The 54,166-nt window shown below is 69.6% G+C and carries 64 protein-coding genes and 3 tRNA genes (2 of these 67 running past the window's edge); 22 read left to right on the forward strand and 45 right to left on the reverse strand.

Annotated features, from left to right (window positions below; genetic code table 11):
- The 7 genes from GC203_RS02685 to GC203_RS02715 all read left to right on the forward strand — a co-directional run.
- Positions 1–189, forward strand: the end of a protein-coding gene (locus GC203_RS02685; RefSeq protein ID WP_293451067.1) for a hypothetical protein. 288 nt of this gene lie to the left of the window's left edge; the window shows 189 of its 477 coding nt (coding positions 289–477); its start codon lies off the left edge, out of view; its stop codon occupies positions 187–189.
- A complete protein-coding gene (gene trbB / locus GC203_RS02690; protein WP_293451069.1) occupies positions 186–1,136 on the forward strand; it encodes a P-type conjugative transfer ATPase TrbB in 951 nt (316 codons plus the stop codon). Before GC203_RS02685 ends, trbB begins: the two co-directional genes overlap by 4 nt.
- A gap of 89 nt (positions 1,137–1,225) precedes the next feature.
- On the forward strand, positions 1,226–1,513 hold the full coding sequence (locus GC203_RS02695) for a DUF1778 domain-containing protein (protein WP_293451071.1): 288 nt from the start codon (positions 1,226–1,228) through the stop codon (positions 1,511–1,513).
- Complete coding sequence (locus GC203_RS02700) at positions 1,510–2,022, forward strand: GNAT family N-acetyltransferase (protein WP_293451073.1); 513 nt, start codon at positions 1,510–1,512, stop codon at positions 2,020–2,022. Before GC203_RS02695 ends, GC203_RS02700 begins: the two co-directional genes overlap by 4 nt.
- A gap of 456 nt (positions 2,023–2,478) precedes the next feature.
- Entirely contained in the window at positions 2,479–2,892 is a 414-nt protein-coding gene (locus GC203_RS02705) for a TrbC/VirB2 family protein (protein ID WP_293451075.1), read from the forward strand.
- A complete protein-coding gene (locus tag GC203_RS02710) occupies positions 2,885–3,271 on the forward strand; it encodes an AlpA family phage regulatory protein (protein ID WP_293451077.1) in 387 nt (128 codons plus the stop codon). The genes GC203_RS02705 and GC203_RS02710 overlap by 8 nt, the downstream gene beginning before the upstream one ends.
- 618 nt (positions 3,272–3,889) lie before the next feature.
- Positions 3,890–5,134: a DUF3363 domain-containing protein gene (locus GC203_RS02715; protein ID WP_293451079.1), complete on the forward strand. Its 1,245-nt coding sequence runs from the start codon at positions 3,890–3,892 to the stop codon at positions 5,132–5,134.
- Positions 5,135–5,455: 321 nt separating this feature from the next.
- Here the strand turns inward: GC203_RS02715 and GC203_RS02720 are convergent, their stop codons facing one another.
- The 11 genes from GC203_RS02720 to GC203_RS02770 all read right to left on the reverse strand — a co-directional run bounded on the left by GC203_RS02720 (position 5,456) and on the right by GC203_RS02770 (position 12,448).
- A complete protein-coding gene (locus GC203_RS02720; RefSeq protein WP_293451234.1) occupies positions 5,456–6,028 on the reverse strand; it encodes a class I SAM-dependent methyltransferase in 573 nt (190 codons plus the stop codon).
- Between the two features lie 323 nt (positions 6,029–6,351).
- Positions 6,352–6,428: transfer RNA gene (locus GC203_RS02725), tRNA-His, on the reverse strand.
- Positions 6,429–6,482: 54 nt separating this feature from the next.
- On the reverse strand, positions 6,483–7,292 hold the full coding sequence (locus tag GC203_RS02730) for a LytTR family DNA-binding domain-containing protein (RefSeq protein WP_293451081.1): 810 nt from the start codon (positions 7,290–7,292) through the stop codon (positions 6,483–6,485).
- 231 nt (positions 7,293–7,523) lie between these two features.
- Complete coding sequence (locus tag GC203_RS02735; RefSeq protein ID WP_293451083.1) at positions 7,524–8,231, reverse strand: energy transducer TonB; 708 nt, start codon at positions 8,229–8,231, stop codon at positions 7,524–7,526.
- A 10-nt stretch (positions 8,232–8,241) separates the two neighbouring features.
- On the reverse strand, positions 8,242–8,679 hold the full coding sequence (locus GC203_RS02740) for a biopolymer transporter ExbD (RefSeq protein ID WP_293451085.1): 438 nt from the start codon (positions 8,677–8,679) through the stop codon (positions 8,242–8,244).
- A 5-nt stretch (positions 8,680–8,684) separates the two neighbouring features.
- Entirely contained in the window at positions 8,685–9,584 is a 900-nt protein-coding gene (locus GC203_RS02745; RefSeq protein ID WP_293451087.1) for a MotA/TolQ/ExbB proton channel family protein, read from the reverse strand.
- A 764-nt stretch (positions 9,585–10,348) separates the two neighbouring features.
- Complete coding sequence (locus tag GC203_RS02750; RefSeq protein ID WP_293451089.1) at positions 10,349–10,744, reverse strand: DUF1353 domain-containing protein; 396 nt, start codon at positions 10,742–10,744, stop codon at positions 10,349–10,351.
- Between the two features lie 72 nt (positions 10,745–10,816).
- Positions 10,817–11,152, reverse strand: coding sequence for a hypothetical protein (locus tag GC203_RS02755; protein WP_293451091.1), 336 nt, complete (start codon positions 11,150–11,152; stop codon positions 10,817–10,819).
- 72 nt (positions 11,153–11,224) lie between these two features.
- A complete protein-coding gene (locus GC203_RS02760; protein WP_293451093.1) occupies positions 11,225–11,383 on the reverse strand; it encodes a hypothetical protein in 159 nt (52 codons plus the stop codon).
- 232 nt (positions 11,384–11,615) lie between these two features.
- Positions 11,616–12,074 carry a glycosyl hydrolase 108 family protein gene (locus GC203_RS02765; RefSeq protein WP_293451095.1) on the reverse strand — a complete coding sequence of 153 codons (459 nt, stop codon included), beginning with the start codon at positions 12,072–12,074 and terminating at the stop codon, positions 11,616–11,618.
- The gene (locus tag GC203_RS02770) at positions 12,071–12,448 is read right to left on the reverse strand and encodes a hypothetical protein (protein ID WP_293451097.1); all 378 of its coding nucleotides are present in this window, start codon (positions 12,446–12,448) and stop codon (positions 12,071–12,073) included. Before GC203_RS02770 ends, GC203_RS02765 begins: the two co-directional genes overlap by 4 nt.
- Positions 12,449–12,567: 119 nt before the next feature.
- On the opposite strand from GC203_RS02770, the gene GC203_RS02775 reads away from it, so the two are divergent.
- On the forward strand, positions 12,568–13,587 hold the full coding sequence (locus GC203_RS02775; protein WP_293451099.1) for a class I SAM-dependent methyltransferase: 1,020 nt from the start codon (positions 12,568–12,570) through the stop codon (positions 13,585–13,587).
- Positions 13,588–13,647: 60 nt separating this feature from the next.
- On the opposite strand, the gene GC203_RS02780 is transcribed toward GC203_RS02775, so the two are convergent.
- The 6 genes from GC203_RS02780 to GC203_RS02805 all read right to left on the reverse strand — a co-directional run bounded on the left by GC203_RS02780 (position 13,648) and on the right by GC203_RS02805 (position 17,397).
- Positions 13,648–14,031 carry a hypothetical protein gene (locus GC203_RS02780; protein WP_293451101.1) on the reverse strand — a complete coding sequence of 128 codons (384 nt, stop codon included), beginning with the start codon at positions 14,029–14,031 and terminating at the stop codon, positions 13,648–13,650.
- Positions 14,000–14,296, reverse strand: coding sequence for a hypothetical protein (locus GC203_RS02785; protein WP_293451103.1), 297 nt, complete (start codon positions 14,294–14,296; stop codon positions 14,000–14,002). The genes GC203_RS02780 and GC203_RS02785 overlap by 32 nt, the downstream gene beginning before the upstream one ends.
- 393 nt (positions 14,297–14,689) lie before the next feature.
- Positions 14,690–15,169, reverse strand: a complete 480-nt coding sequence (locus tag GC203_RS02790) for a hypothetical protein (RefSeq protein ID WP_293451105.1) — start codon at positions 15,167–15,169, stop codon at positions 14,690–14,692.
- Positions 15,170–15,282: 113 nt separating this feature from the next.
- Positions 15,283–16,043 (reverse strand): IS5 family transposase gene (locus GC203_RS02795; RefSeq protein ID WP_293451236.1). Its coding sequence is split into 2 segments (ribosomal slippage): positions 15,283–15,707 and positions 15,707–16,043, totalling 762 coding nucleotides; the frame shifts between segments, so codons are not numbered across the junction.
- A gap of 56 nt (positions 16,044–16,099) precedes the next feature.
- The gene (locus GC203_RS02800; RefSeq protein ID WP_293451107.1) at positions 16,100–16,918 is read right to left on the reverse strand and encodes a hypothetical protein; all 819 of its coding nucleotides are present in this window, start codon (positions 16,916–16,918) and stop codon (positions 16,100–16,102) included.
- Between the two features lie 20 nt (positions 16,919–16,938).
- Complete coding sequence (locus GC203_RS02805; protein ID WP_366501369.1) at positions 16,939–17,397, reverse strand: SPRY domain-containing protein; 459 nt, start codon at positions 17,395–17,397, stop codon at positions 16,939–16,941.
- Here GC203_RS02805 and GC203_RS02810 point away from each other — a divergent pair.
- On the forward strand, positions 17,364–17,738 hold the full coding sequence (locus GC203_RS02810; RefSeq protein ID WP_293451111.1) for a hypothetical protein: 375 nt from the start codon (positions 17,364–17,366) through the stop codon (positions 17,736–17,738). The genes GC203_RS02805 and GC203_RS02810 overlap by 34 nt on opposite strands.
- A 10-nt stretch (positions 17,739–17,748) precedes the next feature.
- Here the strand turns inward: GC203_RS02810 and GC203_RS02815 are convergent.
- The 12 genes from GC203_RS02815 to GC203_RS02870 form a co-directional block, all read right to left on the reverse strand.
- Positions 17,749–17,824 (reverse strand) — tRNA-Phe (locus GC203_RS02815).
- An 84-nt stretch (positions 17,825–17,908) separates the two neighbouring features.
- Positions 17,909–18,079 carry a DNA gyrase inhibitor YacG gene (yacG, locus tag GC203_RS02820; protein WP_293451113.1) on the reverse strand — a complete coding sequence of 57 codons (171 nt, stop codon included), beginning with the start codon at positions 18,077–18,079 and terminating at the stop codon, positions 17,909–17,911.
- Positions 18,076–19,116: a ribonuclease E/G gene (locus GC203_RS02825; protein ID WP_293451115.1), complete on the reverse strand. Its 1,041-nt coding sequence runs from the start codon at positions 19,114–19,116 to the stop codon at positions 18,076–18,078. Before GC203_RS02825 ends, yacG begins: the two co-directional genes overlap by 4 nt.
- The gene (locus GC203_RS02830) at positions 19,113–19,697 is read right to left on the reverse strand and encodes a nucleoside triphosphate pyrophosphatase (RefSeq protein WP_293451117.1); all 585 of its coding nucleotides are present in this window, start codon (positions 19,695–19,697) and stop codon (positions 19,113–19,115) included. Before GC203_RS02830 ends, GC203_RS02825 begins: the two co-directional genes overlap by 4 nt.
- 18 nt (positions 19,698–19,715) lie before the next feature.
- Positions 19,716–19,934, reverse strand: coding sequence for a translation initiation factor IF-1 (gene infA / locus GC203_RS02835; protein ID WP_111458197.1), 219 nt, complete (start codon positions 19,932–19,934; stop codon positions 19,716–19,718).
- A 108-nt stretch (positions 19,935–20,042) separates the two neighbouring features.
- On the reverse strand, positions 20,043–20,507 hold the full coding sequence (locus GC203_RS02840; RefSeq protein WP_293451119.1) for a low molecular weight phosphatase family protein: 465 nt from the start codon (positions 20,505–20,507) through the stop codon (positions 20,043–20,045).
- Between the two features lie 6 nt (positions 20,508–20,513).
- Positions 20,514–20,993: a UPF0262 family protein gene (locus GC203_RS02845; RefSeq protein ID WP_293451121.1), complete on the reverse strand. Its 480-nt coding sequence runs from the start codon at positions 20,991–20,993 to the stop codon at positions 20,514–20,516.
- A 132-nt stretch (positions 20,994–21,125) separates the two neighbouring features.
- Complete coding sequence (locus GC203_RS02850) at positions 21,126–21,698, reverse strand: SH3 domain-containing protein (protein ID WP_293451123.1); 573 nt, start codon at positions 21,696–21,698, stop codon at positions 21,126–21,128.
- An 89-nt stretch (positions 21,699–21,787) separates the two neighbouring features.
- Positions 21,788–23,089, reverse strand: a complete 1,302-nt coding sequence (hisD, locus tag GC203_RS02855) for a histidinol dehydrogenase (protein WP_293451125.1) — start codon at positions 23,087–23,089, stop codon at positions 21,788–21,790.
- 41 nt (positions 23,090–23,130) lie between these two features.
- Positions 23,131–23,556, reverse strand: coding sequence for a DUF2948 family protein (locus tag GC203_RS02860; RefSeq protein ID WP_293451127.1), 426 nt, complete (start codon positions 23,554–23,556; stop codon positions 23,131–23,133).
- A 2-nt stretch (positions 23,557–23,558) separates the two neighbouring features.
- Positions 23,559–24,854: a UDP-N-acetylglucosamine 1-carboxyvinyltransferase gene (murA, locus tag GC203_RS02865; RefSeq protein ID WP_293451129.1), complete on the reverse strand. Its 1,296-nt coding sequence runs from the start codon at positions 24,852–24,854 to the stop codon at positions 23,559–23,561.
- A gap of 89 nt (positions 24,855–24,943) precedes the next feature.
- Positions 24,944–25,090 (reverse strand): hypothetical protein, encoded by a 147-nt coding sequence (locus GC203_RS02870; protein ID WP_293451131.1) that lies wholly within the window; start codon positions 25,088–25,090, stop codon positions 24,944–24,946.
- Between the two features lie 97 nt (positions 25,091–25,187).
- Between GC203_RS02870 and GC203_RS02875 the strand changes: the two genes are divergently transcribed.
- From GC203_RS02875 to GC203_RS02905, 7 genes are all read left to right on the forward strand, one after another.
- Positions 25,188–25,262, forward strand: a tRNA-Thr gene (locus tag GC203_RS02875).
- A gap of 255 nt (positions 25,263–25,517) precedes the next feature.
- Positions 25,518–26,126 (forward strand): TetR/AcrR family transcriptional regulator, encoded by a 609-nt coding sequence (locus tag GC203_RS02880; RefSeq protein WP_293451133.1) that lies wholly within the window; start codon positions 25,518–25,520, stop codon positions 26,124–26,126.
- Between the two features lie 136 nt (positions 26,127–26,262).
- Positions 26,263–27,408: an efflux RND transporter periplasmic adaptor subunit gene (locus GC203_RS02885; protein ID WP_293451135.1), complete on the forward strand. Its 1,146-nt coding sequence runs from the start codon at positions 26,263–26,265 to the stop codon at positions 27,406–27,408.
- Between the two features lie 99 nt (positions 27,409–27,507).
- Positions 27,508–30,705: a multidrug efflux RND transporter permease subunit gene (locus GC203_RS02890; protein WP_293451137.1), complete on the forward strand. Its 3,198-nt coding sequence runs from the start codon at positions 27,508–27,510 to the stop codon at positions 30,703–30,705.
- 21 nt (positions 30,706–30,726) lie between these two features.
- Positions 30,727–32,127: an efflux transporter outer membrane subunit gene (locus GC203_RS02895; RefSeq protein WP_293451139.1), complete on the forward strand. Its 1,401-nt coding sequence runs from the start codon at positions 30,727–30,729 to the stop codon at positions 32,125–32,127.
- A 192-nt stretch (positions 32,128–32,319) separates the two neighbouring features.
- A complete protein-coding gene (locus GC203_RS02900) occupies positions 32,320–32,682 on the forward strand; it encodes a hypothetical protein (protein ID WP_293451141.1) in 363 nt (120 codons plus the stop codon).
- A gap of 5 nt (positions 32,683–32,687) precedes the next feature.
- Positions 32,688–34,013 (forward strand): hypothetical protein, encoded by a 1,326-nt coding sequence (locus GC203_RS02905; RefSeq protein ID WP_293451143.1) that lies wholly within the window; start codon positions 32,688–32,690, stop codon positions 34,011–34,013.
- Here GC203_RS02905 and GC203_RS02910 read toward each other — a convergent pair.
- The 4 genes from GC203_RS02910 to GC203_RS02925 are packed head-to-tail and all read right to left on the reverse strand — an operon-like array spanning position 34,000 to position 36,663.
- Entirely contained in the window at positions 34,000–34,302 is a 303-nt protein-coding gene (locus GC203_RS02910) for a lipoyl domain-containing protein (RefSeq protein ID WP_293451145.1), read from the reverse strand. The genes GC203_RS02905 and GC203_RS02910 overlap by 14 nt on opposite strands.
- Positions 34,299–34,949: a hypothetical protein gene (locus GC203_RS02915; protein ID WP_293451147.1), complete on the reverse strand. Its 651-nt coding sequence runs from the start codon at positions 34,947–34,949 to the stop codon at positions 34,299–34,301. Before GC203_RS02915 ends, GC203_RS02910 begins: the two co-directional genes overlap by 4 nt.
- Positions 34,946–35,866 (reverse strand): glycosyltransferase family 2 protein, encoded by a 921-nt coding sequence (locus tag GC203_RS02920; RefSeq protein ID WP_293451149.1) that lies wholly within the window; start codon positions 35,864–35,866, stop codon positions 34,946–34,948. Before GC203_RS02920 ends, GC203_RS02915 begins: the two co-directional genes overlap by 4 nt.
- Entirely contained in the window at positions 35,863–36,663 is an 801-nt protein-coding gene (locus GC203_RS02925) for an SGNH/GDSL hydrolase family protein (RefSeq protein WP_293451151.1), read from the reverse strand. Before GC203_RS02925 ends, GC203_RS02920 begins: the two co-directional genes overlap by 4 nt.
- Positions 36,664–36,727: 64 nt before the next feature.
- Here GC203_RS02925 and GC203_RS02930 point away from each other — a divergent pair, with 64 nt between their 5' ends.
- On the forward strand, positions 36,728–37,492 hold the full coding sequence (locus GC203_RS02930; RefSeq protein WP_293451153.1) for a glycosyltransferase family A protein: 765 nt from the start codon (positions 36,728–36,730) through the stop codon (positions 37,490–37,492).
- Here GC203_RS02930 and GC203_RS02935 read toward each other — a convergent pair.
- From GC203_RS02935 to GC203_RS02965, 7 genes are all read right to left on the reverse strand, one after another.
- Positions 37,482–38,651: a transglutaminase-like domain-containing protein gene (locus GC203_RS02935; RefSeq protein WP_293451155.1), complete on the reverse strand. Its 1,170-nt coding sequence runs from the start codon at positions 38,649–38,651 to the stop codon at positions 37,482–37,484. The genes GC203_RS02930 and GC203_RS02935 overlap by 11 nt on opposite strands.
- 140 nt (positions 38,652–38,791) lie before the next feature.
- Positions 38,792–39,382 carry an NADPH-dependent FMN reductase gene (locus tag GC203_RS02940; RefSeq protein WP_293451157.1) on the reverse strand — a complete coding sequence of 197 codons (591 nt, stop codon included), beginning with the start codon at positions 39,380–39,382 and terminating at the stop codon, positions 38,792–38,794.
- The gene (locus GC203_RS02945) at positions 39,369–40,142 is read right to left on the reverse strand and encodes an SDR family oxidoreductase (protein WP_293451159.1); all 774 of its coding nucleotides are present in this window, start codon (positions 40,140–40,142) and stop codon (positions 39,369–39,371) included. The genes GC203_RS02940 and GC203_RS02945 overlap by 14 nt, the downstream gene beginning before the upstream one ends.
- Before the next feature lies 1 nt (position 40,143).
- A complete protein-coding gene (locus GC203_RS02950; protein WP_293451161.1) occupies positions 40,144–41,295 on the reverse strand; it encodes a serine hydrolase domain-containing protein in 1,152 nt (383 codons plus the stop codon).
- A gap of 4 nt (positions 41,296–41,299) precedes the next feature.
- Positions 41,300–43,438 carry a TonB-dependent receptor gene (locus GC203_RS02955; RefSeq protein ID WP_293451163.1) on the reverse strand — a complete coding sequence of 713 codons (2,139 nt, stop codon included), beginning with the start codon at positions 43,436–43,438 and terminating at the stop codon, positions 41,300–41,302.
- Positions 43,439–43,485: 47 nt separating this feature from the next.
- A complete protein-coding gene (locus tag GC203_RS02960; protein ID WP_293451165.1) occupies positions 43,486–44,292 on the reverse strand; it encodes an alpha/beta fold hydrolase in 807 nt (268 codons plus the stop codon).
- The gene (locus GC203_RS02965) at positions 44,289–45,560 is read right to left on the reverse strand and encodes an LLM class flavin-dependent oxidoreductase (RefSeq protein ID WP_293451167.1); all 1,272 of its coding nucleotides are present in this window, start codon (positions 45,558–45,560) and stop codon (positions 44,289–44,291) included. Before GC203_RS02965 ends, GC203_RS02960 begins: the two co-directional genes overlap by 4 nt.
- A 316-nt stretch (positions 45,561–45,876) precedes the next feature.
- Between GC203_RS02965 and GC203_RS02970 the strand changes: the two genes are divergently transcribed.
- From GC203_RS02970 to GC203_RS02990, 5 genes are all read left to right on the forward strand, one after another.
- Positions 45,877–46,488, forward strand: coding sequence for a TetR/AcrR family transcriptional regulator (locus tag GC203_RS02970; RefSeq protein ID WP_293451169.1), 612 nt, complete (start codon positions 45,877–45,879; stop codon positions 46,486–46,488).
- A gap of 46 nt (positions 46,489–46,534) precedes the next feature.
- Positions 46,535–47,395: an alpha/beta hydrolase fold domain-containing protein gene (locus GC203_RS02975; RefSeq protein WP_293451171.1), complete on the forward strand. Its 861-nt coding sequence runs from the start codon at positions 46,535–46,537 to the stop codon at positions 47,393–47,395.
- Positions 47,392–47,955, forward strand: a complete 564-nt coding sequence (locus GC203_RS02980) for a carboxymuconolactone decarboxylase family protein (protein ID WP_293451173.1) — start codon at positions 47,392–47,394, stop codon at positions 47,953–47,955. The genes GC203_RS02975 and GC203_RS02980 overlap by 4 nt, the downstream gene beginning before the upstream one ends.
- A gap of 97 nt (positions 47,956–48,052) precedes the next feature.
- Positions 48,053–49,582, forward strand: coding sequence for a long-chain-fatty-acid--CoA ligase (locus GC203_RS02985; protein ID WP_293451175.1), 1,530 nt, complete (start codon positions 48,053–48,055; stop codon positions 49,580–49,582).
- A gap of 14 nt (positions 49,583–49,596) precedes the next feature.
- Positions 49,597–50,628: a glutathione S-transferase family protein gene (locus tag GC203_RS02990; protein WP_293451177.1), complete on the forward strand. Its 1,032-nt coding sequence runs from the start codon at positions 49,597–49,599 to the stop codon at positions 50,626–50,628.
- Here GC203_RS02990 and GC203_RS02995 read toward each other — a convergent pair.
- The 5 genes from GC203_RS02995 to GC203_RS03015 all read right to left on the reverse strand — a co-directional run.
- Positions 50,625–51,050 (reverse strand): MerR family transcriptional regulator, encoded by a 426-nt coding sequence (locus GC203_RS02995; RefSeq protein WP_293451179.1) that lies wholly within the window; start codon positions 51,048–51,050, stop codon positions 50,625–50,627. The two genes, GC203_RS02990 and GC203_RS02995, sit on opposite strands and share 4 nt — an antisense overlap.
- Positions 51,047–51,478 (reverse strand): DUF1330 domain-containing protein, encoded by a 432-nt coding sequence (locus GC203_RS03000; RefSeq protein WP_293451181.1) that lies wholly within the window; start codon positions 51,476–51,478, stop codon positions 51,047–51,049. Before GC203_RS03000 ends, GC203_RS02995 begins: the two co-directional genes overlap by 4 nt.
- A gap of 197 nt (positions 51,479–51,675) precedes the next feature.
- Positions 51,676–52,344: a TetR/AcrR family transcriptional regulator gene (locus tag GC203_RS03005; RefSeq protein WP_293451183.1), complete on the reverse strand. Its 669-nt coding sequence runs from the start codon at positions 52,342–52,344 to the stop codon at positions 51,676–51,678.
- A 93-nt stretch (positions 52,345–52,437) separates the two neighbouring features.
- Complete coding sequence (locus GC203_RS03010) at positions 52,438–53,748, reverse strand: MFS transporter (RefSeq protein WP_293451185.1); 1,311 nt, start codon at positions 53,746–53,748, stop codon at positions 52,438–52,440.
- Positions 53,745–54,166, reverse strand: partial view of a DUF3604 domain-containing protein gene (locus GC203_RS03015; RefSeq protein WP_293451187.1) — the 3' end only. The gene runs 1,516 nt beyond the window's last position; only the last 422 of its 1,938 coding nucleotides appear in the window; the start codon falls outside the window, past its right edge; the stop codon is at positions 53,745–53,747. Before GC203_RS03015 ends, GC203_RS03010 begins: the two co-directional genes overlap by 4 nt.

The following is a 54,166-nucleotide window of genomic DNA, read 5'->3' on the forward strand; positions in this document are numbered from 1 at the left end:
GACGCCATCGAGGACGAAAATCCCGTGCTGGTCGCCGCCGTCGAGCATCGCCTCGAGCGGCTGCTGGACGCCGCGGCCGCCCGCATCGTGGCCGGCGGCACGACGCCGCGCGACCGCGACCCCGATCCTGATCGTCCCGAGGAGCGCGCGCCGGAGCCCCGCAGCTTCCAGGCGTCCGGCCGGCGATGAGCGAGGCCCTGCTGGCGGCGCGCAAGCTGGAGGCGCTGCGCCACGCCCTGGGCGAGGCCGTGCTCGCCGCGCTCGCCGACCCGGCCGTGGTCGAGGTGATGGCCAACCCCGACGGCCGCCTGGTGATCGACCGTCTGGCCGCCGGACGCGCGGCGTGTGGCGCAAGCCTGAGCCCTATGGCCCGCGAGCGGGTGATCCGCCTGGTGGCCGACCACCTCGGCGAGCCGGCCACGCGCGAGGCGCCGCGGATCAGCGCGGCCCTGCCGAGCGGCGAGCGTTTCCAGGGCCTGCTGCCGCCCCTGGTGGCCGCACCGGCCTTCTCCATCCGCAAGCGCCCGGCCATGGTCTGGACCCTGGACGACTATGTGGACCAGGGGGTGCTGTCCCCCCATCAGGCCGCGATCCTGCGCGCGGCGGTGGCGTCCCGGACCAACCTCCTGATCTGCGGCGGCACGAGTTCGGGCAAGACGACGCTCGCCAACGCCCTCCTGGCCGAGCCGGCCTTCGCGGAGGAACGGGTGTTCCTGATCGAGGACACGCCGGAGCTGCAGTGTGTCGCCTGGGACCTGGTGGCGACCACGACGCGGCGCCATCCCGCGCCGGTCGGGGTGGTCGACCTGGTGCGCGACGCGCTGCGCATGCGCCCCGACCGGATCGTGATCGGCGAGATGCGCGACGGCGCCGCCGCGCTGGAGACGCTCAAGGCGTGGAACACCGGCCACCCCGGCGGCCTGTCCACCCTGCACGCCAATTCCGCGGCGGAGGCGCCGTTGCGCCTGGAGGATCTCCTCGCCGAGGTCACGACCCGCGCGCCGCGGCGCCTCATCGCGCAGGCGGTGGACCTCGTCGTCCACATCCGTCGCGACCGCGACGGGCGGCGTGTGGAGCGGATCGCGGCCCTTGGCGCCGCCGGGGCCCGATCATACGCGCTCACGGACCTCGCATGATCGGCGCCGACCCGTCCATCGGCTCGTCACGGCCTTGCATTGTCCGGTAAATTACCGTACGTGCAGAGATGCAGATTGAAGGCGCGCCCATGTCGTCCGAACCCAACCGCACCGCGCGCCTGGAGGCGCGCATCGCGCCCGACGCCCTGATGATCGTCAAGCGCGCCGCCGAGATCCAGGGCCGCAGCGTCAGCGATTTCGTGGTCGCCGCCGCCCAGGAAGCGGCCAGCCGCACCATCGAGGCGGCGCAGATGATCCGCCTGTCGGTCGAAGACCAGCGCGCCTTCGCCGAGGCGATCCTCAATCCCCCGGCGCCGGAGGCGGCCCTGAGCCGCGCCGCCAAGGCCCACCGAACGCTCATCAAGATCGCGGAGTGACCCAGAGGTTCCGGATCGAGGCCCTGGTGCCGACACCGGCGCGCGCGGACTTCTCCTGCGGCGTGGCGCCCCTGGACCGCTACCTTCGGGAACAGGCGACCCAGGACATCAAGCGACGGGTCGCCAACTGCTTCGTGGCGCTGGCCGACGACGGCGCGATCGCCGGCTACTACACGCTCGCCGCCACGAGCCTGCCGCTAACCGATCTGCCAGCCGAAGACGCCCGGCGGTTGCCCCGCTACCCTCTCCTGCCCGCCGCCCTGATCGGACGCCTCGCCATCGACCGGCGCTTCCAGGGGCGCCGCTTGGGCGGCGCCCTGGTCATGGACGCCGCCGCACGCGCCGGGCGCAGCGACCCGGCGGTCTATGCGCTGCTCGTGGAGGCGAAGGACGAGGCCGCGGCCGGCTTCTACGAACACCTCCAGTTCCGACGCTTCGCAAGCCGGCCGATGACCCTCTTCCTGCCGCTGGCGACCGCGCTGCAAGCGCTGGACCGGGCGAAGGACTGAACACAAGGCGCGGTCGCCCAACCGGCGCGACGGGGTCCCGCCGCTCCCCTTCCGCCCCCGATCCTGACGCGCCATGCCTGCCGCGCCGAGACCGCCTCAACCGACCTCGCCCAGGGATCGATGGGCGGATCGGGCGGGTCCGACGCCATCGGCCTCCGCCTGCAGGCCGCCTCGAAGCCCACCTGGAACGCGAGCCGCCCCGGGCGCCGACGCCACAACCGGCATGGGCCGCCCCCTATAACCGTGGCGGCGACGGGGCGACGGCGCATCCTTCGTGTCTTCCCTGAGACGATCGGCGAGTTGCAACAACTCGCAAGCAACTCGCCATGACGTGTCCAGCAACTCGCAAACAACTCTACTCACAATAATCAACAACCACCGTTGACAACCTGTGGTTAAATTGTCTTGAAATGGATTCGACCGCGATGCGTCGCGATGAAATCCAGAGAAACGTCCATGCGACCGACACTTTCGCGCGGCCTCGTCGCCGCCACGACGACCTGCGCCCTGACGGCGGCCGCCCCCGCCTTCGCCGGCGGCTCCGGCATGCCGTGGGAAGGCCCCTTGCAGCAGGTCGTGGAATCGATCACCGGCCCCGTCGTCCAGGCCGCCGCCGTGGTGGCCGTGGTGATCTTCGGCGCCGCCATCGCCATGAGCGAGAGCGGCGGCGCCATGCGCCGCGGCCTCGGCATCCTCTTCGGACTTTCCATCGCCTTCGCCGCCTCGAGCTTCTTCCTCGACTTCTTCGGCTACCCTCGCGCCGCCCTCCGCGCCTGGGCCGAGAGCCAGACGACCGGCCTGCGCCGATCCGCCCGCGAGCCCGCCACGGCCAGGACGTGTCCGCCGTCGATGGAGCCGCGCCATGACTGACCCCAAGGCCGCGGACCACGAACCGCCCCGGGATCGCCTGCTGGCCTGGAAGCAGGTGAAGGCGCTGACCGGCCTCAGCCGCACGACGGTGTGGCGCCGCCAACGGGCCGGGGACTTCCCCCTGCCACTGGTGATCTCGCCGGGACGCATCGGCTGGCGCGAGAGCGAGGTCGAGGCCTGGGTCCGCTCGCGCCGCCAGCGCGGCGCGGCGAGCCCGGACCCGCCCGCCCCCGCTCCGCCCGCGGCCCTGCCGCGCCCGGTGGATTCACCCCCGTTCGCCCGCCCGCCGTCGTCGCCCAAGCCGCGGCGGCCGAACCATCCAGCCGGGCGGACGTCCCGGCGACGGGGGGCCGCCAATCAGATCCACTTCGAGTTCTAGGTGGGGCGGACAGTCCGAGCGCGGGGCCGACGGGGGCGTCGCAGGTGGAGACGGCGGTGAAAAGGGGTGTTCCGATGTCCGCGCCCCTCTCAGCGCCGCAAGTCCTTGCGCCGAGGCCCCGAGCGAGAGGTCGCGCAGCGCGCGGCTTCGTACTTCTGGGCGGACATGACCGCCTTCGATCCCGAAATCGCCGACTTCGCCGCACGTCTCCAGGCCGGATAGGCGCGCCCAGAATATGGCTGCGAATGGACGGCGAGACGCCGATCCGCTCGCTGGTCATGTGGGTGGGTGGGTCAGTCTCTTCCGGTGGACTCCATCGAACTTCTCGCGTCAAGCGTGTATCCTCAGAACTAAGCGCCGCTACCTCGGAGAATCAAGTGAGTGGGCGACGTCATAATTTCGTGAACACTGAACACCGATCATTCAGCAACTTGTTTCACGCTGTTTCAGATCAGGGTCGCACCTTCGAATAGGCGAAGATGGCAAGATGAGGGAAGATGATGTGGTGGCTGGATTGCGGTAATCTATCAGCATCTTGGCGAAGCCGTGGCCGCAGTATGTGAGTTGAGCTAAGTCGGGCGTCGGCCGCCCCGGCTTGTCCCCTTCGAGGTTGGATCAATGTCGGTTCGCACATCGATCGACGCCCGGCTCTCCGAGGTGAGGATCGGCGACGGGCGTGCCGGCGCCGTAAGGCTTCCCTGGTGGTTGAAGGCAGATAGAGCCGGCGCGCGGATCGGGATCCTGCGGCGGCTGTCGGCCTCGCGCACCTTTGCGCTGGGCGCCCGCTCAGGCGCCCTGAAGTCGGCCCAGTCGAGGTCGGGGCGGACCTTCCGCTTGGACCTCCGCCAAAGGGTGGTGGTGAAGGCTTTGGTATCGCGGCACATCGGACGCGGCGGCGCCCGCGCCGCGGCCCTCGCGCAGCACGTTGTCTATCTTGGCCGAAGCGGGGCCGGCGCCGAGGGCGCACGGCCGATGTTCTTCGATCGGACGCAGGACGGGATCGATGCGAAAGCGGCGACGAGCGTATGGGCCGATGACCGTCATCACTTCCGTTTCATCATCTCGCCGGAGCACGGCGAGCGGATTGCGGATCTGAGGGGGTATGTGCGCGAGGTGATGGGGCGGATCTCGGTCGATCTTGGCGAACCCGGGCTCGCGTGGATCGCGACATGCCATTTCGACACCGACCAGCCGCATGCCCATGTTCTCGTACGCGGGCGCCGATCCTCCGGTCGCGACCTCGTCATTCCGCGGCTCTACGTTTCCTATGGGTTCAGGGGCCGCGCCCAGGAGGTCGCCCGGGAACGGCTCGGCGACCTCTCCCGCCCGGATGCGGAACGCCGCATCTGGCGGGAGACGGAGGCCGATCGTCTGACGGCGCTCGATCGGCGGCTGATCGCTGCCGCGGACAGCGAACGCATGGTGGACGACGGAGTCGGGGCGAGCGACGCCTGGTCCGCCTTGACGCGTGGCCGGCTACGGCACCTGGAGCGCCTCGGCCTCGCGCAACGGATCGGGTCCCGGTTTCGGTTGGCGGGCGATCTTGAGGACCAACTCCGAGCCTTGCAGTTGCGCAAGGACGTCATCCGCACCCTCAATCAGCGGCGCTTTGCGGGTGTGAGGACTATCAAGGAGTTCGAATCAAGCCGACTCGCCGGTCGCGTGATTCGCGCGGGCTCGCACGACGAGCTGGGGGCGACGCCCTACGTCATTATCGCGGATGCGAGGGGGACGGAGTACTACGCACGGCTGAAGCCCGGCGCCGAACTGCCGTCAAAGGCCGAGACGGTGCAGTTGGTCCAAGGCGAGCGCGGCGCACAGCTGATTCATAAGGTCGCTCGTCAAACGGGGCTCGAGCGATAGACACGCCAAGCTGGGCGCTCGTCCCCTTGGGGGGATGGGTACCTAAGGGACCTATTCGGGGCAGGTCGCCCGATATTGGCGCGGTTGATGGAACGGGCGCCGGTACGGGATTGCCAAATCTGGCCGCGTGTCGGCCGTCTACGTCCTTGCCAGGATGATGGCCTCGGAACTGGACGGACGCAGTCCGTCCGCTCGACTCTAGAAATAGCGGTCGGCGAGCTGCCGAGCCGTGACCTGGTCGACGAATCTGAAGGCCGACCTCAGAGCCATCTCGCCAAGTTCCTCTGGCGCAAAGAAGCTGATGAACGGCGTGCCGGCGGCTCAGGCGCACTGCTCGGTCGCCGCGCGCATGGCCTTTTCTTCGGGTTCGACGAGGGTTAGCGGCAACAGAAAGGTGACGACGAAGGACGACCCGGCCGCCAGCGCCGCCACCCGATCGAGCGTAGTCTCCACGGCCGCACGGGTGAGGTACATGACCACGCCGGTCGACACGACGACCGCCGGCCGGGCCGGATCGAAGCCGGCGTCGATCAGGCGGCCCCACCAGTCGCCCTCGAAGTCCACCGGAACGAAGAGAAGACCGTCGGGCGCGCTCAGCCCCAATTCGGCGAAGCGCTGGCGCCTCCAGGCCTGTGGCTCCGGCTGGTCGAGCTCGAAGACGCGAAGCCGCCCGGCCATCTCCGGGCGCCGCTGGGCGAAACTGTCCAGCCCCGCGCCCAGGATCACGTACTGGCCGACCCCCAACTCGGCCTGTTCGCACACGAGGTCCTCGATGAAGCGGGCGCGTGCGACGATCGAGGCGCGCACGCGCGCGGTCTGCGCCGGCTCCATGTCGGGCCGCCCCTGCCAGCCGTCCTGCGGCGCGGCGAGCCGAAGTCCGACATCGTCGGCCAGGACGTGCGGCGGCGGATCGGTCTACAGATGCAGCGCCCGCCGCAGGGCCACACGGACGGCGGTGCTGTCGGGTTGAGGGTCGTGCAGGGTCCTCTCGCCTCCGGCGGTGGGGCCAGCTGGCGCCAGCCCGTCGAGCGTCGTCCAGTACCGTCGTCAGGCCGATCGGATCCGGCTTTCGGACGCCGCGGCGGCCCGCGTCGCGCGGCTTCGGGAACAGGGCTGAAAACGTCGAGCGCAAAACGGACTGCAAAAAAGATGCAAAAAAACGCCGTTCGGAACGAAAAAGGACCGGGCTGAACCCCGGTCCTTTCAAGGTTCTGCGATGGTACCGCCCTCCCGGATCGAACGGGAGACCTCCAGAGCCACAATCTGGCGCTCTAACCAACTGAGCTAGGGCGGCGCATCGCGAGCGCACGGTTCTAGTCGCGGGACACGGCCCGATCAAGCCGCCGCTTCAGGGTTCGAGCAAAGGTTGGCGATAGCGGCGCGATCCGGCCAGTTCACGGCCGTCGGCGAAGCGCACGACATAGTCACCGGAGGGCTTGGATTCGACCTGGGCTATGGCGTCCCGTCGGACCAGCCGGGACCGGTGGATCCGCACGAAGCCGGCGGCCTTGAGCTGGCGCTCCATCTCGGTGAGGGAGGCGCGGTGGAGCAGCGGCGACGGGCCGCGATGCAGCTCGACATAGTTTCCCGCCGCCTCGACCCACAGAACCTCGGTGGGCGGCACGAAGTAGCGCCGCGCACCGTCGCGCACCTCTATAGCCGTTTCGGTCGGCGGCGGCTGCGCCGGCGGCGCAGCGAGGCGAAGCCAGCCCACATAGACGGCCGTGACGATGACGTAGGTCAGTAGGTCTTTCCGCAGCTCGTAGGGGAAGTCGAGCAGTGGCCACAGCGGGGAGTAGTCGGCCCCAACCAACGAATAGGCCGCCCATCGCAAGGTCCCCATCGCCGCCACATGGATGGCCGAAAACGCCAGGGCGCCCATCGCGTGTGCGGGAACGACCCGCCACCAGGGGGCCTGGAAGGGACGCGCCCAACGCGCCAGCGCCATGACCGGAGGCGCAAGCGCCACGAGCGCCAGGCAACTGGACGCCTCCCAGACCAGCGGCTCCCAGAATGCGATCGGCCGGCCGCCGGCGGCCCGATCGTGGATCACGCTGAACGTATCCACCAGGGCCACCGCGACGCCGATCATGGCGATCAACAGGATGAAAAGACTGTCGCGTCGCTCGACAAGGCGCAGTCCGGGCAAGGCCTTCATTCGGTTGTTCCGACCGTCGGGTTCAAAGCCGCTCGCCTCGGCGGGCGGCGGACGTTTGGCCTGCGCCCGACTCGCACTGGGGTAGCCTCCGCCATCGGCTTCCGCAGTAGTTGTAGGGGGCCTTCCCCGCCAACGGGAAGGGCGTTTGGGCCGCCCCGCGCGCCTGCGAACAAAGAAAAACCCCGGCCGCGGAAGCGGCCGGGGTCTCAAGCCATCGACTGGCGGGTCAGCTTACTTCGGCAGGCTGAAGCGGATCGGGATCCGCACCTGGCCGCCGCTGACGGGCTGACCGTCCTTGGTTTGCGGCCGCATCTTGAAGAGGCGGGTCATCCGCATGGCGGCGTCGCCGAAGCCCATGTTTTCCGGGTCTTCGTTGCCGACCGAGCAGTTCTCCAGCGTGCCCTTCGCGGTCACCGTGCAGCTCAGCGTCACCCGGCCCTCGACTTCCATCCGCTGCGCCCGGTCGGGGTAGTAGCGGTTGATGTCGTCGCCGGAGGGCAGACGCATCCAGTCGGGGTTGGTGATGACCGACGGGCGCGGCGGCTCAGGCGGCGGCGCGGCCGGCGGCTTCGGCTCCTCGATCCGGCGCTCGACCGGCGGAACCGGCAGCGGCGGGATGCTGGGAACGTCGGGCACGGCGACCGGCGGACGCGGCTGCAGCTTCGGCGGCGGCGGCGGCGGAGTGTTCGGCGGCGGCGGCGGCGGCGGAGGCGGCGGAGGCGGCGGCGGAACGGGCTTGATAAGCGCCACGTCCGTCACTTCGTCCGAGTACTCCTTGTACTTGGGTTCGAACTTCGACTTCCAGAGGTACAGCCCCAGCAGACCGTGCAGCACGAGCACGAGGATCAAGCCGATGATGAACCCCGGGCGCGCGTGCGGCTTGGGATCATCGAACGGATTGTGCCGGATGATGGCGTGATCAGGCGATGTCTCAGACATGGGTCACCACCTATTCACTCTTGTCTTCACCGACGAGAGCCACGCTGTAGAACCCGTTGTCCTGCAGCATGTTCATCACGCCCATGAAGTCACCGTACATGACCTCCTTGTCGGCCCGGATGAAGATGCGCTCCTTCTCAGGGTTGCGCTTGTCGCCCAACGCCTTGCGGAGATCGTCGCCCAGGTCCGGCAAGTCGGTGCGGAAGTCCCCGATGAACAGGTTTCCGCCCGGCTGGATCGAAATGTAGACCGGTTTCGGAGGGTTTACGCCAGGAGGAGCGACCGCGGGCGGCAGCTCGACCTTGACGTTCACGCTCGCCAGCGGCGCGGCCACCATGAAGATGATCAGCAGAACCAGCATCACGTCCACGAACGGTGTGACGTTGATCTCGGAGTTCTGCGATTCCTCGTAGCGTCCGCCCCCTCCGCTAGAGAGTTTGGCGGCCATCTAGATTACGCCCCCTTGTCGAGCTGACGGGAGATCGCGTTCATGAGCTCGGCGACGAACCCTTCCGACCGCGCGCCGTAAGCGGAGATGCGCGTCTGGAAGTAGTTGTAGAAGATAACCGAGGGGATGGCGGCGAAGAGGCCGAGACCGGTGGCCAGAAGCGCTTCGGCGATGCCGGGCGCCACGACGGCCAGGTTGGTCGTGTTGGTGTTCGCGATCCCGATGAACGAGTTCATGATCCCGTAGACGGTGCCGAACAGACCGATGAACGGACCGTTGGAGCCCACCGACGCGAGATACTGCATCCCGCCCGAGAGGCGACGGGCGAGGGCCGCCTGAACGGCGCTCACGGCGTGCTGGGCGCGGTCGATCGTGGTGTCGCGGTGCTCGCCGGTGATCTGCAGACCCGCTTGACGCGAGAGCTCGATCTCCTGGGCGGCGGCCGCGGCCATGTCGGCCAGCGGGTTGCCGTCGTATTCCTCGGACAGCGCGATCCGGCTCATGTCGCTGATCGACTTGGCGCCGCGGAAGCTTTCCACGAAGCCATCCGACACGCGGTTCAGCGCGCGGAACTCGAGCAGCTTGGTGATCAGGATGGTCCAGCTGAGGATCGAGGCCACCACCAGGCCGATCATGATCACCTTCACGACGATGTTGGCGTCGGCGAACATGGTGCCGACGTTCAGCTTGCCGGCGTTCTTGATGGTGGGCGGAGCCTCGTCGGCCGGCGCGGCCTCAGGAGCAGCGGCGGCTTCAGGCGCCGGGGCAGCCGCGTCGGCGGCGGGGGCGGCCGCGTCGGCCGCCGGCGGAGCAGCGGCGTCCTGAGCGAACGCCGGCGCGCTCATGCTCAGCGCCACGGCGCCGAGAAGAGCGGAGAAAGTGAGCTTCAGTTTGTTGTCGAGCATCTGTCGCCAGTTCCTGGTTGGTCTAGCACGATTGGCCGGAGGGTCGTCGCGCGAGAGCGTCTCCACCCTAGTTGAAACATCCTCGGCGACCCAGCCCGCCGAGACGGTCCGGAACTCCAGAGGCGCTGTCGCTGCGCCCGACCCGGAACGCGGAACCCCAACTCTTCGCAGGGATAGGCGCTTCAAAGGGCGGACGGCCTTGAACTCCCGAGATGGGAACCCAAAGTCTTACCGCTTTTTTAGACGAGCGGCCCGGACCCTTTGGCAACCCCTTGTCGAGGCGTCAAGGGGCAGAAGCTTCCCCTCAGCCGTCAAATTATTGACGCATGGGGCCGGTTTGTGCGCTGCACACGCATCAAGCGCCATGCGCCCGTCGTTTCACCACCTGATGACACTCCCGCGATGCTGCAGCGCAGCAATCGACAGATCGTGGATCGGTGAGATCGGCATGGGGAGGGATGGTGCCTGGGGGCGGATTCGAACCACCGCCACGCGGATTTTCAAGCGGCGCGTTCCCCCATGCGATACAAGGCCTTGCAGTTTTCGACTTGGAAAGCGCCGCGAGATCACCCCTCGGGGCAATCATCGGCGGGAAAACGACAAAGCCCCCGGCGGGGGTCCGCCGAAGGCCAAGTCTTCCGATGGGATCGGGGGATGGACGACCCCGCCGGGAATGCGTCAGCCGGGGGCCAGGACCGCCGCCAAGGCGGCGCAGAGCGCCAAGGTGATGGCGTAGAAGCCGACCACCACGAGATCGAACTTGATCACGTCCCGAACGCCCGGCCTCCGCCGGCGCGCACGCCCTGCCAGATGATCCTGGCCTGGTGCTCCGGAATCCCGGTCGCGATCATCGCCTCATAGAAGATCGCGTCGCACTCTTCGCGCGTGTACCAGCCATAGATGCCCCAGGTGATGTAGAGGTAGTCGTGAAGGGCGGCCGCCTTCACAAACGGCCCCGAGGGCGCGAGCAGCCAGCGGAACGCCGGCGGAATCGACGCCAGGTCTGTGACGCCCGGCGCGACCGCTCTCCGCTCGGCGATGAGCCTGAGGTCATCGTCGGACAGGCCGGCCGGATTGAAGGCCGGAACGGTGATGAGTTTCCCGCTACCGATCCATCCGAACTCCCACACGAGCGGCAAGGTCCCATAGAACAACGCCAACCCGTCGCGGGAGACGGCCTGAACCCGTGGAATACTCCAACAAGCCAAGACTCAGCTGGTTGGTGAACTGGCTCACTTGGGCGGCGCAGTGTACTCCTCGAGCGCCGCCTTCACCGCGGCGTCGACCGCCGGCGCCATGGCTTCCCGGATCATCTTCTGGAGATCCGGCGTGGAGACCGGGGCCGCCACAGGGCTGGGACAGCTGCGCTCGAGGTAGACGTTCAGGTTGTTGCCGCCCAGGCCGCCCAGGTTTCCGGAAACGCGGTCGGTGTGGCCGCAGTTGGGATCGCTGGCGATCTCCTTGACGGCTCCGACCAGGTCGGTTCCGCCCTGGCCAGAACCGAGCGTGTTGCACGCGCCGAGGCTGGCCATCGCGACGCAAGCCGCGAGGCTGAGAATAGTCTTCATGGGGGGTGTCCTTGAAGGGGCCGCGCGGGATCGGCCGCGCGGCCTATTGAGATTGCGCCGAACGACCTTCGGTCAGGCGCCAGTCGAGACGCCGTGGCGGATGAAAGCGCCGAGGACGGCGGTTTCGACCAACTGGCCGGCTTGAGCCGCGTCGATCGAGTGGTTGAGGTAGGCGAACACCGCGTAGCCGATGGCCACGACCGCGGCGAAATAGGTCTTCTTGCCGTTCATGACGGTTCGCTTCTTATGCTGGCGTGCGCATGGCCGCCCGGGCGAGCGCCAGCGCTCCACGGGGACGGAAACCGGGCCTGGAAGGCGTGTCGGAAGATCAGGTCAGCGCGCCGATCCGGCCGAGGATCCAGCCGGCCAAGTTCCGCTCCTGATCGTTGTTCGGACCGCCGCGGCGCGCGATGGCCTTGTAGGCGGCATACTGGTCCCCGTTCAGGCACCGCAGGAGGTAATCTTAGGCCATCAGGACGCCGCGGCGCTGGAAGAGCGCTTGGAGCGCGCGGATGGTAGCCGGGCCGATGTCTCCGTCTTCGGTGATGTCGGCCCACCAGGTCCCTTGTTGATTTTCGAGGTTCAGCGCTTCCTGGAGCCACCTCGATGGACGCTCAGGCCCCATGTTGACGCCGGTGTCGATGTACTCCTCGGCCACGCGGGGAGAGATGGCGGCGACCCGGTCGAATCCAGGCTTGCTGTAGTATTCGGCCCGATAGATCCGGTCGGCCTCAGCCTCCGTGAAATCCCGGACTTCGTCGGCGGTCGCGTCGCGGCCCAGCCTGCGCCATTTGCCCAGGGTTTCGGCCGTGATCCCGAACTTCGTCGGGCCGCCGCGATCAGCCGGCCGATTGGTGAACGCTGCGCCCCCTTCCCGGCCCTTGAGCTTCGGCAGGAAGCGCGCGTCGAAAACGTCGATCATAGGACGCCTCCAAGGTGCTTGAGGAGGTCAGACAGATCTCCGAACGAAAGGTTGGAAACCCTCTGGACGATGACGAATCCAGCGATCAGCAGCCACGGACGGGCGCCTCGCCACCACTTGCAGAGTCCATCCAGGCGCGGCCCCGCGCTCCCGAATGTCTTGACCGCCTGAGCGAACTCCTTGGGATTCACCTGCGCCACCATGTCCGACAGCGACTTGGCCGCCATGAGCGCCGGAAGCGATTCCTCCCACGCCTTTTCGGCGAATTGCCTCAAGGCCTGCACCTCCGCCTCGAGTTCTCGCGTCGCCTGCGCGTGCTCGCTGGCCGGTTCGCTTGGGCGATGATGAGTGCGCGCAGACGCGGGTGGAGACATGAACAGGGCTCCTTCGGACCGAAGTTGTGGATGCTTCACTCGCGCGCCGCGTGTGGTCGCTTGACACTCGCAAACGGCGGCGCCGAAGTTCGCGCCTCGGTTTGGTGGGGAGGCTTTAGTTGCCCAACGATCAGCAAGCCGCAGCGACGGCGGAACCGATCCCCCACGTCGTTCCTGACGGCCTGACTTCTATTCGCTGCGCCGGTTGCGGCCTGGGCGGTCCACACGCCCGCCTGCTGATCCCTGGCGATCCGAAGCCGCAGCGCGAGGTCTTCCCCTACGCCTACTGCGAAGCCTGCGAGACACTGACCTTCGCCAACGCCGGGTTCGATCCGTCGCACTACTACAAGGCCGACTACTATTCCCACGCCGCCGCACGTCCGCGAGGACCGAAAGCCTTCGCCAAAACCGTGCGCAACTGGCTGACGCTGTTCGGAACCGAGGGCCTGTCCAACGCTGTTCGCGCCAGGTCCGAACACCCCGTCCTACCGACACTGCGCCCGATCATCTCCGGAGATATCGGCCGCAAGATCGACGAGCGGGCCAGATGGCTCGACATCGGCTGCGGGACCGGCGCTGTCCTGCTGCACGACCTCCGCGACCTCGGGTTTCGAGACCTGACCGGCGCCGACCCCTTCATGCACGCCGAAACCCGCGCCCATGGCTTCTGGCTTCTCAAGTCCGATGGCATCGACCTCGGCGAGAGGTTTGACGTGGTGATGATGCATCACTCGCTTGAGCACGTCCCCGATCCGGCCGCGACCCTCCAGCAGCTGCACGACATCCTGGCCCCTGATGGCGTCCTGCTGGTCCGCATCCCGCTCTGCGGCTCGGAGCCCTGGCGGCGTCATGGCGGCGAATGGGGCAACCTCGACGCGCCGCGGCATCTCACCCTGTGGAGCGCTCGGGGCTTCCAACTGGCCGCCGAACGCGCCGGCTGGAACCTTCGCAGGACCATCTTCGACGCCAAGGGCCGCAGCCTGTGGGCCGGTGAGGCCCGGCTACTGGGCGCCAGCGAGCACACCGAAGACGTACGCGGTCGCTTCACGCCGGACCAACTCGCCGCCTTCGCCGCCGAGATCGACACTCAGAACACCAACGGCACGTCCGACAGCGCGGCGTTCTTCCTCACGCACTAGGCGGCCAGCTTCCGGGTGCCGTTCAGGTTGACGCCACCGATCGACTGCCCGCCACCGAGATCAAGACGACCGATCAAGGTGGATTTCGTGCGAGTTGGTGATGTTGAAGCGGTTGACCGGCGCGCTCACGTTATCGACGCCGCCGCTGGTATCGAGGTTGATCAGACGCAGGAACGAGCTGTTGTTGCCGATCCGATAACTCAGCAGTGCGGACGGGTGCGCGGCGTCGGCATCCTTGACCTCGACCCAGTTTGTGAACGGGAAGTTGGATAGGCCAAGACCGTTCGTACCCCGGCGGATACCTCTGGTGAGCAGGATCGCGTTGCCGCCGCGAGCTTCGAAGCTCGCGACGCTCCCGCCGGTCAGCCAGAATGACGGGGCGTTGTCGTTGGAGCCGCGCCAACTCCCCAAACTACATGCCCCGGAAGTTATCACCAGCGTCAAGGTCGCCGTGTCCGACCCATAGGCGGGCTGTGATCGTGAAGGAGATCATCGTTCCGTTGGCCAGCGTCTCAAGCCCGGACGTACCCGCGCCGAGCGTCGTCGGAACGGGAACCCAGGCGTTCGTTGTGAAGGCGCCACGCCCGGGATCGCCGACGGCCGGAATGTTCGTCTGAGGCAGGCCGGCCCCGTTGATCCCTTGGAAGAACGTGCCGTTGGAGGACGCAGCTGAGATGTCGTACTCGTCTGGCGTGCCGGCGACGAGCATGAGATCACTCAGCCATGTCCCCCTTGGAGCGCTTTGGTGAGCGCCCCGAATGGCATTGTCACGTCTTGCAATACAGGCGCGCGTGCTCCGCTGTCGCGGCGCATCCGCATCCGCGACCCTTCGGCCCAAGCAGGCAGGGGGAACGCGGCGACGCCGGCCAGGAACGCCAGGACGCCGCGACGCGACGGCATCTGCTCTACATCAGGATATGGATACTGCTCCTTTACCTGCCGCATCAGCGCCTCAGCGCGGGCTCGAACTGCTTTATCTGACCCGCGACGCTTGCTTGGCAGATTAGCTAAGGGTCGCCACCGCCTAGCGGCGTCGGCAATAGTTCTAAGGTGAGGACGGGTGCAGCCGCCCTTAAATAGTTCGCTCTTCATGGCGGACAACTCAGCGTGTGCCGAACGTGTGGTCTCCAGCCGTGGTGCCGGCAGAGACGATGGTTAAGCCGATCGCGAAGGAGAGGTTGTACTCTCGGCACCCCTCAGCGCCCGCGTCGTTGATCACAGCGAGAACCGTGCCAGAGGCCGCCGTGTTGTCATAGACAGTCGGCGCTTCCGCCGAGCCCGTCTTGTTGATGCAGACATTGGCCCAGACCCCCGCCCCACTCTTCGCCGTCGTGGTGGTGTTGGTGGTGATATGGGTCGGAGCCGCGCCTGCTTGAGCGACCGCAGCGACGCCGAGTTGCGAGCCAAACGAATAGGTGATCGTCCGAGGAAGGTCCCAGGTCCCGCTCCCAGCCTTGAGCCACGCCGTCACGCCATAGGGCCCCATGACGGTGTAGTTGTCAGCGGCCGAGGACATGATTATCGAAGACAGGACGACGCCATTGTCGCTATTCTGGCGCGTCCCCATCAGCAGCGTACGCATGTTGCCATGCGCGTCGCCCACCGCATCGGTTGCATCCCCATCCGTCGAGACGGTCGGGACCGATGCATAGTATCTCAGGCCAATCCGGTTCGGATTACCGCTAGGGTTGGGACTCAATTGAGCCAGTAGGCGCATGTGGCGGCGATGGAGACGCCTGAGAGGTAGTTCCTGGCGAGCTTGTCGTATCGGGTGGCGACGCGTCTGAAGTCCTTGAGCCTGCACCACATGCGCTCGACGAGGTTGCGGTCTCTGTAGGCGGTGACGTCGTAGGGGATTGGAGCGCGTCGCGAAGCGGTGGAGGGGATGACGGCCTCGGCTCCACGACGGGCGAGAAGCTGGCGCAGGCGGTCGGCGTCGTAGCCCTTGTCGGCGAGCAGTCTTCGGAAGGGCCCGGCGGCTTCGATGAGCGCCTCGGCCATGCTGATATCGTTGACGTTTCCGGCGCTGAGCAGGAGCACGCGAGGGCGGCCACGCTCATCGACCAGGCCGTGGACCTTGGTGGTCCGGCCGCCGCGCGAGCGGCCTATGGCCTGGGCGAAGGCCCCCCTTTTGCGCCGCCTGCCGAGCGGTGCGCCTTGACGTGGGTGGCGTCGATCGCCGCCCCGTCAAAGACCCCGCTGTGGCCGGTCAGCGCCTCGAACATCCGCAGCCACAGCCCTTGCCGGCTCCAGCGGTTGAAGCGGTTGTAGACCGTCGTGTACGGCCCGAACTCCGCCGGACAATCGCGCCAGCGCGCCCCGCTCCTCAGCATGTGCACGATGCCCGAGATCACACGCCGGTCGTCTACCCGGCGCGCGCCCTTGCGACCCCGCGGCAGCAACGGCTCGATCCGAGCCCACTCTTCGTCGCTAAGCCACTGAACCTGCTTCGCCATCTCCAAGGCTCCCTTCTCGAAGCCTTGAATCAGCAACCCTGCTGCGCCGCTAGACCCTATTGAGTACGGACCCTAGCGGCAGCGTCGTGGGCCGCCGTGCCCTGCACGATGATCGGTACCATTCCCGTGCCGCCTTGGACCGTTAGCACATCCGTTGATGGTGTTCCGAGCGTCCCGAGGGCCGGTTGCTTGGCTGCCATCGCCGCACCACCGATTGTCCCAAGGTTGGCGGTGACGGTGCCGTCACCCGTTCCGGACCAAGCATCGTCGGCTTTCGCGCCCAAGGTGACGTCGGCCCCGTCGGCGATCGTCACGGCTCCGCCGCCACCCCCGCCTCCGCCTCCGCCTCCGGAAATCACCGGGCTCCCAGTGCCGGACGTCACGGAAAGAGTTGTCGTTCCGGTGCTCGTGATCGCGGCGATATAGGTGTCCGATCCCGCGGCGACAACGAGGGCGCGACCGGAGCCCAGCAGATAGTCGATCGTCGCGGCTGTGACGGAATTGCCGCCCAGCTTGAAGTAGAGATCGGCGAATCCGTTGTTGAACAGCAACAGGTTGGCGCCGGTCGGCAGGGCCACTCGCGACGATGTGCCGGAAACCGACAGTGAGGCCGCGCCAGACGGCGTGAAGGCCACCGGAGAGGAGCACCCACTCAGGCAATCGACCGGAAGGCCGTGGTCAAGAGCCACGACACGATCAGGCCCATAGCCACCACCCGACGGGGCCACGAAGATCGAAGTGGGAGTCGTATCTCGCGGGATCGTGCTCGACGCCTGCTTCGCCGTCGGCGCGGGCTGAGTTTGAGCGGTCGCCTGGATGGGCGCGCAGCCGATCATCAGCGCAAGCGCGAACGCTCGCACGCGGGTCAGGTTCATGGATGTCTCCAGGGGTTATGTCAGTTCGGCCAGAGCTCGGCCATGCGAGCGCGAGCCCACGCCAGGATGTTCGGAAAGAGGTAGGTGTCGACCGCGCCGGACCAGAGCGGATGGAGCCCATCTCCGCCATAGACCGTGGCGAATTGGCCGGTCCCCACGCCGGTGTTGTCGGCGCTGAAAGCCGGATAGTAGGTTCCCGCGGCGAAGGCGGTCCCTCCGACGCCGGAGACCGGGTCGCCGTTGAACCAGATTCCGTTTTTGGACCACCAGATGCGGTTGAGCGCGAAGTCCACACAGCAGCCGATGATGTCGCCTGTGACGAAGGCCCCCAGCTTCACAACGACCGTCCCCGCGCTATAGACGGAACCATCGGAAGCGTAGGCGTAGCCTCCGGCCCCGGCTCCGACGTGAGCCGCAAGACTGGCCGCAGCCGGGCGCATCGGCAGTGCAGCCGGCCCTGACTTCGGTCGGTACGCCATGGACGCAGAACGGCTTTCGCGCGTCGTTCTTCAAGCGCGTGCGCCCCCTGCAGACGAATGGGCTCATCCAGACAGGCGCGATCTTCCATGGGCTTCGCCACACCATCGGCACGCTGGCCAGCAACGACGGAGAAAGCGACCGTCGGGTGGCCGCGGCCATTGGCGACAAGAGCCCGGCCATGGCGCAGATCTACGCCAGAGAGGCCGACAGACAAGGCGCTCAGGCCGCGATCCTCGAGGCGATTCAGAAACGCTTCGCGAACCTTGATTGGAAAACGCCGGCCGCCTCATTGGAAGACGGCTCCCGCCGGCGGCGGGCCGAAAGCTACAAAAAGCCCTGAAAAAAGAAAGTGGTGCCTGGGGGCGGATTCGAACCACCGACACGCGGATTTTCAATCCGCTGCTCTACCAACTGAGCTACCCAGGCCAAGGGCCCGCCGCGCGGGAGCCGCGTCTATAGAAGAGCCTTCGGCGTAAGTCCAGCGAGCCGAAACAGCCTTCGAAACGGTCGTCAGTCGGCGTCGGACTCGTCGCTCGGGCCGCCCTCGTCTTCCTCCGCCGGAACGGCATAGGCGCCCGTGAGCCAGCGCTGCAGGTCGACGTCGGCGCATCGCCGCGAACAGAAGGGCCTGTAGGCCGGATCGGGCGTTTTGCCGCATATCGGACAGCCTGGCCGGCTCATGTGGCGCGGACGTCCAGGCGGTCGCGCAACGCGCCGGGTTCCCCGGAGATCGAGAACCGCGCCCCGATGCGCGCGGCGAGCGCCGCCGCAAGCGGCTCGGCGGCCCGCGCGACCGACGGCGCGCACACGGCGGCGAGCCGCGCCCCCGGCTGGGCGGCGGCTTCCTCGGAGATACGCCGGATGAGGCGTTGGGCCAGCGTCCGATCGCTCAGCCGCCCATCCGCGTCGCACAGTTGCTCCAGGAGGGGCCGTCCGCGACGCGGGATCGAAAGCTCCATCGTTCCGAAGCGCCCCACGGGACCGATCGACACGCCGGGATTGTCGGGGGCGAACGCCTGGCGCGCCGCCGCCAGCAGCGCCGCGCCGTCATGACCGCGGCCCACCAGGTCGATGACGACAATTCCGCCGAGCCCCTTCAGCCTCAGCAGCCGCGCCGTCTCGGCGATCGCCGTCAGGTTGGCCCGCCGGGTCACCCGCTTGGCGTCGGCGCCCTTGCGGTCTCCAAGATCGACGTCGACAGCCGTCAACGCCCGGGTCGGCTCAATGGCCAGCGTGCCGCCCTCGGGCAAGGCGTGCACCACCTCGAGGGCCTCGGCCTCGGCCTCGTCCGCCGCCAGGCGCGCGTCGCGCCCTTCGATCGTCTCGACGCCCCGCGCCAGTATCGCCAGGACCTCGGAGACGGGCGGCGGCGGCGCGAGAAGGCGCCGCGCGCCCTCCCCTTCCCCCAGAAACCGGGCGGTGGCGAGTTTGCCGGCGCGCGGCTCCGACCGGATCTCGATCTCGACGGCCGCTCCTCGGACCGGCCGGGAGTCGGGCTTGAAGGGCAATGCGGCTTCCGCCCCGCCGTCCAGATCGAGGAAGGCGATGCCGATCTGCGGGTCGACGCTGGCCACCCGTGCGACATGGCGGGCCCCGAGCAGAAGGCGACGGTCGTCGTCGTCCCGCTGCAGGATCAGGCGCTCCGGCCGTCCGTCGAGGGTGATGACGCCCCGGGTCTCGCCGACGCAGTGGTCCAGATAGGCGCGGCGCTCGTTCATGGCCGGCGGAAGCCCAGGCCCGCGAGCAGGCCGGAGGTTTCGTAGAGCGGCAGGCCGACGACGCTGGAATAGGAGCCATTCAGGCTGATCACGAAGGCGCCCGCCCGGCCCTGGACGGCGTAGCCGCCGGCCTTCCCGACCCCTTCGCCGCACGCCACGTAGGCGTCGACCTCGGCGTCCGACAGGCGTTTGAACCGCAGCCGCGTCTCCGCGAGCCGCGAGGCCATGCGACCGCCGGGGGCCACGACGGCGACGCCGGTCAGCACCCGATGCGCGCGGCCCGACAACAGCGCCACGCAGGCGCGCACCTCCGCGCCGTCCGCGGCCTTGGGCAGGACCCTGCGGCCGACCGCCACGACCGTGTCGGCGGCGACCACGTAGGCGTCGGGCGTGCGCGACGACACAGCCCGCGCCTTTTCCTGCGCCAGGCGCAGCGCCAGCCGGCGCGGGGTTTCTTCGGGAAGGGGGGCCTCGTCCAGTTCGGCGGCCTCTACGGCGTCCGGCGCGAGGCCGATCTGACGCAGGAGGTCCAGTCGCCGCGGACTGGCGGACGCGAGAACGAGGCGCGGCTCAGCAGACAAGTCGGCGCCTCGGTCGGCTCAGCGGACGCGGAACGTGATACGGCCCTTGGTAAGGTCGTAGGGCGTCATTTCCACCAGCACCTTGTCGCCCGCCGACACGCGGATGCGGTTCTTCCGCATCTTGCCGGCCGTGTGCGCGATGATCTCGTGGTCGTTCTCGAGCTTCACGCGGAACGTGGCGTTCGGCAGCACCTCGCTGACCGTCCCGGGAAACTCCAGAAGTTCTTCTTTCGCCATGCAGGCTCCCTGAATCACATACGACGACGGCTCGCGCCAATTGGACGCGAGCCGCGTTCTGCGTCGGGATTATAGCGCACGTGCGTCAGAAACGTCGATGGGGCGATCTTATCGACGGAAACGTTCGGCGATCCGGGCGGCCAGACTGTCGCGCACCTGCCGGTAGGCTTCCAGGCGGTGCTCCCGCGAGCCCTCGGTGAGGGTCGGGTCCAGGGTCGGCCAGTACTCGATCTCGGCGGCGCGCCCACGCGACAGCTCCACGGCGCTGTGTTGCGCCTCCGGCGTCAGCGAGATGACCAGGTCGAAGGAATCGTCCTCAAGGTCGTCGAAGGTCTTGCAGCGGTGGCGCGACAGATCCACCCCCATCTCGGCCATCACCTCCGCGGCCAGGGGGTCGGCCTCGATCTCGTCCTCATCGGGATCGAAGGCGGCGCGGCGCAGGCCGCAGCTATCGACGAAGATCCGATCCCCCACGAAGCGCTTGAGGAGCGCCTCCGCCATCGGAGAGCGGACCTGGTTGAAGTTGCAGCAGAAGAGGACGGCGTCGGGCAGCCGTTTCCCCGAGGCGGACATCCGGCGTCAGCCCCGCCAATGCAGCGAACAGATCAGCGTGAACAGCCGCCGCGCCGTGTCGAGATCGGTCTCGATCTTTCCGCGGAGGCGCGACTGGAGCAGCTCGGACGCTTCGTTGTGGAGCCCACGTCGGCCCATGTCCAACGCCTCGATCTGCGCCGGCGTCGCGCTGCGGATCGCCTGATAGTAGCTGTCGCAGATCATGAAGTAGTCTTTGATCAGCGTCCGGAACGGCGACAGCGACAGGATATGGCGCCGCTCGTACCCGGGCCCCCGCACGTCGAGCACCAGCCGGTTCTCCAGCAGGCCCATACGCAGGTCGTAGGGCCCGCCCGACGCGCCTTCGGGGAAGAAGTAGTTGTCCTCCAGCAGATCGAAGATCGCGATCTGACGTTCCTGCTCCTGGTCGCGCGAAGCCGCCGCGAGCGACACTTCGTCGAGCTCGACGGATTGTAGCCGGTGGGTTTTGCGGGCGTCGTCGGCCATGGCGATCAGAGGCCGAGCTTTATTGCAATCCGGGGGCATCCGTCATCCCGCCGCGTGCGCTCGGGCCTCCAGATATGAAAAATCGCCCGGCGCGGCCCGCGCCGGGCGTTCGCAAGATGACCTCGAGGACGGCTAGTGGACCGCGTAGCGCCGATCCACGGGCCTCACGAAATCGGCCCGGACATAGCCCACGCCGACCCCGCGCTCACCGACGAGAATCCAATCCGTGCCCTGCACCTGGGCGAGGGCCTGGAACCGTTCGCGCGCCTGCAGCCGGCCGACGCGCGCCGATCGGGTCGTCGGCGCCGCGCGGAGGTTGACCCCGCTGACGGCCACGAACGTCTCGCCGATCCGGTCGTAGCGAGCCGGCGACAGATTGCCGTTCAGGCGGTAGCCGTTGTGCGAGTAGGCGCCGCGCTTGGCGGCATCGCTCTTCTGCGCTTCGCAGCCGATGGCCGAACCGGCGGCCGCGCCGGCCGCGGCGCCGACGACCGTCTCACCCGTGGCGTGGCGACCGCCGACGGCGTTGCCAAGCAGGCCGCCCACGACGGCGCCGATGGCCGCGCCGGCCTCCTGCTTGCCGCCGGAGGCCGAGCAGCTGGTGACGCCGGCGGTCGCGGTCGAGCCAGCGCCCACGGCCAGGGTCCCGGCCATGACGCTCGCCAGAAGGACGCGGCGCATGATCGCGTTCGGGAAGGTCAGCATTCGTGTCTCCGTCCGTTTCAATCGATCCGACGGCGAGAGACTGGGCGTCCGTGGCTGAACAGGCTCGGAGTCGGCCCGTCAGCAGCGGTTCAGGTTCGGTCGGGTTGCGCGCGCTGTCCCAGCCGGATCGCGGCCGAGCGGGCGTGGGCCGGCAATCCCTCGGCCTCGGCCAGGGCGATCGTCGGCGGGGCGAGCACGGCGAACGCCGCCTCGTCGCACTTCACGATGGACGTCCGCTTCAGGAAGTCGCCGAGGGACAGGCCGGACGAGAATCGGGCGGCCCGGCTCGTGGGCAGCACGTGGTTGGATCCGGCGACATAGTCCCCCAGCGCCTCGGGGGCGTGCCGGCCGAGGAAGATGGCGCCGGCGTGCCTCACCCGGTCAGCCAGCGCCTCGGGCGCTTCCACCGCGAACTCCACGTGCTCGGGCGCGATCTGGTCCACCAGCGCCGGCGACGCCTCGAGCGGCGCAATGACGACCGCACCGTGATCGCGCCATGACGCGCGAGCGTCCTCCCCGGTCGTCAGCCCGCCCAATTGGCGCTCCACCGCGATTTCGACGGCGGCGGCGAACGCCGGGTCGTCGGTGATCAGGATGGATTGGGCGGCAGGGTCGTGCTCGGCCTGCGACAGGAGATCAGCGGCGATCCACTCCGGGTCGTTCCGGGCGTCGGCCACCACAACGATCTCGGACGGACCGGCCAGGGCGTCGATGCCGACGACACCGTAGACCTGACGCTTCGCCGCGGTGACGAAGGCGTTTCCGGGGCCGACGATCTTGTCCACAGGCTTGATCGGACCCGCCCCGTAGGCCAGAGCCGCGACGGCCTGGGCGCCGCCCACGCGCCAGATCTCCCGCACGCCGGCGGCCTGGGCGGCGGCCAGCACGGCCGGCTGCAGGCGGCCCGGCGGCGTCACCATCGCGACCCGCTCCACGCCGGCGGCCACGGCTGGGACCGCGTTCATCAGGACGGTCGAGGGATAGGCGGCCCGGCCGCCCGGAACATAGATTCCGACCGAGTCGAGCGGCGTCCAACGCCAGCCGAGCTGTACGCCCACGTCATCGACGAAGCGCTGATCTGCGGGTCGCTGGCGTTCGTGATAGTCGCGGATGCGCTTCGCCGCGAAAGCGATGGCCTCGCGAACCTCGGGCGCGCACGCCGCCGCGCCCTCGGCGATCTCATCGTCGCCGAGCCGCAGGTCGTCCACGGTCAGCTCGACGCCGTCGAACGCGCGCGCAAAGCGCAGGAGAGCCTCGACGCCCTCCGTCCGCACCGCCGCGATCACGTCGCGGACGGCGTTCTCGACATCGGGCGGCGTTCCCCGGCGCTCCGCGAGGAAGGCTGCGAAGGCGGTCGGGAAATCGGCGTCATCGACTTGAAAGCGGCGCATGGCGCGCTCTTTAGCTTCGACGGCCGCCCGGCGCTACGTGCTCAAGCGTCGTGGGCGGGCGCGCGCGGGGTCGGCCAGGGCTGGGACACATCCGCCAGCACGGCGTCGATGCACTCGACCTGGGCGCGAAGGTCTCCGCCGCCGGCGAAGCTGAAGGTCACGACGCCGCCGGGCGGGTCGGTCGCCTCGAAGCCGATGGCAAGCAGCTCGAGGACCGCGTCGCGACGGTCGTTGCGGATCCTGCGCGCCTGCACGGCCATGACCCCGCCGACCTGAAGGGCGGAGCGGATGCGCTGCCGGGCGCCCGCTTCCCACCGGAAGCGGTTGAACGCGATCGTCAGCCGCCGGGCGCGCTTCTCGAAGACCACGTCCCCGACGCGCGCGACGGCGTCCTGCAGCGCCGCCGACACGACCGACAGGTCCTCCTCGTCCTGGGCCAGGAGGGTCAACGGCGCCGGCTCGCCCATCGTCACTCCACTTCCGCTTCGGGCGTGTCGCCCTTGAGGCGGCGGATCTGTGCGCCGCACGCCCCAAGCTTCTCCTCCAGGCGCTCGAAGCCCCTGTCCAGATGGTAGACGCGATTGACCATGGTTTCACCGCGCGCCGCCAAGCCAGCGATCACCAGGCTGACAGAAGCGCGCAGATCGGTCGCCATCACCTGGGCGCCCTCCAGGGCCTCGACGCCGCGGACCCGGGCTTCGCCGCCATGGACGGTGATGTCAGCGCCCAGCCGCCCCAGCTCCGGCACGTGCATGAAGCGGTTCTCGAAGATCGTCTCCCGGAACACGCTCTCGCCCTCGGCCAGCGTCATCAGCGCCATGAACTGCGCCTGCAGATCGGTGGCGAAGCCGGGATAGGGATCGGTCGTGATCTCGACGGCCCGCAGCCGCCCGCCGTTGCGCTTCACGGTCAGGCCGTCGTCGTGGGTCACGACCTCCACGCCGGCCTCGACCAGCTTGTCGATGAGCGTCTGGATGAAGTCGCTGCGGGTCCGGGTGAGCCGCACTTCGCCCCCGGCCATGGCCGCGGCGACGGCGTAGGTGCCGGTCTCGATGCGATCGGGGATGACCGCGTGCGTCGCGCCGCCCAGGCGGCTCACGCCGCGGATGTGGATCGTCCGCGTGCCCGCGCCGGAAACCTTGGCGCCCATCGCGTTCAGGCAGTCGGCGAGATCCGCCATCTCGGGTTCGGCCGCGGCGTTGTGCAGGACCGTATCGCCCTCGGCCAGCACCGCGGCGAGCAGCGCGTGCTCGGTCGCGCCGACCGAGTTGAAGGGGAAGGTGATCTCCGCGCCTTTCAGGCCGCGCGGAGCCTGGGCGTAGACATAGCCTTCGTGGAGGTCGATGCGGGCGCCCAGCGCCTCTAGCGACTTGAGGTGCAGGTCCACCGGCCGGGCGCCGATCGAGCAGCCGCCCGGCAGCGACACCTTCGCCTGTCCGGATCGCGCCAGCAGCGGACCCAGCACGTTGAACGACGCCCGCATCTGGCGGACGAGATCGTAGGGCGCGAAGCCGCTCACGATCTCCTTGGTGGTCAGGACGGTTTCGGGGCCGTCGGGTCCGTCCGCCTCGACCACCTCCGCGCCAAGACGCTTCAGGAGCTTGCCGAGGAACCGGGTATCGGCCAGCCGGGGCATGTTGGTCAGCCGCAGCGGCTCCTCGGTGAGCAGGCTGGCCGCCATGAGCTTGATGGCCGAATTCTTGGCGCCGCTGATGGGGATAACGCCCTCCAACCGCGCGCCGCCGGTGATGGCGATGCGATCCAATCGTACCCTTTCGAAGCAAGGCCGGGTCGCGTTCGGATGCGACGCCTCAGGCGGCTATCTAGCCCGGCAGTTTCGCCCGCGCAAAGTCGTCAGTCCGAGGTCTTCTGTTGAGGCTTCCGTGCAGACCCGCCCGGCCCCGCCGCCTTGCGCCGGCGCAGATTGGCGCGCAGGGCCTGCGCGAGCTTTTCTTCCTTCGACGCGCGCGCGTCGTCGTCCGCCTCTTTTTCGTCGGCCATGGGTGGGAGGTGCGGCGAGCGGCCTCGTCCGTCAAGCGCCGTTCGTTCGATTTGGGGCTTCACGTCGCGGCCCGCGACCGCTATAGCCCCCGCCTTCGCCGCCGTAGCTCAGTGGTAGAGCGCATCCTTGGTAAGGCTGAGGTCGGCAGTTCAATCCTGCCCGGCGGCACCATTATTTCTCAATTCCTACAAGGATCTGGCATGGCGGCTTGACCGCCATGAAATGCCAAGTCCGGTCGCAGGAAGCACACAGGAAGCAGATTCTAACCGCTTCGCAGAGGGTCGGAATCTCGCGAAGCGCCCGTGCGTGGCGCCCGCGACCCGAATTCCGAGCCCCGAATCGCCCAGCTCCAGGGAGATTGGCCGAGGCCCTCCGCGGCCTTGCGGGCCTGGACTTCGCAGGTCCGCGCATTACATATCGTGCGGTATGGAAATCGAAGCGCAAACCTCGCACCGCGGGCGGCCTCGGGAGTTCGACGTTGACGTCGCCCTGGCCGCCGCGCTCCGGGTCTTCTGGACTCTCGGATACGAGGGCGCTTCCATGACAGATCTCACCAAGGCGATGGGCATCACCCGGCCCAGCCTCTACGCCGCCTTCGGCAACAAGGAAGAGCTCTTCAAGAAGGCCCTCGACCTCTACGAGCGGGACAAGCAGGCCTATGTGGGCGAAGCGCTCAAGGCCAAGACCGCCCGCGGCGTCGCCGAGCACCTTCTGCAAGGCGCCATCGATATGCAGACAGGTTCCGATCCTCGCGGATGTCTGGGCGTGATCAGCTCCACAGCTTGCGGCACCGAGGCCGAATCCATACGCCAGGAAGTGCTCGAGCGACGCGCCTCATCCGATGCGGCCCTGCTCGCCCGCTTCGAACGCGCCCGCGCCGAGGGTGATTTCCCCGATCACGTAACGGCTGAAGGACTGAAGCAGTATCTCTCGGCCGTCCTTCAGGGTCTCTGCATCCAGGCCGGCGCCGGCGCCTCCATCCAGGAGCTGGAGCAGTTGAAGGCCACGACCCTGGCGGTCTGGCCCGGGCGCTGATTCCGCACCGCAAACTTCGCACTGCAAAAATATATATATCGATCGGTATTGAAAATCCGACGAGCGCCCCCAATATCTATACCGATCGGTAGATAACGGCGTCGTGGCGCGACGCCTTCCCCCTGGAGAGCGTTTCATGTCCCCCCAATCCTTCGGCAGGGCCGCGGCCCTGCTGGCGGCGCTGGTGATCGCCGGCTGCACCGCCCAGGCCGAAACCTCCGCCCCCGCCGCGCCGCCGCCCGTCGTGGAGGTGGCCCCCGTCGCCTTCAAGTCGCTTCGCGAGTGGGACGACTTCACCGGCCGCCTGGAGCCGGTGGACCACGTCGAGCTGCACCCGCGCGTGTCCGGCGAGATCGTCGCCGCGCCGTTCGCGGAGGGCGCGCGGGTGAAGAAGGGGCAGGTGCTGTTCCAGATCGACCCGCGGCCGTTCCAGGCCGAGGTGGACCGGCTGCGCGCCCAGGCCGAACGCGCCAGGGCCCAGGCCGACCTCGCCGTCGCCGACGCCGGCCGCGGCGAGCGGCTGCTGGCCCAGGAGGCCATCGCCCGCGAGGAGGCTGAACGCCTCACCTCGGAAGCGAAGGCGGCGAGGGCCGACGTTGGCGCCGCCCAGGCCGCCCTGCGCGCCGCCGAGCTGAACCTCAGCTTCACGCGCGTCGTCTCGCCCATCGACGGGCGGGTCTCGAAGGCGATGATCACGCGCGGGAACCTCGTCTCGCCGCCCGACGTGCTGACGACCGTGGTGTCGGATTCCCCAATCTACGCCGCGTTCAGCACCGACGAGCAGACCTATCTGAAGTACGCGGCGGCCCAGCGCGGCGGGGACAATCCCGTCTACATGGGCTTGATGACCGAGGACGGCTATCCGCACCGCGGACGCCTGCAGTTCATCGACAACGCGGTGGACGCCAAGAGCGGCACCATCAGCGGGCGCGCCATCTTCGACAACGCCGACGGATCGTTCACCCCGGGACTGTTCGCCCGCGTCCGCCTCGTCAGCGACAAGGCCCGGTCGGTGGCCGTGGTGCCGGAGGCCGCCCTTGGCGTCGATCTGGGCAAGCACTTCGTGCTGGTGCTGGGGTCGGGCGACAAGGTCCAGTACCGCTCGGTGGAGCTGGGCCGCGCCGTGGGCGAGCTGCGGATCGTCACCGAGGGCCTCAATCCCGGCGACCGCATCGTCGTCGCGGGCCTGCAGAAGGTGAAGCCCGGCGACCGGGTCACGCCCAAGGTCGCCGCCGCGCCGGTCAGCACCGCCCAGCTCGCCGCGCTGCAACCCGACGGCTAGCGCCGCCTCACCCACCAATTCCAACCCGACCGGCTCGACGGACGACCGCCCGCGCGGCGTCCGCAGCCTTCCGCTCACCCGAACGCTGGGGCGCGTCCCATGACCTTCTCGGACTTCTTCGTCAGCCGCCCGCGCTTCGCGGTGGTGCTGTCGATCATCATCTTCGTGGCCGGGCTCATCGCCCTGCCGGCCCTGCCCATCGCCGAATATCCGGAGGTCGTGCCGCCGACGGTGGTGGTGCGCACGAGCTATCCCGGGGCCGATCCGGCGGTGATCGCCGAGACCGTGGCCGCGCCCCTGGAGCAGTCGATCAACGGCGTCGAGGGCATGCTCTACCAGTCGTCGCAGTCGACGCCCGACGGCGCCATGGCGCTGACGGTGACCTTCGCCCTGGGGGTCGACCCCGACAAGGCCCAGCAGCTCGTGCAGAACCGCGTCAGCCAGGTGCTGGCCAAGCTGCCCGCCGAGGTCCAGCGCGTGGGCGTCACCACGACCAAGTCCTCCCCCGACCTCGTCGAGGTGGTGCACCTGACGTCGGCCGATCCGCGCTACGACCAGCTCTATCTGGCCAGCTACGCCCAGCTCCACGTGAAGGACGAGCTGGCCCGCGGCTACGGCGTCGGCGACGTGCAGATGTTCGGCGAGGGCCCCTACGCCATGCGCGTCTGGCTCGATCCGGAGAAGCTGGCGTCCCGCGGGCTGACCCCCGGCGACGTGGTCGCCGCCCTGCGCGAGCAGAACGTCCAGGTGGCGGCCGGCCAGGTCGGCGCGCCGCCCGCGCCCGGCCAGGCGGGCTTCCAGATCTCGATCAACGCCCAGGGCCGGCTCGAAAGCGCCGAGCAGTTCTCCGACGTGGTGATCCGCGCCGGCGAGAACGGCGAGCTGACCCATCTTCGCGACGTGGCCCGCGTCGAGCTGGGCTCGGACAGCTATGCGCTGCGCGCCCTGCTCGACAACCAGCCCGCCGTGGCGATCCCGATCTTCCAGCGCCCGGGCACCAACGCCCTGAAGACCGCCCAAGAGGTCGAGAAGACCATGAAGGCGCTCAGCAAGGACTTCCCGCAGGGGGTCCAGTACCACATCGTCTACAACACCACGGTCTTCGTGCACGAGAGCATCAACGCCGTCGTGCACACCCTCTTCGAGGCCCTGATCCTCGTCGTGCTGGTGGTCGTGCTGTTCCTGCAGAACTGGCGCGCCTCGATCATCCCGCTGGCGGCGGCGCCCGTGAGCCTGGTGGGGACCTTCGCGGTCATGCTGGGCCTGGGCTTCGGCCTCAACGCCCTGACGCTGTTCGGGCTGGTGCTGGCGATCGGCATCGTCGTCGACGACGCCATCGTGGTGGTGGAGAACGTCGAGCGGAACATCGGGCTCGGCCTCTCGCCGATGGACGCCACCCGCCGCGCCATGAAGGAGGTGACCGGGCCGATCGTCTCGACCGCCCTGGTGCTGTGCGCGGTCTTCGTACCCACCGCCTTCATTACCGGCCTGACCGGCCAGTTCTACCGCCAGTTCGCCCTGACCATCGCCATCTCCACTGTGATCTCGGCGTTCAACTCCCTGACGCTGTCGCCGGCCCTGGCCGCGGTGCTGCTGAAGCCGCACGACGCTCCGAAGGACCGCTTCGAGCGCCTGATCGAAGGGGCGCTGGGCTGGCTCTTCCGGCCCTTCAACCGGGCGTTCGCCTGGATGTCGAACTCGTACGTCGGCGGGGTCTCGCGCATGCTGGGCCGCTCGTCGATCGCGCTGGCCATCTACGGCGTGCTGATCGCCCTGACGGTGGTCTCCTTCGCGCGCACGCCCACCGGCTTCGTGCCCCAGCAGGACAAGCTCTACCTCGTGGCCGTGGCCCAACTGCCGGACGCGGCCACCATCGACCGCACCGAAGGCGTGATCCGCGAGATGAGCGACATCGCCCTGAAGACGCCGGGGATCACCCACGCCGTGGCCTTCCCGGGCCTCTCGGTGAACGGCCTCGTCAACAGCCCCAACGCCGGCGCAGTCTTCCTGACCCTGGACGCCTTCGACAAGCGGACGGGCAAGTCGTTGTCGGCCAACGCCATCGCCGCCGAGCTCAACGGCAAGTACGGCGGGATTCCGGAGGCGACGATCGCGGTCTTCCCGCCGCCGCCCGTCCAGGGCCTGGGCACCATCGGCGGCTTCCGGATGCAGATCGAGGACCACGCCAACCTGGGGCCCAAGGCGCTCTACGACGCCACCCAGCGGATCGTGGCCCGCGCCTCGCAGGATCCGGTGCTCGCCGGCGTCTTCTCGTCCTACCAGGTGGGCGTGCCGAAGATCCACGCGGACATCGACCGCGAGAAGGCCCGCGCCCAGGGCGTGGCGCTGGGCGACCTCTTCCAGACCATGCAGGTCTATCTGGGCTCGCTGTACGTCAACGACTTCAACCGCTTCGGCCGGACCTATCCGGTCTACGCCCAGGCCGACCAGCGCTTCCGGCTGCAACCGGACGACATCCTGCGCCTGCAGACCCGCAACGCCGATGGCCAGATGATCCCGCTGGGCGCGTTCCTCACCCTGAGCCAGACCACCGGGCCGGAGCGGACCGCGCACTACAACGGGGTCCTCACCGCCGAGATCAACGGCGGGCCGTCCGCCGGCCATTCGACCGGCGAGGCCCAGAAGCGCCTGGAGGCCATCGTCCGCTCGGAGCTGCCGAACGGCATGTCCTTCGAATGGACCGAGCTGACCTACCAGCAGATCCTGGCGGGCAATACGGCGGTCTACGTCTTCCCGCTCTGCGTGCTGCTGGCCTTCCTGGTGCTGGTGGCCCAGTACGAAAGCTGGACGCTGCCGCTGGTGGTCATCCTGATCGTGCCCATGGTGCTGCTCTCGGCCCTGGTGGGCGTGCAGCTCACCCACGGCGACAACAACGTCTTCACCCAGATCGGGCTGATCGTGCTGGTGGGGCTGGCGTGCAAGAACGCCATCCTGATCGTGGAGTTCGCCCGCGAGCGGGAGGCGGCCGGCGACAGCCTGGTCCAGGCGATCCTGGCGGCCGCCCGGCTGCGCCTGCGGCCCATCCTGATGACCTCGCTGGCCTTCGTGATGGGCGTCGCCCCGCTGGCGGTCTCCACCGGCGCCGGCTCGGAGATGCGCCGCGCCATCGGCGTGGCCGTGTTCTCCGGGATGCTGGGCGTGACCCTGTTCGGCCTCGTGTTCACGCCGGCCTTCTACTGGACCATCCGTCGGCTGACCGGCCGCAAGGCGGGCGGCGAGGCGCCTTCCCATCAACCGACCTCCGACGGCGAGCCCCTGCGGCTCGCGGCGGAGTGACCTGCCTCGAGGAGGTTCGTCATGAGGAACAACATCCCGCGTCTCCTGCTGGCCGCCGCCTCGGCCGCCACCCTGGCCGCCTGCGCGGTGGGCCCGAAGTACGAGGCGCCGGCGCAAGCGCCGGTGGCGCTGGCCGCCGCGCATCCGAACGTCACCGCCGCCGCGGCGGAAGCCGACTGGTGGAAGGCGTTCGGCGATCCTGAGCTCGACGCCCTGATCGCCCGGGCGCTGGCCGCCAACCTGGACGTGCGCATCGCCGTGGACCGGGTGCGCGAGGCCCGGGCCCTGTTCGAGGACACGCGTCTCGACCGCCTCCCGCGCGTCACGACCTCCGGCGCCTACGCCCGTGGCGAGGCCCAGAAGCCGGGCTTCACGGGCGAGCGGGTCCGGCAGGAACAGGCCGACGTCGGCTTCGACGCGGCCTGGGAGATCGACCTCTTCGGCCGGGTCCGCCACGGGGTGAACGCCGCGCGCGCCGACGCCGACGCCGCCCGGGCCGACCTGCGCGACACCCAGGTCACCATCGCCGCCGAAGTGGCGCGCAACTACCTCGTGCTGCGCGGCGCCCAGGTGCGCCGGACGGTCGCCGAGCAGAACGCCGACACCCAGCGCGACACCCTGCGGCTCACCAAGGTCCGCTTCGACGTCGGGACGGGCGATCCCGTGGACGTGGAGAGCGCCCGGGCGCGGCTGAACGCCACCGAGGCGCAGATCCCGGCCCTGCGGGCGGCCGAGGCCCAGGCCGCCCACCGCCTCGCCGTGCTCCTGGGCGAGCGGCCCGGCGCGCTCGACGCCGAGTTGGCCGCGCCGGCCGCCCCGAGCCAGGCCGAGCCCACCGCCATCCCGATCGGCGACGCGGCGCGGTTCCTGCGCCGCCGGCCCGACGTGCAGGCCGCCGAGCGGCGGCTGGCGGCGGCGACCGAGCGGACGGGCGTGGCCACGGCCGACCTCTTCCCGCGGCTCAGCGTGACCGGCTTCGTGGGCTTCCTGTCGGGCGACCTGGGCGGGCTGTTCAAGAGCGGCAGCCGGGCCTGGTCGGTGAGCCCGGCCCTCACCTGGCCGGGCCTCGACCTGGGCGGCGCCGAGGCGCGGCTGCGGGCGAGCGAGGCCCGCGGCGACGCCGCCCTGGCGGTCTACGAGCAGACCGTGCTGCGCGCGGTCGAGGACCTCCAGAACGCCCTGGTGGCCTATCGCGAACGCCAGGCCCAGGTGGTCAGCCTGTCCCAGCAGGTGGCCGCCTCGCGCCGGGCCGCCGAACTGGCCCACATCCGCTACAAGGAAGGCCGCATCGACTTCCTGCGCGTGCTGGACGCCGAGCGGAACCGCCTGGAGGCCGAGGACGGCCTGGCCGCGGCGCAGACCGCGGCGAACACCGACGTTGTGGCGATCTACAAGGCCCTGGGCGGCGCCGCGCCGGCCTAGCGCGGGGCGGCCCTCCGCCTGTCGCGCTAGGCGCGGCGTCCGAGGCCGCCCCGTCCGAGTCGCGCCTGCCTCTCGCGTCAGCGCGCGGCGGACGATCTCGCATGGCGCCATCCTGACCGCATTTTGCGCGGCGAGCCGCCGGCCGCTTCGTGGAGCCTGTCGCCGTATTCGGACACATGGCAGATTGCCAGCATGTGGCTCGCCGTCTCGACCCCGACCTTCAGTTCGCCACATGCGTCGATCCGGGTGGAGCGCATCTACGTTTCAGAAGGCGAACGGCTCACCAAGGGTCAGCGGCTTCTGGACCTCACCCTGGATCTGAGCGCCGGCGTGGCGCGCGATTGCCCGCCGGTCTCCACCTGCCGGCTCGTCCTGCGCGAGGACGCCTGGGTCCGCCGCCTTCCGGTCGAGGCCGGATCCGTGGTCGCCGCCGCCGACGCGCTCGCCCTGCTCTCGACCGGCCCGGACACGCCGCCGGAGCCGCCGGCTCGCGAGGCGCGGGTCACGGTCGCCACGGTCTTGCAGCACGACGACTGGTGGGCCCCGGCCCCATGACGGCCATGCCGCTCCGGTTGGGGCCGCTGGGCGGCGAAGGCCTGTCGGTTCGGCGCTCGGGGCTCCGCTGGCTCTGTGAGGACGGCCACCTGTGCCGGCCCAACGAGATCGTGGCCTTCTGCAACATCGGCCTTGGCGGCGCGAACCGCGCCTTCGCCGATGAAGTCGCCGACCTGCAGGTGGCGCTCGCGCCGCGCGTGGCGGGCCATGTGCGGCGCGCGCCGGACGTCTCGCCGGGCGGACTTCTCGACCGCATCCCAAGCCTCCCCTGGGCGCCGCAGACCGTGTGGGCGCATCTGGATCCCGTGTCCGGCGCCGAAGGCCCCGAGGAGCCAGACCTGCTGTTCGTGGCCGGACGCCGGTTCACCGGGGTCGCGGAGGATCGGGCCGGGTTCCTGACCGGGTGGCACAACCGCAGGCGCGCCTGGTGGGGCGACGGCGACGAAGGAACGCTGCTGGTCCCCGGGACCTGCCAGCAGGACGGACTGATCCGCGGCGACGACGGATCGTTCGGCGGCCTGTTCGACGTCCTCCGGGGCCCGGCCCAGGTCGTGATGACCCAGGGCGAGCCGCTGGCGCCTTGCGCGGCTATCCTCAACCAGCAGAACGCCTGCACCCGCGAACAGGCGGACGCGATCCGCGAGGACGCCATGCGCAGCCTGCTCGAGACGGGGCCGGCGCCGAGCGTCGCAGGCTGGCTGTTCGTGGGCGCCCTGCTGAAGGGCCTGGAGCCGGCGCCGCTGGACGAACGATACGACCTCCTGACCCGCTCCGGCCTGCGGCGCTCGTCGCCCGCCTCCGCGCTCTGCCTGTCGCTGGTGGGGGAAGGCCAGCAACTGCTGCGCCATCGCCGGCTGGGCTATGTGCTCAACATCTATGCCTACCGCCTGCAGGGCGCCGGCCAGGCCGTGCGCGACTGGCTGCGACGCGACTTCGAATCCTGCTTCCAGACGATCGGCGACATCGCGGGCCAGTACCGCAAGCTGATCGAGGCCGCACCCGGCCGGGCTTTCATCCTCATCAACCGCATATCCAGCCACCTGAACGAGGCGATCCAAAGCTACGAGGGCCTCGACGACGCAACGATGGCCCAGTTGGCCGGCCTGCGCGCCCAGGACCTCAACCTGATGCTGCACGACCTCGCCGCGGCCCCGAACGTGGAACTCGTCGACGCCGACGCGATCGCGGCCGACCTCGGGATCGCCGCGCACCTGCCCGACGCCACCCATGCCACCGGCGAACTGCAGCAGGAGATTCGCGCCGAACTGCTGAGCCGTCTGCAGGCGCAGGGGGTGGCGGGCTTCGCCCCGCGCGACCTCAGCCGATGCTGAACTCGGCCGGCCAGTCGGCGCCGGCGCCGGCGCCGGCGAGCGGCTCGTCCGGGTCGTCGCTCAGCAGCGCCAGCACGCCCCCCAGCGGGCACCACTCGCCCTCGCCGTAGCGGATCTCGCGCAGCACGGCGTCGCGCTCGCCCCGGATCTCGACCAGGGCCTTGTGAGTCTCGACCTCGACGATCAGCGCCCCCGCGGGGAAGCGCGCGCCCGGCTGGCCGTGCCATTCGAGCACTCGCACCGCCGTGTTGTCCTCAAAGGACGTCGGAATGGCCAGGCGGTAAATCATGGTCCGGCGACCCGCGCCGCGGGACGTTCGACAAGGCCCTGGACATCGAGGCGAAGGCGGTGAACGGCGCCTGCGCGCGCCTGGACCGTCGCATCGAGGCTCCCGCCCATGTCGCCCTGAAGAATGGCGTCGGCGATGGCGTGGCCGACGGCCCGGGCTGTCGCGGCCTGGCTGCCGCGAGGGTCCCGCGCGAAGGCCCGGGCGCCGCATAGCGCCAGCAGGCGATCCACGTCGACGATCTCGACCCCGAGGCGATGCGAAAGCCCCACCACCATGCGGTTGAGCCGGCGGATGCGCTCGATCCCGCCCAACACGCCGGCAGAGGCGCCGACGCCGCGAAACAGATTGCAGATCAGGATGCGATCGTGGCCGGCCGCCCGATAGCGGGCGATCCGCGCGGTCCATCGCGCCTCGGCGGCGTCAACCGGTTCGGCGGCGGCCAAGTCGGCGAGCGGCGCGGCGATCAGAACGATCCCGGGCGGAATGTCGGGCTCGTCCAAAGCGATCGGGCGCAACCGGATTGGCCATGCCGCGCCCAGCACGGCCGCCACCGCGGCCGAAAGCTGCTCGCCCGCGGCGATCGCGGCGGCCCGCTCGGCCTCGCCGCCGACGGCCGCGACGATCCGTGGCGGTTCGGCCCCGTTCATGACGCGAAAAACCCGGGCGGCGCCGCGCCCTCGCCGAGCGCGACCCAGAACGCCTTCAGCGCGTCGATCGGCGCCTCGGGGTGGCGGGCCCGAAACGCGGCTTCCCAGGCGCCGTCACGGAGCGGATCGCGCCAGCCGGTGCGGTGGGTCAGGTGATAGCTGCGGGCGCCTTCCGCCGGCGCAAGCCGCGCCCCGGCCGCGCACAGGCGATAGGCGAGCTCGCGGTGCTCGTTGATGTCGATCGCCGGATCGAGGCCGCCGGCCGCCAGGAAGAGATCGCGGGGGGTCGAAAGGTTGCTGCCGCTGGCGGCGGCCCACAGCCGCGGGCTGTCCGCCTGGTCCCTGAGCGCCGCCATCTCGATCTCGTGCAGCCGCCGGGGCGCGGCGCCGGGATAGACCCCCGGCTCGGCTCGGCGCGCGATGGCGGCGAAGTCGTCACGCACCTGCGCGAGGGTGACCCGCGACGCCGACTGCTCCGCTTCGCCCATCCGCGCAGCCCGGGCCGCTTCGTGCGGCCAGAAGACGCCGCTCTCGGGATCGCTGAGGAAGCGCGTGCAGCGCAGGTTCCACGTCTCGCCCCGCCCGACCACATCCCCGGCCGCAGCCTGGACGGCGATGTGGGCGGCGACCATGCCGGGGCCAGCCAGCGTGTCCCCGTCGAGGAAGATCAGCAGATCGCCGCTAGCCGCGTGGGCCCCGGTGTTGGAGGCGGCGGACCGCCCCTGTGGCGCCTCGTGGCGGACGGACACCAGCGGCAGCCGCCCCGCGGCGTCCGCGACGACCTCGGCCGTGGCGTCCTGGGACCCGTCGTCGACCACCACCACCTCGTCGAGGCCCGCCTGGCCCTGCAGCGACGCCAGGGCCAGGCGCAGCCGGGGCGCCTCGTCCTTAGAGCGTATGACGATGCTGGTCTTCACGCGCCGGCTCCGGAATCACCGAAGCAGCCCAGGTCCTCCAGAACCCGCACCACCTCCTCGCAGACCAGCCGACAGCCTTCCTCGTTGAGCGTGACGGCGTCCACCTTCAGCCGCTCTGCGCCCGCGCGCGCCAGCACGGCGTCAACGTCGACGATCGAGACGCCATGTTCCGCCGACAGCTCGGTCAGCGCGAGATTGAAGCGGCGGATCCGCTGGGCCAGCGTCTCGTCGATCCCCTGGTAGCAATGCACCCTCTCCCACGGCACCACCGGGGAGAGGTTGAACACCAGGATCTGCGGATCGCCCGCGCGACGCAGTCGCGAGACGATCCGGGCCAGGTTGTCCATGGACCGCGCGGCGTCCAGCGCCGGTTCGGGGAGAAAAGCCTCGCCGAGCCATCGCCGATCCGCCGCCGGCCAGGCGCGGGCCTCATAGGGATAGAACAGGCGTCCGTCGGCGCGGCCGCGCACGAGGTCGTTCATCACGTCCGGCTGGATCGAGAGCACCACCACGTCCGCCGGCCCGTCGAACAACCGGGTGTGAAACTGACCCTCCACCGCGAACGGGCCCAGCGGGAGCTGGCGGTCCAGCAGCGACGCCGGCGCCTCCGGGCCCGCCGCCAGCACCGCGTCGGACCGGGTCATGGTCTCGTGCGTGACGCGGGCGGTCCAGCCGGGAAAGCGCTGCCGCAGGATCGTGTTGATCCCGTTCCACCGCACCTCGCCGTCCTCATGCAGCGCATGCAGCACGGAGCGCACATCTCCATTGCCCTTGGCGATGATATTCAGGCGCGGCATCGGCGGATGCTTGCCGCCAATCCCCTCGCCGCGCAACGAAGCGTGCGGCGCCCAAGGAGAAACCATGCGGGTCAGCTGCCTGATGGTCACGCTGCCGGAACGACGGGAGATGATGATCCGGGCGGCCAGAGCCTGGATCGGCCAGTCGCATGCCGACCGCGAGCTGATCGTGGTGATCGACCGGGGCCCGCCCGCCGAACGGGCGGCCGCGGTCGCGGCCCTTGCGGCCCTGGGGCGGGCCGACATCCGCGCCGTGGTTCCCGACGGCCCGCTCAGCCTCGGCGCCCTGCGCAACCTCAGCGTCGCCCATGCCACGGGCGAGGCGATCTGCCAGTGGGACGACGACGACCTCCACCATCCGGAGCGCATCGCCCGCCAGCTGGCCGCCATGACCCAGGCCGACGCCGCGGCGACCCTCCTCCAGGACGTGATGCTCTATCGGGCCGAGCCCCGGACGCTGCATTGGCTGAACTGGGCCGCGACGCCGGCCGGCGGCCATCCCGGCACGCTGTTCTGCCGGCGCGACCGGATGCCGGCGTATGTCGAGACCGGGCCGACGGCGCGGCTCGGCGAGGACCTCGATCTTCTCGTCCGACTCCAGGCCAGGGAAGCGGTGTTTCCCCAGGCCGGGGAGCCGCATCTCTACGTCTACGTCACCCACGGCGCGAACAGCACCGCGGCGGAGCACCACGCCCTGCTGGCGGAGCGCCTGGCGATCTCCCAGGGCCTGCTGCGCCGGCGCGAGGCCGGCCTGCGCGAAGGCCTGCGCCCATTTGGCCTCGACGGCGCGAGCGTGGAGGGCTTCAACGGCCCCGCCTTCACGCTCTGACGACGGAGAGCCGCTCGGCGTAGATCAGCGCGCCATCGGGGATCGAGATCAGCCGGGTCTCGGTTCCACCCGCCGTCATGCGGGACAGGCGATGCCATGGCCCGCGCATCGACGGGCCCGGCGGCCCGGTGAAAACCTGCGGGAACTGCTGGGTCGTCAGGCGATAGTCGAGCGCGCCGGCATAGACGCCGCGCCAGTCGCGGTCCCGCCCGCCGGCCGAGAGGTCCCAGGCGAGCAGATCGAACGGGGTCCAGCCCCGGTCCGGGATCCAGGCCTCCATCCAGTAGTGTTCGCTCGGAGCCTCCCAGAGCAGGTAGCCCCCCACCAGGCGCGCCGGAATCCCCCGCGCCCGGCACAACGCGGCGAGCAGGGCCGAGCCCAGCCGGCAGTCGTACCAGCGATGGGCGAGCACCCAGTCGGTGGCGGCTTCCCCCTCCAGGGCATCCGCGTAGACCCTGCCGCAGGCCATGGCGTCGAGCAGGTGGTCCCGGAAGGCCATGACCGCATCGAACGGATCACGCCGGGCGCCGGCGAGCTGGTCGGCCAGGGCGGCGACCGCCGGGGTCACGCGGATCGGGCCCTCGACAGGAGCGAGCCACGCCTCGGATGGAACCGGCCCCGCTTCGAGTCCATACGGCGAAACCGGCCGGGCGACGAAGGCGGCCTGCGCCGACAGCGTCACGGCGTCCTGTCCCGGCCCGGCGACCAGCGCCTCCATCCGGCCCGGCGTCAGCCGCACCTCGAGCCCGCCGGCCCCCACCTTCACCTCCAAATCCGTCAGATGCGGCCCCTCGAGCGGCAGGGGCAGCCGCAGCCGCCGCACCGGCGCCCTGGAAAGATCGAAGGTCCGTTGGATTTCCACCCGAAACCGCTGCGGCGGCAGGTCCGTCATGTCGGGCGGGCCATGGCCGCCGCCGCCGCACAGGGCGCTCACGAGACGTCGGCCCGTGGCGACGTAGCGCGCGCGCCAGAAGGCGGAGTCCCCTCGCAGGCCCGCGGCGATCATCCCGTTGACGACCTCGACGGGATCGAAGGGCTCGCCGGGCATGGCGTCGAGCACTTCGCGCACGGCGGGCATGGCCGAGGCCCGCCGCTCCTCGCGGACTTCATCGAGACATCCGGACAGCAGCAGCAGGTCCTCGACGGCCTCTCGCGGCACGGTGCGGCGCGCGGCGTCCCCTGGAGGGGGACCCAAAAGCCGCCGCCGATCGCCCTCTGACGCCAACACCATCATCCTGACCGCGAGGTCCCCGCCCGCGCAGTCTATGCGCCCCGCATCCGCGGTCCAGCGGGCCGGTGTCAGGCCGCGCGGGCCAACCAGAGCACCTGGCCGACCATGATGGAAAGCTGGCCGTCGAGGGCGTCGTCGACGCAGGCGCCCTCCGGATCGAAGGCCAGGACAGCGCTGTTGGCGGCGACGCCCAGCGGGGTCGGCCATCCGCGAAGGGCGTGGACCACCGCCCGCAACGCCGAGAGCGTGGAGTTGGCCGCCTGCCAGCCGTAGGCGCCGGCGATGCAGCCCACGGCGCGGCCCTCGAAGTAGGGGCGCGGATCGCCGCGCAGGTCTTCCGCATAGTCGAGGGCGTTCTTGACCAGGCCCGAGATCGACCCGTGGTAGCCGGGCGAGGCGATCAGCAGGCCGTCGGCGGCGCGCAGGGCCTCGACCAGGCGCGCCGCGGCCGAGTCGCGGGCCGGGCGCTCGGGCGCATAGTGGGGCAGCGCCAAGTCGTCGCCGGCGAAGAGCTCCACCCGCGCGCCGCCGGCCTCGGCCAGGCGCAGGGCGCGCCGCAGCAGGCGCTCCGTCGAGGACCCGGCGCGGGTGGTCCCGCCCAGCCCGACGATCAGGGGCCGTTGCGCCCCGGGCGGCGCTCGCGCGTCACCGGGGCGCAACGGACATCCCACCGTCGACGGGGAGGACGACGCCGGTCACATAGGCCGAGGCGCAGCTCGCGAGGTAGACCGCCGCCCCGGCGATATCGTCGGGTTCGCCCAGCCGGTTCATGGGGGTCAGGGCCTCGACCGCCGAGCGGTCGGCCTCCAGGGCGAACGCGATCATCCGCGTTTCGAAAGGTCCGGGCGCGATGGCGTTGACCGTGATGTTCTCGTGCGCCAGCCGCGCGGCCAGCACCCGGGTCAGGTGATGCAGGCCGGCCTTGCTGGCCGCATAGCTGAAGTTTTCGAACCGCGACGTCGCCAGGCCGTCCACCGAGCCGACGTTGAGGATCCGGGCCGGATCGGCGGGCGTCGCCGCCGCCCGCAGCAGGGGCAGCAGGGCCTGGACCAGGAAGAACGGCGACTTGAGGTTCAGGTCCATGACCCGGTCCCAGCCCGGCTCGCCGAAGGCGTCCAGCGGCTGTCCCCAGGTGGCGCCGGCGTTGTTGACCAGCACGTCCAGGCGTGGCTCGCGCCCGGCCAGGTCTTCGGCGAGCGCGCGGATCGCGGCGGCGTCCGACACGTCGCTGGCCAGGCCGATCACCTCGCCCCGCGCCGACAGCTCGGCCGCGGCCTCGGCGGCGGCGTCGGGCCGCCGGGAGGTGAGGTAGACCTTCGCCCCGGCGTCGAGCAGGCCGCCCGCGATCATGCGTCCGATCCCGCGCGCGCCGCCGGTCACGAGCGCCGTCTTGCCGGTCAGGTCGAAGAGCCCCGCCATCTCAGCGTCGCGCCAGGCAGTCGTAGAGGGCGCCGACGAGGCGGATGGTGCGCGGGTCGCCGTTGAGGTTGGCGTCCATCTGGTTCATCGCGAAGCCGACCGCGAGCCGCTGTTCCGGGTCGAAGAACCCCGTCGAGCCGCCCCAGCCCGAATGACCGAAGGCCGCGTCGCTGGGCCCGTACCACCGCGCGGCGTTGTTGCCGAAGAAGCCGGCGCCCCAACGCACGGCGACGCCCAGGTTCATGTCGACCCCCGCGAACCGCACCTCGGTGGCCCGGGCGATCGCCTCCGGCGTGAAGTAGCTGCGCCCACGCGAGGCGCCCCCGTTGGCCAGCGGCGCGTAGAAGCGCGCCAGCCCCACGGCGTTGGCCATCCCTCCAGCGGCTGGAATCTCCGCGGCGCGCCAGGCCCGGTCGTTGGGCGCGTCGCCCTCGATCACCGGATTGCCCAGCGTGAGCGCGAGGATCTCGCTCGCCTCGGCGAGGGTCTGCGTCTGCTCGGCCGGCGGCCGGGCGATGACGGCGTAGCGACCATCCTCCGACTGCGGCAGGCCGATGAAGACGTCGGCGCCAAGCGGGCCGGCCAGCTCCTCGCGCAGGAACGCCCCGATGCTGCGCCCGTCGACCCGCCGCACCAGTTCGCCGGCGATGTAGCCCCAGGTGATGGCGTGGTAGCCCGAGGTCGAACCAGGCGGCCACAGGGGCTCGGCCCGGGCGATGCGGTCGACCATCAGATCCCAGTCGAACAGGTCCTCGACGCTCGTCGGCTCGCGCAGGCCCGAGACGCCGGCCTGGTGGGCCAGCGCCTGGGCGACGGTGACCGTCCCCTTCCCCGCCTGGGCGAACTCTGGCCAGTAGCGGGCGACGGGTGCCTCGTAGTCGAGGCGGGCCAGCGAGGCGAGCCGCGCCAGGCAGGCGGCCGCGAGTCCCTTGGTGGTGGAGAAGACGTTGGTCACCGTCTCCGCGCGCCAGGGCCGCGTCCGGGCCGGATCGGCATGGCCCGCCCACAGGTCGACCACCGTCTCGTCGTCACGCACGACAGCGAAGCTGGCGCCGATGTCGGGGACGGGCTCGGCCGGGTTGAAGTTGGCGCGGAACGCCTCGGCGACCGGCTCGAACCCCGGGGCGACCGATCCGTGGACTTCGATCGGCATCGGCTCAGAAGCTCACGCCGAATTCGACCCCGTAGGTCCGCGGATCGCCGGGCCAGCCGATGGTGCCCACGATGTTCGCGCTGCGGGCGATCTCCTGGTAATAGAACGACTTTCCGAGATTCTTGACGAACACCGAGGCCCGCCAGGGGCCGTCGCTCGGCTTCAGGTCGAGCGACGCGTTGGCGAGGCCATAGCCCTTCTGGGAAACCCCCGTGGCGTTGAACGGCGTGAAGTAGATCCGGCTGCGGTAGGCGTAGGAGCCCCGCGCGGTCAGCTCCAGCCCGCCGCCGAGGTCGAAGGTGTAGTCCGTCGAGAGCGACAGCGACGTCTTGGGCGTGCGCACGAGCCGGTTGCCCTTGAGGTCGAGGGGGCCGGCGGCGGCGTTGTCGGGATCGACCGACGTGAACTTGTCGTAGGTCGCGTCCAGCAGGGTCAGGGCCGCCGAAACGTTCCACCGGTCCGTCGGTTGCGCCGCCAGCTCGGCCTCGAAGCCCTTGATCTTGGCGTTGGCGGCGTTCTCGAGGGTGACGATGTTGACGGCGTCGTACTTGTTCACCTGGAGGTCGGTGTAGTCGTAGTAGAAGGCCGTCAGCCCGATGCGCGCGCGCCCGTCGGCCAGCACGCTCTTCAGCCCCGTCTCGTAGGCCCAGACGTACTCGGGCCGGAAGTCCTGCGGGTTCTGGATCGCGGTCGAGTTGAACCCGCCGCTCTTGAAGCCCCGCGTGACCGATCCGTAGATCAGGGTGGTGTCCGTGGCCTGGAACTCCAGCCCGAACTTCGGCGTGAACGCGTCCCAGCTCTTGTCGCCGTCGAAGGCGCCGACCTTTGCGCCGTTGAAGAAGAGGTCCACCGAGGCGTCCTTCTTCTCGTAGCTGTAGCGCAGGCCGACGGTGGCCTTGAGCCGGTCGGTCAGGCTGTAGCCGCCCTGGGCGAAGACCGCGTAGGCGCGGGTCTCGTTCGTGGCCTCGGGCCGCTGGTTCACCCCGGCGAGCGGCAGGAACAGGTTGTAGGAGGCCGAGGCGTCCTCGGAGAAGAAGTAGGCGCCCGCGAGCCACTGCAGCCGTTCGGTCTTGCCGGCGAGCTGGAGCTCCTGGCTGAACGTCTTCGATTTCTGCCGGTCGGGATCGTGGGTGAACCAGTTGGCTTCGGTGCCGTCGAGGTCGAGGACCAGCTTGAAGTCGCTTTCGCGGTAGGCGGTGATCGACGTCACGTCCACGCCGCCCAGGGCCCAGTCGATCTTGGCGCTGACGCCCGACTGGTCGTTGTGGGCCTGGTTGGGGAAGTTCTGGTTGGTCTTGTAGCGGTCGGCCAACACCGTACCGCCGAACGCCAGCGCCGGCGCCGTGGCGCTGATGATCCGGATCGCCGAGGACGGCGCCCCGCGCGATCGCGTCGCGTCGGCGCTGAGCGTCAGCTTGCCGCTATCGCCCAGCCGGGCCGTCAGCATCGCGCGACCCGCCCAGTCCGAGACGTTGTCGATCGAACGCCGGCCGATCGGGTCGTAGACGAAGCCGTCGCGCGACCGGCGAACCACCGAGACACGCCCGGCCACCCCGTCCGACAGGGGACCGCTGATCGTGGCGCGGTAGCGTTGCTGGTCGTAGTTGCCATAGAGGGCGTCGGCGGACCCTTCGAAGACGCTGGACGGCGTCTTCGAGGTGATCGCGACGACGCCGCCGGTGGCGTTGCGCCCGTAGAGCGTGCCCTGCGGCCCTTTGACGACCTCGACCCGCTGGACATCGAACAGGTCCTGCTGGGCGGTGGACAGGCGCGGCAGATAGACCCCGTCCAGGATGAAGGCGACGCTGGGGTCGGCCGAGATCGAGGCGATGTCGGTGCCGATGCCACGCAGGTAGGCCTGGCCCTGGACGATGTTGGACGTCATCACGAAGCCGGGCACGGCCAGGCTGAGATCCATCGAACTGTCGATGTTGGCGGCCTCGATCGCCTCATCGCCGAGGACGGCGATGGCGATCGGGGTCTTTTCGAGCACGGACTCGTAGCGCTGAGCCGTGACGACGACCCCCTCGACCGTGGCTTCATGCTGGTCGGTCGCTTCCGCGGCCGAGGCCCCCGTGGCCGCCAGGGCGGCCGCGCTCGCCAGCAGCGCAAGCCGCCGCGAACGCACGTCGAAGAACGACATGGTGTTTCCCCCGATTGTTTCTTTGTCTTGGCCCGCCGGGCGCGAGGTCAGGCGGCTTGTCTGGTGGTGGCGTCGGCCAGGAATTCGCGCACCGCGGCCGCGGCCGCGACGGGTTGATCCAGGTCTAGCAGGTGGCCCGCGCCGGGCAGCACCGCCTGGCGTACGGGTCCTCGGATCCCCTGGGCCAGCCGGCCCGGATAGACCCGCGGGTCCAGGATACGGTCGCGGTCGCCCCACAGGATGAGCGTGGGCGCCGCGACGCGGTGGAGGCGCTTCTCGAGCCCGAGGTCGCACATCGGCCACAGCAGGCGCGCACCGGCCGCCGCCGCTCTGGAGAGCTCGATCTTCCACTCGACCGGATCGGCCCCCTCGGGCGCGGCCAGCATCGGCTGAAGCACGTCCTGCGCCTCGCACAGTTCCTGGTTCAACTCGCCGGATTTCTTGGCCCAGAGGTGCGGCACCGGAGCGGCATCGTCGTAGAGCCCGAGCGGGGCCAGCAGGACGAGGCGGCCGACGCTTCGCGGCGACAGCGCGGCGACTTCCGCGGCCAGGCAGCCGCCGAGGGATGCGCCGATCAGGTCCTCCCCGGCGAGGCCGGCCGCCTCGATCAGGTCGAGCGTCGCGGCGACCCAGTCGATCAGGTGATCGAGATCCTCGTGCCCCGTGGCGCCGGGGAAGCCCGGCAGCGACGGCGCGATCACCCGGTGATCGCGGGCCAGTTCGTCGAGGAACGGGGTCCAGGCGGGCAGGCCGACGAGACCGGCGAGATAGCCCACTACTGGACCGGAGCCCTTCTCCAGCACCCGGCAGGCATGACCGTTGACGCTGACGGTGCGTTCGCTGGGCGTGCTCATTCGGCGGCCTCCAGGAAGGGTTGCGGATAGGCGCGCTCGGCCGCGGCGAGCGGCTTGGGCCACCAGTGGTTCTCCCACTTGTCCTCGAACAGGCCGCGAAGCTGCGGCGCCACCTTCTCGGCGAACATCTGCGTGTTGTAGTTCGCGACGTCCTTTTTCATGTTCCCGTAGTGAAGCAGGACCATGAGGTTGCCGACGTTGAGCTCGACGGCCATCTCGCGAAGCTGGGCGGCCACCTCGTCGGGGCTGCCGATCACCATGTAGCCCTTCTCCAGGAAGCCCTCCATGGTGTTGGCTGCGGTCGCCAGCACGCCGGCGTAGCGGTCCTGGGCGGCGTTGGCGGCGGCGGCCACCTGGGAGCCCAGGTTGGCGCGGATGCTCGTTTCCGAGAGATATCCTGGCGGCCCCGTGAAGCGCGGGTCCACGTGGAGGCAGCGGTTGTAGAAGTATTCCGCCGGCTCGCGGTAGAGCTTGATGGCCTCTTCCCGGGTCTCGGCCACACCGACGAACTGGAGGAAGCCGGCCCGGAAGGGATTGGGGTCCTTGCCGACCTCCTTAACCTTCTCCCAGTACCCGGCCATCGTCTTCCGGCCCATCTTGTACCCGAAGTACGAGAGGTAGCTGTAGAGGTAGTCGCGGCGGGCGCACCATTCCCACGTCTCGACCGAGCCGCCTCCGGGGATCCACACCGGCGGATGCGGCTCCTGTACGGGACGCTGCCAGACGTTGACGTTGCGCATCTTGTTGAAGCGGCCGTTCCAGTCGAACGGACCGTCGGCCTGCCAGGCCTTCATGATCAGGTCGTGCGCCTCGTAGTAGCGGTCGCGGACCATGTTGGGGTTCTGGCTGTAGGCGTAGCAGGTGTCCATCGGACTCCCGACCGGGAAGCCGGCGATGAGACGGCCGCCGGAGATCAAGTCCAGCAGCGCCATCTCCTCCGCCACGCGGATCGGCGGGTTGTAGAGCGCGAGCGAGTTGCCCAGCACGCAGATCGCCGCATCTTTCGTCCGGCGCGCCATGGTGGCAGCCATGATGTTGGGCGAGGGCATCATGCCATAGGCGTTGGCGTGGTGTTCGTTGACGCAGACGGCGTCGAAGCCGACCTCGGCCGCAAACTCCATCTCATCCAGGAAGTCGTTGTACATCCTGTGGGCTTCGACCGGATCGAACAGACCTCGATCGATGTCGACCCAGACGCTCCGGTACTTCTCCGTAAAGTTCTCTGGAAGGCCCATGTAGGGCATCAGATGGAACCACAGGAATTTCATTCGCTGCTCCCTCCAGTGGGGCGCCGGTTCATCGTCCGGCGGCCTCGCCGCCGGTCGGCTGCTGCTCAGCGCCGGCGATGACTTGAGTATGTCCAAGCCCAAGGATGTGGCAATCACTTTTTGTATTTTTTGCAAATCTTGTTTCGAGCGAAGCGATTTCCGCCTTTTTTTCTGATAGTTATTCTATCTCCACCTCAGGTCGCGCCGGCGGGAACGACCAGGATCGGAGGCGCCCCACGCATCGACGGACGCCGTAAACCGTGCTTTTGACCTGCACCGGATGGAGTCGCCTCGCGCCAGCGCGGCGGCGGCCGAGATGAGGACGACCTTGAACCAGCGCACGCCCAACCGAGCCGGCGAGGACCGCCGCGAGCGGATCGTCGCGGCGCTCGACGCCTGCATCCGCAAGACGGGCTTCGCCGGCTCCTCGCTGACCGACATCGCCGCCGAGGCGGGGATCACCCCCAGCCACGTGCGCTACTACTTCGAAAGCAAGGAAGACATCCTCGAGTACTACCTCTCGTCGCTCAGCGCCGAGATTCTGGCCGAGATCGGCGCGATCCCGCGGGACGACCCGGAGCGCTGGCTCGAGGACTTCTCCCGCTATTTCTCGTCCAACCCGAAGGTGAGCAGCACGGGCATCGGCGTGCTCATGGAGATCTTCGGCGTCTCGGTTCACCACCCCAAGCTCGCCGCCATCAAGCGAGGCCACGACGTCCAGATCCGCAACGTGTTTCGCGAGTTCTTCGTCTGGGCGGGGGTGGCCGAGGGGCTGACCGTCGAGGATGCGGCCTACACCGGATGGGCCCTGGACTCCGGCATGAAGTTCAACGCGGCCTTCCAGGCCGACTTCTCCCTGGAGCGCGCCGGCCAGATCTTCCGCCGCGAGATGCGCCGCCTCGCCGGATGGCCGCCGAAGCCCGAGTAGCCGAGCCAAAGTTTGCATTTTTTGCAAATTCTGGGATGGTCGCCGCATGGTCAGCCCAGAGTACGCCGCCGCGCTCGCCGCCCTCGTCAGCGGGATCCAACGCCCCGCCGAGCTTGCGCGCCTGTTTCCGAGGCCCGCGCCTGACGTCGCCTGGACAGCCGTCGACGCCGGGGGCGCGCCCGCGGAATGGGTCACAGCGGGCGACATGGGCGAGGACGGCGGCGCCTTCCTCTATCTGCACGGCGGCGGCTACACCGAGGGCTCGCCGGCCTCGCATCGCGAACTCGTCTCGCGCCTCGTGCGGCACGCCGGCGCACCGGCGCTGAGCGTCGACTACCGGCTTGCGCCGCAGCACCCCTACCCCGCGGCGTTGGACGATGCGATCGGCGCCTGGACCTGGCTCTCGGGCCGGCTCGGACCCGATCGCGTGGCCATCGTCGGCGACTCGGCCGGCGGGGGGCTCGCGCTGGCGCTGGCCATGTGGCTGCGCGACCACGGCCGGCCGGGCCCCGCGATGGTGGCGGCGCTCTGCCCGTGGACCGACCTCTCGCTCGCCGACGCCGAGGGCGCGCAAGACCCCCTGATCGACGTGAGCGCTTTGCGCGAACGGGGCCGAAGCTATCTGGGCGACGCCGACCCGCGCACGCCCTATGCCTCTCCGCTTCATGGGCGCATGGAAGGCCTGCCGCCGCTGTTCCTGCACGCGGGCGATTGCGACGTGCTGAAGGACGACGCCGCGCGGTTCGCCGCCAGGGCCGCCGCCGCCGGGGCGGCCGTGGAGTTCGAGGCCTGGCCGGGCATGACCCACGTCTGGCACGCCCTGGGCGATGTGGTGCCGGAAGCCCGCGACGCCACCCGCCGCGCCGGGGCGGCGATCGGGGCGGCCCTTCGGCGGGCGGCGGCATGAAGGGGCCGCGAATTCCGCCCGTCCTCGACGACGAGATGAGCCAGGTCCAGCGCGACACGCTCAAGCCGTTCGTGCAGCCCGACGGGCGATTGGACAATGTCTTCCGCACGATGGGCCGATATCCCGATGCGCTGCGGCGCTGGACGCCCTTCATCGGCCACGTCCTGCGGCGCTCCTCCCTGAGCCTGCGCGAAACCGAACTTCTGATCCTGCGCGTCGCCGCCGCGCGGGAGGCAGGCTATGCCTGGACCCAGCACGTTCGGATCGCGCGCGGCGCGGGGTTCTCCGACGACGAGATCCTGGCCGTTCGGGAAGGCCCCTCGGCGGCGCGTTGGGACGAGGTGGAGCGGGCCCTGCTGCAGGCCGCCGACGACCTGCTCGCCACGGCGCAGATCTCGGACGCTGCCTGGGCCGCGCTGGCCGGACGCTACGCCGTTCCGCAGCTGATCGACGTGATTCTGACCGTCGGGCAGTACAATCTCGTCGCCATGGTGCTGAAGACCTGCGGCGTCGAGACGGACGAGGCCTTCGCGGACGACCCGCCGCTTCAGGACACCTGACCCCGCACCCCGCCGCGGCTCGACGATTGGCGCTTCCACACCTCTTGACCAGAACGCGAATATCGGTTCGCATAAGGCAGGGAAGGGAAACGCCGAAATGAAGCTGTTCAGCGATGTCATTCGCGAGCAGGCGCGCGCGCGTCCGCACGCCGTCGCCTGCCGGTTCGCCGGTTCGGAAATCACCTACGGGGCGCTCGACCACCGTTCGAACCAGGTGGCGCAAGGTCTCATCGCGGCGAGCGTCGCCCCGGGGACCCGCGTCGCGGTTCTATCCAAGAATTCCGCAGCCTACCTCGAACTCCTCGGCGGGACGCTGAAATCGGCCACGGTGCTTCTGGCGCTGAACTGGCGTCTGGCGCCCGCCGAACTCGGCTACATCCTGGACCATGGCGAGGCTGCGGTCCTGTTCGCCGAGCCCGAATTCGCGAACGTGGCCGCCGAACTCGCCGGACGGCTGCGCCCGCCGGCGCTGGTCATGACCCTCGACGGCGCCTACGACGCCTGGCGCGATGCTCAGCCTTCGGACGATCCGAACCTGCCCGCTTCGCCCGAGGACGTGTTCGTCCAGATGTACACCAGCGGCACCACCGGGCTGCCCAAGGGCGTGCAACTCACCCACGCCAACTACAACGCCTCGTTCGACGCGATGGGGCGGCTGGACTGGAGCATCGCCGAGGCCGGCGACACGATCTTCGCCCCTGCCCCGTTTTTCCACGTCAACGGCCTCAACGCCGTGCTGCGCGGCATGCTCTCGGGCTGTCGGATCCTGACGATCGACCAGTTCCGGCCATCCGACGTGGTCGACCTGTTCGAACGCGAACGCGTCACGCGCGCGTCCCTCGCCCCGGCCATGATCCAGATGTGCCTGGAGACGCCCGGCGTCGCGGCGCGCGACTTCTCGGCCCTGAAGCTCATCACCTACGGCGGCTCGCCGATCAGCGACACCGTCCTCAAGCGGGCCCGTGACGTGTTCGGGTGCGATTTCGCCCAGGGCTACGGCATGACCGAGGCGACCGGGCCCGTCACCATGCTGGCCCCCGCCGATCACCGCGACGACAGTCTGCTGCTGTCCTGCGGCCGCCCGCTGCCAGGCATCGGCGTGCAGGTGGTGCGTCCGGACGGCTCGCCCTGCGCCCCGCGGGAGGTGGGCGAGGTGATCGCGCGCGGACCGATGCTGACGGTGGGCTACTGGCGCGATCCCGACGCCACCGCCCGCACGATCCGCGACGGATGGCTCTACACGGGCGACGCCGGCTACTTCGACGAGACCGGCTATCTCTACATCCACGACCGGGTGAAGGACATGATCGTGTCCGGCGGCGAGAACGTCTATCCGGCCGAAGTCGAGAACGCGCTCGCCAAGGATCCCGATATCGCCGACGCCGCCGTCATCGGCGTTCCCGACGCCCGGTGGGGCGAGGCCGTGAAGGCCCTGGTGGTCCTGCGCCCCGGCGCGGCCCGCGACGGCCAGGCGGTCATCGACCGCGTTCGGCGCCACATCGCCGGCTACAAGGCGCCCAAGAGCGTCGACTTCGTCGAGGCCATCCCGCGCAACCCCGCGGGCAAGATCCTGCGACGCGAACTCCGCCAACCCTACTGGGCCGACCAAGCCCGCGCCGTCCACTGATAGAAGGCCCAATCATGACTCAGGACCGCATCACGCTGAACGGCGTGCCGGGCTCGCCCTACACCCGCAAGATGCTGGCGCTGCTGCGCTATCGCCACCTGCCCTACCGCCTGATCCTGGCCTCGCACGCGGGCCCAAGAGGCCTGCCGCGACCCAAGGTGTCGCTTCTGCCCACCTTCTATTTCCCCGACGAGACGGGCGCGTTGCAGCCCGTGACGGACTCGACGCCCATCCTGCGGCGGCTCGAACGGGACTATGCGGGCCGTTCTGCGCGCCCGAGCGATCCGGCCCTGGCCTTCCTCGACGCCTTGCTCGAGGACTACGGCGACGAATGGCTGACCAAGGCGATGTTCCACTACCGCTGGGCCTACGACGCCGATGTCGCGCGCGCCGCCGCGATCCTGCCCGCGTGGCGCGGCGCCCAGACGCCGGACGAAACCCTCCAGCAAGCCGGGCGCGAGGTGTCGGAACGCCAGATTTCGCGCCTCCGCTACGTCGGCTCGAACCCGACCACCGGCCCGATCATCGAGGAGAGCTATGCGCGCTTCCTCGACCTCTTTGAGGCGCATCTGCGCGAGCACCCATTCATGCTGGGCGACCGGCCGGCGGCCTGCGATTTCGCCGCCTTCGGCCAGCTGACCCAGCTCGCGCAGTTCGACCCGACGCCGATGGCGCTGACGCTCGAGCGGGCGCCGCGGGTCTTCGCCTGGGTCAGCGCCGTGGAGGACCTGTCCGGCGTGGAGCCGCAGGATTCCGACTGGTTCGACCCGGCCGCCCTGCCCGCCACGCTGAAGGCGCTCCTCGCCGAGGTCGGCCGGGTGTACGCGCCATTGCTCCTGGCCAATGCGGCGGCGGTGCGCTCGGGCGCCGAACAGGTTGAGACCGAGATCGCGGGCGGCGCCTGGACCCAGCAGCCGTTCACCTACCAGGCCAAATGCCTCCAGTGGCTGCGCGAGGAATACGCCACCCTGGACGCCGGCGCGAAGGCCAAGGTCGACGCCGCCCTTGCCGGGACCGGCTGTGAGGTCATCCTGGCCGGACTCTAGTCCGCTGCGGGCGGGGCGGACGGCCCCGCCCCGAAGCCCCGCGGGGCGGCCTCTTGGGCGAGTTCCCGCTCCATGTCGGCGATCGTTCCGCGCAGCACGATCTCGGCCGCTTCCAGCGCCCGCAGCTTGCCCCTGAGGGCGTCGAGCGCGGCTCCAAGCTGCACGCGGCGGCCCTGGGCTTCGAGATCGAGGATCGGGGCGAACTCATTGAGGCGCAGGCCTGCGTTGCGCAGCCGTGCGATCAGCAGCAACCGGTCGCGGGCGTGGACTCCGAAGGTGCGCCGGTTGGCCTCGTCGCGCTGAGAGTCGATGAGGCCGCAGACCTCGTAGTAGCGGATCGCGCGCGGCGTGAGGCCGTAGGCCGCGGCGATGGCCGAGATCGACGCCTCCGCCACCGCGTGGGAGTCCAATTGGCGCATCATGCCGAGGCCGGGCGATGGTCCGCGTGCAGGGTCGACGAGATCAGGAGCTGGCCCTCCAGACCCGCCTGCCGGTGAACGGCCGCGGCATGGACCGTGGGGTCGCGCATGACCTGGGAGAACACCGCGCGGGAGGGGTACTCCACCAGTCCGAGGCGGTGCCAGCCCATCTCCCCCGACCCCATCACCAGCCGATCGAGCAGCGTCGACAGCAGGAAACGCCCACCAAATCCCTCGACGATCGGCTTCATCAGGTCGGAATAGACCATGAAGGCCTCAAGGCCGCTCAGATCCGACGCCCGTCCGTCCTCATAGATGGCCCGGTCCCGGAACCTCAGCAGATTGACCATCACCACCGGGGTCGGGTCGGTCGAATCTCTCACCTCGACGAACTGTTCCCGGGTCGGCCCCATCGCGTTGTGCAGTTCCATATCCCCCCCAAACAAGAACCGGAATTCCGGTTAGCATGACGAAGCGTGGAGGGTTGCGCAAGGCCGTTCGCACGACGCGCTGCTAGAGCCTTCCCGGATCGAGTGGAATCACTTGATCCGGACAAGAAGGCTCGATCTTCAAGAGTGTAGAGCCCGTCCGGGCGGGTGAACCAGCATCCACTTCACCCTGACGGGCTCTAGTCTTGGAGCTGTTCGAAACCCAGGTACCGCATGAGCATAAGAGCCAGCTCGTCCAGGAACGCGGGATCGTCGAATTCGAACGGGCCGGGACCGTGCAGCAGGTGGGATATGAGCTGGCCGTGCATCATCCGGACGGCAAGACGCGCCCGGTCGTGAAGCCCCGGCGGCGCCGTAAGCCCGCGCCGTTCCAGCAGCGCCAGGAACTGGTCGGCCTCGAAGGATTCCAGCCGCCGCATCGACGGCCATACGGCCTGGCCTCGGAGGCCGAGTTCGAACAGCGCGCGGAAGTAGCCCTCGATGCGCCGGATCGTGCGCGCCGAATTCGCCACCAGCCTGCGCATCACGCGGTCGAGCGGGTCCGTGTCGCACGACGGGTCGCGGAAGAACGCGGCGAGATTCTCCTCGGCCCGTTCGGCCATGTAGCTCTGGAGGGCGAAGAAGAACGCCTCCTTGTCCTCGAAGCGCCGGTAGAAGCTGCCGACGGAACATCCGGCCCGCTTGGCGATGTCGGCCACATGCGCCTGCCAGAACCCGCCCTCTGCGAACACCCGCTCGCCGGCCTTCAGCAGACGGTCGCGCTGCTCGCGACTGCGTGTCTGATAGACGGGCCTCGCGCCTTTGGGGGCGGGCGCCGGGCTGGCGGCCGCCGCATTCGTTCTACCCATCGTCGAGCGATACCCTCTTCGAAGTCCGGGTGCTCGCTAACAAGCGTCGGCCGCCAAGACAAATCCGGTCCCGGCGAATTCGGCCGCAGGCGCCTAGCCGGCCTGCTCGCGGGGAAGGCGCCGCGCCGCGGCCAGGAAGAGGCCCACCGACACCAGTTCGCCGACGGCGGCCAGGCAGATGGCGTAGCCCAGGCCGCGGGTCCCGAACGCCGGCTGCAGCGCATCGCTCGTGACGCCGATGACCAGCGGCCCCAGGCCGAAGCCGACCAGGGAGATGATGAACAGGGTCCAGGCCGAGGCGAAGGCGCGGGCGCGCGGCGGCGCCAGCGTCTGGATGGTGCCGAAAACCGGGCCGGTGAAGCTGTTGCCGAGGAAGCCGGGCAGGATCAGGCAGGCGATCGCCAGGGCCGGCGTCGGCGCGAGATAGGCGGTGATGAACAGCGGCGCGCGCACGGCGATCATCGCCGCCGGCAGCCACGCGTACCACCTGTTGTCCCTGCGGCCGAGGATATCGGCGAACCAGCCCCCGGCCAGCGTGCCGACGACGCCGGTCACGCCCGAGATCAGGCCCAGCGCCAGGCCGGCCTGGCCCGTCGACAACCCGTGCACCCGGATCATGAACGCCGGGTTCCATTGCAGGGCGCCATAGGAGGTGAAGGCGTGCAGCGCCGAGGCCGCGACTAGGAGATTGAACGCGGGGATCTTCATCAGGCTGGCGAAGAGCTCGCGGAACGGCTGGGCGGCTTCGGCCTGGGCCCCGCCGGTCCGCGGCGGCTCCTTCAGCGTCAGGGCCACGATCAGCGAGATCACCACCCCCGGCAGCCCCACCACCACGAAGGCGGTCCGCCAATCCAGCATCTCGTTGAGCCAGCCTCCGGCCAGCAGTCCAATGAGGATGCCGAGCGGCACGCCGCACGAGGTGATCGCCAATGCAGTGGCGCGCTTCCCGTGCGGGAAGATGTCGGCCAGCATCGAGTGGCCCGCCGGCGCCGAGCCGGCTTCGCCCACCGCCACGAAGATGCGGGCGACGAGCAGCTGCGGGAAGTTGACGGCCAGGCCGCAGACGGCGGTCGCCGCGCTCCAGAGCGCGAGGCAAGCGGCGATGATGCCCTTTCGCGAGACCCGGTCGGCCAGCCGCGCGATCGGCAGGCCGGCCGCCGCGTAGAACAGGGCGAAGCCCAGGCCTGACAGCAGCCCGATCTGAGTGTCGGTCAGCCCCAGATCCCGGCGGATGGGCTCCACCAGGATCGAGAGCACCTGCCGGTCCACATAGTTGACGATGTAGACGAGCAGCAGGAGGCCCAGGGCGTAGCGACCGTAACCGCGCGAGAGCGCGGCGCCGGATTCCGCGGCCGGAGGCGCGGCGCTCACGGCCGCCGCAGCCGCGCCTTGCGTCGGCTTCACCGCCCGGCGCCCCGGCTCGCGCTCGCCGTCCGGACGGGCGGCGGCGTGTACCAGATCGGCGACGACCAGGCGCGTTCCTGGAGGGTGGGCGGACCGCCCTCGGTCGGGATCGGCAAGCCGCGCTTCACCGCCAGGTAGGTGCTCCACCGCGGCGTCGGGATTTCGATGGCCCGCAGGTAGTAGACCGCCGGCTTGCGCGGATCGAACTCGGGATCACGCCAGACCGTGCGCATCTGGGCGGCGCCGATCGTGTTGCTGTAGGTCGCGTGGGCGAGGTCGATGGTGTTGCCGACGGGCGGGGCCTTGCCGGTCTTCGGGTCCACCTTGCGCCCGCCCGACAGCGCGACGTCGAACACCTTCTCGCGATAGTCGCCGCCGTCGAGCCACACCTTCACCACCTGAACCCGGTCGATGTTGG

Origin of the sequence: Phenylobacterium sp., assembly GCF_016124325.1 — a bacterium.
Taxonomy (GTDB): Bacteria; Pseudomonadota; Alphaproteobacteria; order Caulobacterales; family Caulobacteraceae; genus Phenylobacterium.

Coding starts and splice junctions, on each gene's coding strand:
- GC203_RS02970 (WP_293451169.1), top strand. CDS start 45,877: ATGAGGACGACCTTGAACCAGCGCACGCCCAACCGAGCCGGCGAGGAC.
- GC203_RS02765 (WP_293451095.1), bottom strand. CDS start 12,074: ATGATCGACGTTTTCGACGCGCGCTTCCTGCCGAAGCTCAAGGGCCGG.
- GC203_RS02860 (WP_293451127.1), bottom strand. CDS start 23,556: ATGGGCGAGCCGGCGCCGTTGACCCTCCTGGCCCAGGACGAGGAGGAC.
- GC203_RS02915 (WP_293451147.1), bottom strand. CDS start 34,949: ATGAACGGGGCCGAACCGCCACGGATCGTCGCGGCCGTCGGCGGCGAG.
- GC203_RS02960 (WP_293451165.1), bottom strand. CDS start 44,292: ATGAGCACGCCCAGCGAACGCACCGTCAGCGTCAACGGTCATGCCTGC.
- GC203_RS02790 (WP_293451105.1), bottom strand. CDS start 15,169: ATGCGTACGCTGCTGATGGGGACGCGCCAGAATAGCGACAATGGCGTC.
- GC203_RS02880 (WP_293451133.1), top strand. CDS start 25,518: ATGGAAATCGAAGCGCAAACCTCGCACCGCGGGCGGCCTCGGGAGTTC.
- GC203_RS02845 (WP_293451121.1), bottom strand. CDS start 20,993: ATGGCCGACGACGCCCGCAAAACCCACCGGCTACAATCCGTCGAGCTC.
- GC203_RS02695 (WP_293451071.1), top strand. CDS start 1,226: ATGTCGTCCGAACCCAACCGCACCGCGCGCCTGGAGGCGCGCATCGCG.
- GC203_RS02735 (WP_293451083.1), bottom strand. CDS start 8,231: ATGTCTGAGACATCGCCTGATCACGCCATCATCCGGCACAATCCGTTC.
- GC203_RS02925 (WP_293451151.1), bottom strand. CDS start 36,663: ATGCCGCGCCTGAATATCATCGCCAAGGGCAATGGAGATGTGCGCTCC.
- GC203_RS02955 (WP_293451163.1), bottom strand. CDS start 43,438: ATGTCGTTCTTCGACGTGCGTTCGCGGCGGCTTGCGCTGCTGGCGAGC.
- GC203_RS02890 (WP_293451137.1), top strand. CDS start 27,508: ATGACCTTCTCGGACTTCTTCGTCAGCCGCCCGCGCTTCGCGGTGGTG.
- GC203_RS02990 (WP_293451177.1), top strand. CDS start 49,597: ATGACTCAGGACCGCATCACGCTGAACGGCGTGCCGGGCTCGCCCTAC.
- GC203_RS03005 (WP_293451183.1), bottom strand. CDS start 52,344: ATGGGTAGAACGAATGCGGCGGCCGCCAGCCCGGCGCCCGCCCCCAAA.
- trbB (WP_293451069.1), top strand. CDS start 186: ATGAGCGAGGCCCTGCTGGCGGCGCGCAAGCTGGAGGCGCTGCGCCAC.
- GC203_RS02965 (WP_293451167.1), bottom strand. CDS start 45,560: ATGAAATTCCTGTGGTTCCATCTGATGCCCTACATGGGCCTTCCAGAG.
- GC203_RS02900 (WP_293451141.1), top strand. CDS start 32,320: ATGTGGCTCGCCGTCTCGACCCCGACCTTCAGTTCGCCACATGCGTCG.
- GC203_RS02910 (WP_293451145.1), bottom strand. CDS start 34,302: ATGATTTACCGCCTGGCCATTCCGACGTCCTTTGAGGACAACACGGCG.
- GC203_RS02805 (WP_366501369.1), bottom strand. CDS start 17,397: ATGGCGTACCGACCGAAGTCAGGGCCGGCTGCACTGCCGATGCGCCCG.
- GC203_RS02770 (WP_293451097.1), bottom strand. CDS start 12,448: ATGTCTCCACCCGCGTCTGCGCGCACTCATCATCGCCCAAGCGAACCG.
- GC203_RS02840 (WP_293451119.1), bottom strand. CDS start 20,507: ATGTCCGCCTCGGGGAAACGGCTGCCCGACGCCGTCCTCTTCTGCTGC.
- yacG (WP_293451113.1), bottom strand. CDS start 18,079: ATGAGCCGGCCAGGCTGTCCGATATGCGGCAAAACGCCCGATCCGGCC.
- GC203_RS02800 (WP_293451107.1), bottom strand. CDS start 16,918: ATGAACCTGACCCGCGTGCGAGCGTTCGCGCTTGCGCTGATGATCGGC.
- GC203_RS02945 (WP_293451159.1), bottom strand. CDS start 40,142: ATGGCGGGGCTCTTCGACCTGACCGGCAAGACGGCGCTCGTGACCGGC.
- GC203_RS03000 (WP_293451181.1), bottom strand. CDS start 51,478: ATGGAACTGCACAACGCGATGGGGCCGACCCGGGAACAGTTCGTCGAG.
- GC203_RS02740 (WP_293451085.1), bottom strand. CDS start 8,679: ATGGCCGCCAAACTCTCTAGCGGAGGGGGCGGACGCTACGAGGAATCG.
- GC203_RS02895 (WP_293451139.1), top strand. CDS start 30,727: ATGAGGAACAACATCCCGCGTCTCCTGCTGGCCGCCGCCTCGGCCGCC.
- GC203_RS02870 (WP_293451131.1), bottom strand. CDS start 25,090: ATGGCCGACGAAAAAGAGGCGGACGACGACGCGCGCGCGTCGAAGGAA.
- GC203_RS02710 (WP_293451077.1), top strand. CDS start 2,885: ATGACTGACCCCAAGGCCGCGGACCACGAACCGCCCCGGGATCGCCTG.
- GC203_RS02980 (WP_293451173.1), top strand. CDS start 47,392: ATGAAGGGGCCGCGAATTCCGCCCGTCCTCGACGACGAGATGAGCCAG.
- hisD (WP_293451125.1), bottom strand. CDS start 23,089: ATGCGCCGCTTTCAAGTCGATGACGCCGATTTCCCGACCGCCTTCGCA.
- GC203_RS02785 (WP_293451103.1), bottom strand. CDS start 14,296: ATGCTCGTCGCCGGCACGCCAGACGAGTACGACATCTCAGCTGCGTCC.
- GC203_RS02995 (WP_293451179.1), bottom strand. CDS start 51,050: ATGATGCGCCAATTGGACTCCCACGCGGTGGCGGAGGCGTCGATCTCG.
- GC203_RS02755 (WP_293451091.1), bottom strand. CDS start 11,152: ATGAAGACTATTCTCAGCCTCGCGGCTTGCGTCGCGATGGCCAGCCTC.
- GC203_RS02975 (WP_293451171.1), top strand. CDS start 46,535: ATGGTCAGCCCAGAGTACGCCGCCGCGCTCGCCGCCCTCGTCAGCGGG.
- GC203_RS02885 (WP_293451135.1), top strand. CDS start 26,263: ATGTCCCCCCAATCCTTCGGCAGGGCCGCGGCCCTGCTGGCGGCGCTG.
- GC203_RS02850 (WP_293451123.1), bottom strand. CDS start 21,698: ATGCTGACCTTCCCGAACGCGATCATGCGCCGCGTCCTTCTGGCGAGC.
- GC203_RS02715 (WP_293451079.1), top strand. CDS start 3,890: ATGTCGGTTCGCACATCGATCGACGCCCGGCTCTCCGAGGTGAGGATC.
- GC203_RS02745 (WP_293451087.1), bottom strand. CDS start 9,584: ATGCTCGACAACAAACTGAAGCTCACTTTCTCCGCTCTTCTCGGCGCC.
- GC203_RS02930 (WP_293451153.1), top strand. CDS start 36,728: ATGCGGGTCAGCTGCCTGATGGTCACGCTGCCGGAACGACGGGAGATG.
- GC203_RS02705 (WP_293451075.1), top strand. CDS start 2,479: ATGCGACCGACACTTTCGCGCGGCCTCGTCGCCGCCACGACGACCTGC.
- GC203_RS02950 (WP_293451161.1), bottom strand. CDS start 41,295: ATGCCGATCGAAGTCCACGGATCGGTCGCCCCGGGGTTCGAGCCGGTC.
- GC203_RS02985 (WP_293451175.1), top strand. CDS start 48,053: ATGAAGCTGTTCAGCGATGTCATTCGCGAGCAGGCGCGCGCGCGTCCG.
- GC203_RS02760 (WP_293451093.1), bottom strand. CDS start 11,383: ATGAACGGCAAGAAGACCTATTTCGCCGCGGTCGTGGCCATCGGCTAC.
- GC203_RS02825 (WP_293451115.1), bottom strand. CDS start 19,116: ATGAACGAGCGCCGCGCCTATCTGGACCACTGCGTCGGCGAGACCCGG.
- GC203_RS02905 (WP_293451143.1), top strand. CDS start 32,688: ATGCCGCTCCGGTTGGGGCCGCTGGGCGGCGAAGGCCTGTCGGTTCGG.
- infA (WP_111458197.1), bottom strand. CDS start 19,934: ATGGCGAAAGAAGAACTTCTGGAGTTTCCCGGGACGGTCAGCGAGGTG.
- GC203_RS02730 (WP_293451081.1), bottom strand. CDS start 7,292: ATGAAGGCCTTGCCCGGACTGCGCCTTGTCGAGCGACGCGACAGTCTT.